Source organism: Kitasatospora sp. NPDC127060, from assembly GCF_042724935.1.
Classification (GTDB): Bacteria; Actinomycetota; Actinomycetes; order Streptomycetales; family Streptomycetaceae; genus Kitasatospora.
Genome location: NZ_JBHXEG010000019.1, coordinates 1 through 57671 on the forward strand (window position 1 = coordinate 1; position 57671 = coordinate 57671).

Genomic DNA, 57671 nt, shown 5'->3' on the forward strand with positions numbered 1-57671 from the left:
TTCCTCGCCCGGGACGGCGCCCGCGGGTGGGCCGACCTGTGCCGGCAGGTCTCCGCCGCCCACACCGCCGACGGCCTGCCCCGGCTCGCCTGGGAGGACAACCGTCCCCCGCGCGACGCGCCGTCGGATCGCGGGGCCGCCCGGTTCGGCTCGGCTCGAACCCTGTCGGGGCCGCCGTCCGTGGTACCGGTTGAGGCCGGGTGACAGCCGGCGAGGACGGACGCGGGAGGACAGCAGCGATGGCCTGGTACCAGGGGCCGAGCCGGATCACGGTGACGGCGGTGGAAGGGGATTGGCCGCAGCGCGCGGTGGTGATCGTCCGGGGAGCCGCGCCGGTGGAGATCCCGGCGACGGTCGGCGCGGTCCACCTGGTGGAGGCGGAGAGCTGGCAGCTGGCGCTGGAGCACCGGTTCGGGGCCGAGTGGTGCCCCAACATCCGTGCCGTGCAGGGGCGTTGGCAGGAGATCCGGGGCGTGCTGACCCAGCTGGTGCACAGCCGCAACCGGGACCGGGCGGGGGACCGCCGGGACCGCAACCTGGCACTGCGGATCGAGCGGGTAGAGCCGGACCGCGGCGCGCCCGGGGCCGTCCCGGCGGCGTCGCCCGCGCGCCGGACCACGACGGCGGGGGCGCCGACCACGGGGGCGGCCCCGGGCCGGCGGACGGTCACCTCCACGGCGGACCAGGACTTCCGGCGCCCGGCCGCCACCGCCCGCCCGACCACCTCCGCGAGCCCGGCCGTCCCCGCTGTTCCCGCCGTCCCGGCCCATGTTGCCGGTCCCGCAACCGCCACCCCCGGTCGGCCCGCCTCGCCGTACCGGAGCCGGGGCGTCTGACGCCGCGCCGGGTTCTGCTCCACCTCGTGCGGATCCGCGGCGTGTGCCATGTGACGCGAGCGCTTCAGGCGGCGGGTGAGCAGTCGGGTTGGCGGGTCGAGTCGACGTGGTCGGCCGCACGTGCCCGCTGAGACGCCGGCCCCTTTCGTGCTGCGCCCCGGGGCGCCCCTTGTTCTTCGACGACCCGGACCGCTTCCCGCCGGGGAGTGCGACCCTGGACTGCGCTCTGGTCATGCGCGACGTCCCCGTCAGTTGGCTGCCGCTCCCGGCCCTGGCTTCCGAGCGTGGTGCGCAACTCGCCGGCTGAGGCGCCCGGTCACACGTCACCACCGCGGGGGAGGACCGCCGTTCGGAGACGATGGGTGACCGGGAGGCCACCGGCCGGCGGCCACGGTCGGCCCCCGATGGCGATCCGCGCTGCTGGTCCGGTCCTGTTCGGCCCGGGCACGGCTCTGCGAGAATCGACCGGTCGGCAGAACAGACGAGGAGGTCTCCCTTGGGCGGGGACGAGATGCGGTCGCGGATTCCGCAGCTGCGGCTGGACGAGCTGCTGGAGGAGCTCCAGGCGCGCATCGACGCCGCTCGGGGGACCCGGGACCGGGTGCACAGCCTGCTGGAGGCGGTGCTGTCGGTGGGCCGGGAGCTGGACCTGACCCAGGTGCTGCGGCGCATCGTCGAGGCGGCCGCGCTGTTGGTGGACGCCCGGTACGCGGCGCTCGGAGTGATCGGCCCGGACGGGGAGACGCTGTCGGAGTTCCTCACTGTCGGTCTGTCCGAGGAGGAGATCGCGAAGATCGGCCCCTACCCGACGGGCCGGGGCATCCTCGGAGAGTTGATCCACCACCCCGAGGCACTGCGGCTCGCGGATCTGTCCGGTCACGGGGCGTCCTACGGGTTCCCGGCGAACCATCCGCCGATGCGCACGTTCCTCGGTGTGCCGGTGCGGGTGCGCGCCGAGGTGTTCGGCAACCTCTACCTCACGGACAAGCGGGGCGGGGAGGAATTCGACGCCGACGACGAGTCGGTGATCTCGACGCTTGCGGTGGCGGCCGGGGTGGCGATCGACAACGCCCGCCTGTACGAGGAGTCGCAGCGCCAGCACCGCTGGCTGGCCGCGAACGCCGAGATCACCCGCGGGCTGCTGTCCGGCAGTGCCCGCTCCCAGGTGCTGGAGCTGATCGCCCAGCGCGCGCGGGAGATCACCGGGTCGGAGCTGGCCGACGTGTCCGTCCCCGTCGCCGGCACCGAGGCAGTGCGGGTGGAGCTCGCACTGGGTGGGGACGAAGCCGAGCGGTTGGGCCTGGTGGTGCCGTTCGAAGGCTCGTTGTCGGGCGAGGCGTGTGTTCAGGGCTCACCGGCGGCGACGGCCGACCTGGCGGGCGACCCGAGGTTGACGGCGGGCCCGCGGCGCTTCGACGGCCTGGGGCCGGCGGTCGCGGTGCCGCTCGGCCGGGGCGCCGGGCAGGTCGAGGGTGTGCTGCTGCTGGCCAGGCGGTCAGGGGAGCAGCCGTTCACGGAGCGGGAGATCACCCCGCTGCTCGGGTTCGCCGACCAGGCGGCGCTGGCCCTGGAGCTGGCGGAGCGCCGCCGCGACGCGGAGCAGCTGGCGATGCTGGAGGACCGCGACCGGATCGCCCGCGATCTGCACGACCTGGCGATCCAGCGGCTGTTCGCGACCGGGATGACGCTGCAGAGCGCGGCCCGCTTGATCGACCACTCCGGTGCCTCGGACCGGGTGCTGCGGGCGGTCGGTGACCTGGACGAGACCATCAAGATCATCCGCTCGACGATCTTCGGCCTCCGCGCCCGGGACGACAACGCGGGCCAGGGCCTTCGCGCCCGGGTGGTGCGCGTCGTCGAGCAAGCCCAGGCGGCGCTGGGCTTCGCGCCGAGACTGAGCATGGAAGGCCTGCTCGACACGGACGTTTCCGCGGAGGTGGCCGAGCACGTGGTGGCGGTACTGGGGGAGGCGCTGAGCAACGCGGCCCGGCACGCGAAGGCCCGCCGCGTCGAGGTGGTGCTCCAGGCGGCCGGGGCACGGGTCGTGCTGACCGTACGGGATGACGGCTCCGGGATCCCGGAGCAGGGACGACGCAGTGGCCTGCGCAATCTCGCCGAGCGGGCCGAGAGCCTCGGCGGCACCCTGGAACTCGCGAGCCCGCCGGAGGGCGGGACGGACCTGGTGTGGTCGGTGCCGCTCGGCTGACCCGGGCAGGGTGCCGCTCTCATGTCGCGGGCCGGCGTTCGCCCGCCGGGCCGCACTCATGTCGCGGGCCGGCGTTCGCCCGCCGGCCTGGACTGACGCGGTAACGAGGCGGGCAGGACTCGGCCCTTCAGCAGTTCGGGCCGGATCCGGACGGTCACCTGGCCGGCGGGTCGGGCTGCCGGGGCGATCTCGGCCGGGGGAGGCTCCTCGCTCACGCCCGCCCGGCCGAGCACGGTCACGCTCCAGCCGCTGCCGTCGGTCTCGTCCACCTCGCTGACCTCGAAGGCGACGAGAGCTCCCGAGACGGCCCGGATCAGCTCGGAGTCGGCGGCGGCGCTCAGCAGCACCCCCGCGTCACCGTCGAGGAGGTACCGGGTGGGGAGGACGGCCGGCAGGGCGCCCACGGTGTAGACGACGCGGCCGATCGAGGCCGTGGCCAGGAGCCGCAGGCACTGCCGCTCGTCCAGCGACGACGTGGTGTCGGGTGTCATGGCATCGATGCTCGCGCTGCGCCCTCCGGTGGGGGAGGGGCCATTGGTCCCCGGGCGGCGGCCGGCGGGCCCGGTTCCGGGCGGGCCGGGCGGCTTTCCGGTGGGCAGCGGAGACGGGTTCAGCGGGTGGGTCGCCCGGTGCCCTGCTTCTGGACGGCGAGGGTCTCCGTGGCGATGATGGCTGCCTGGACCCGGCGCTCCACGCCGAGTTTGGCGAGCAGCCGGGAGACGTGGTTCTTGACGGTCTTCTCAGCGAGGTAGAGTCGCTGGCCGATCTGGCGGTTGGTCAGCCCTTCGCCGACGAGGGCGAGGATCTCCCGTTCCCGGTCGGTGAGTTCTGGGAAGGCCTGGGTCGGAGCGGGAGCGTCGCCCCGCAGTCGGGCCATCAGGCGGGTGGTGGCGCCGGGGTCGAGCATGGACTGACCGGCGGCGACGGTCCGTACGGCGGAGACGAGATCGGTGCCGCTGATCTGCTTGAGGACGTAGCCGGCGGCGCCGGCCATGATGGAGTCGAGCAGAGCCTCTTCGTCGTCGAAGGAGGTGAGCATCAGGCAGGCGAGTTCGGGCATGCGTGAGCGGAGTTCGCGGCACACGGTCACGCCGTCGCCGTCCGGCAGCCGCATGTCCAGGATGGCGACGTCGGGACGCAGGGCCGGCACACGGGTGATCGCCTGCTCGGCGGTGGCGGCCTCGCCGATCACGGTCAGGCCGGGCTCCGCGTCCAGCAGGTCGTGGACACCCCGGCGAACGACCTCGTGGTCGTCGAGGAGGAACACCTTGACGGGGGTGATCGACTGCTCTGCCGCGTGGTCGGCCATCGCTTCTCCGTACTTCGGGACCCGGCACCGGATGGTGCGGGCGCAACCTGCGAGGAGTCTGCCGCGTGCGCGAGCGCACCGGTAGGGCCGGAAGGCCCTGTCCCCGGCGAGGCAGCGGCCGGCGGGAGTCGTGATTTGTGGTGTCGCCGTGCCACGACCCTTCGGCGGCGGTCAGGTGCCGCGGAGCTTCGCCGGACCACCGTTCTCGCCCCGAGGTGGCCGGGTGGCGGGCAGCCGGCGGGTGAAGGGGAAGCCGGCCAAGGTGATCCCGGCGGCGGCCAGGATGCCGGCCTTCAGGCCGTCGAGCTGGGCGGCCCGGTACGCGGTGATCACGGCGTCCGCCTCCGACGGCGGGATCGAGGTCGTCGCGAGGGCGGCGGCGGCCTGGTCGGCCGGTACGAAGTTGAGCCCGGCCTCGACCTGGATCCCGGCCTGTTGGCGGACGGTGTCCGAGACCGCCGGGTCCTTCGCCAGCGCACTGGTGAAGGCACTCGCCAGGGCGCCGATCAGAATGGCGCCGATCAGCGCGGTACCGAGGGACGAGCCGAGGTTCTGGGCCGTGTACTGCAGGCCGCCGACCTCGCTGCGTTCGGATTCTCCGACGCTCGACTGCACGACGTTGCCCAGCTGGGAGGCGAGCATCCCCATCCCCAGCCCGAGCAGCGCCATCGCCAGGGAGAAGGACAGGTCGTCGAGGTCGGGCTTGATGGTGCCGAGCAGCCACAGGGCCGCGGCGAACAGCACCAGCAGGCCGACCCGGACGACGGTCCGGGGAGACGCGAACCGGCCCAGCACCGGACCGCTCATCGCGGCCACCAGCATCGTGACCGAGACGGGCAGCAGCCTCAGCCCGGTCTGGAAGGCGTCCAGCCCCTGCACGACCTGGAGGTAGAGCGGAATCGCGAAGAACAGGCCGAGCAGGACGACGTTCTGGCTGAACAGCATCAGCAGACCGGAGCGCAGGCTGGGGATGCCGAACAGCGAGAACCGCACCAGCGGGTCCGTCCGGCGAGCCTCCCAGAGGCGGAAGAGGTGGAGGAGGGCGAGGCCGAGCGCGATGACGAAGACCGTCGGGGCGAACCCGAGGACCGTGAAAGGGGCATTGCGCGGACGGAGCCATCCCCAGGAACTGCTCTGCAGGACGGCCAGCACCACGAGGGCCAGTCCGGCGACCGACAGCACCACACCGCCCACGTCGAGCCGTGGGCGGTGCTCGGGCGCCGGCTGCGGCGCGATCCAGCGCATGAGGAGGAGGATGACGACCACGAGCACGGCCTCACCGGCGAACACCAGGCGCCAGGTCAGGTACGTGGTCACCCATCCTCCGAGCAGCGGTCCCACCGCGATCCCCGCCCCGGCCAGTCCGCCGATGACCCCGTAGGCGGTCGAGCGGTCGCGGCCCCGGTACGTGCCCGCCACCAGGGCGGCGAGGGCCGGCAGCACCAGCGCGGCCCCGAAACCCTCGATGACGGACCAGCCGAGCGCCAGTACCACCAGGGTGGGCGCGACGGCGGTGAGGGTGGAGCCGACCGCGTAGACGACGAGTCCGATGACGAAGATCCGGCGGCGTCCGAACATGTCGCCGAGCTTCCCGCCGGTGATCATGAAGGCGGCCATGACCAGCGTGTAGAGAGTGATGACCGCCTGGATCGCCGTCACCTCGGTGTCGAAGTCGACCACCAGCTGGCTGATCGACACGTTCATCACCGAGGCGTCCAGCACCATGAGGAACTGTGCCATCCCGAGGATGATCAGGACCTTCCACCGACTCACCGGACCTCCAAGGGGTTCACACGCCGACTCGCGCGTCGATCCGGCCGTCGCTGATCGCGCTGAGGAGCGCGGCGTGGTCGGCGCGTCTTCCCGCGCCGATGGAGTCGGAGGTGATGGCTTCCACCCGGCCAGTGTCGCCGCCCCCCGGTGGACCGGCTCCCTCAGGCGGCTGTTCGGATGCCGCCGCCGCTCGCTCCGGGTGCTGTGGGCGTCACGCCCGTACCTGCCGGTGTCCCGGGTGCGTGGCCTCCCTGACACTGCCCTTGATGTGGGCGAGGCCGCGGGCCATGGCACCGGCCAGGAGGAACACGGCAGTGATGAAGATCCATCCGTCCCTCTCGTCGACGCCGGCGCCGACGGCCGGGGCGGGCCGCTCCGGCACGGGTGAGTCCGGCGGGGCGGGGTGCGTCATCGTCTTGGCGATCGCGACGACACCGGACAGCGCGTGCTTGATCGCGTCGGCGGCGACCACCGAGGATCCGAGCACGACCCAGCCGAGCCGTCCGATCTCCTCCGGAGCGGGCGTCGTGGGGGGACGTGATACCTGGTGGTGGATGCCGGGCATGCGTCTCGCCTCCTTTGCCGAGTTCTTGCGGAGGTGGAAGGGGTGGTCCCTCCCCCTCCCTCCCGAGGTTCGCAGAGTTCGGCCGGTGTGCCATGAGTCGTCCGGCCCATGCACGGGGGCCGGTCGTCCGGTGGCGGGCGCGTTCAGGTGTCCGTCTCTCCGTTCTTGTCGCGGTCGCGGTCGCGGTCGCGGTCGCGATGGCTGGTGTCGCAGAACGGGTAACGGCGGCTGCGGCGGCACGTGCACAGCGCCGTCACCGGGCGGTCGGCGCGGATGCTCCGGCCGTCGGGGAGCACGATCTCCACCGGGCCGTCGACCAGCACCGGACCGCTGCCGGTCAGCCGCAGGCGTGGCACCCGCTGGTCGTCACGGCCGGACACCGCGTACCACCACCAAGGTCTCCGCCCGCTCGCCGCGGGCGATCAAGCCGCGTTCCTCGAACCAGCCGGCCCGCTGCGACATGACCGGCCCGAAAGGCTGGGTCGTGGCCGCCACCACGCCGGCCCGCAGCCCGGACTGATGGAGGGCTCGGACGGTGGCGGCCGGGTCCGCCAGAGAGGACTGCACGATCAGCAGTACCCCGCGCGCGGTCAGCAGCCGAGGCGCCTGCCGGCAGATGCGGTCCAGCAGCAGGCGGCCGGTCGGCCCGGCGTCCCAGGCCCGCGCGATGCCGTGCCGGGGCGGCCGGTCCCGGGCCGAGGGCACGTAGGGCGGGTTGGACACGATGAACTCGAAGCGGCGGCGGGACACCGGGCGGGTCAGGTCGCCGTGGCGGACCTTGAGGCGCACGTGGCGCAACCGCGCGTTGGCCCAGGCGGTGGCCAGCGCGAGCCGGGACAGGTCCACGGCGGTGACTGCGGCTCCGAGTTCGGCTGCGGCCAGGGCCACGGCTCCGCTGCCGGTGCCGAGGTCGAGGAGCCGGGTCCCGGGCCGCAGCCGTTCGCGGCGCAGCGCGTCGATGAGAAGCGCGGTGTCGCCCTGGGCGGGATACACGCCAGGAGGCCGGAGGAGGAGCATGGTGTGGCGCCTGCCCGGTTCGGCCGCTCTGATCTCTGGCATCAGGTTTCCTCCGCTGTCGCGGGTGCGTCCGGCAGTGGCGTGCGCAGGGAACTGCGGCCGTGCTGCCAGCAGGTGAGCAGGTGGGTCCCGAGCCGTGCTTCCACGGTGGTGGCGGCGGCGATGCCGAAAGCGATGTCGGGGCCGAGAGCGGGGTCGTCCTCGACCAGGGGTGCGATGACGGTGTGGCGGACGAGCTGCTCGTGGACGGCGTCGGCCAGCACGTGCTCCCGGTAGAACAGGGTGCCACCCGGGGAGGCGCCCAGACGCTCCAGCGCCGCCGCGAGGCGGGCGGCGCCGGGTGGCGAGGTGATCTCCACCGTGGCGAACTGGCCGACGAGCGCGCCGCGCAGGGAGCGGTGCAGGCCGAACAGCGACATCAGGTTGACCACGGCCAGGGCGGGGGCGGGGACGTCGTCGAGGTAGTGCCCGTAGGTGGGGTCCAGGCCGAGGTCCGCCATCATCTCGGCGAACAGCTGTGCGTGGGCGCGGTCGGGGTGGCCGCCGCCGTACTCGTCGTACTGCACCGTGACGAGCGCGGCCTTGGCGGGGTTCGGCAGGCGTGGCACCACCCACATCTGCGGGTCTGCTTCCTTGAGGTGGTAGAGCGAGCGGTGCACCAGGTACTCGCGCGCCTGCCAGCGTTCCCCGTGGTCGAGGAGGTGGTGGGAGGGGCCGGTGTCCCCGCTGTCGTCGGCCAGCAGGGTGGCCAGGGCCCGGGCCAGCGGCGGCGGTTCGCCGGTCTCCTGCCGGACAGCGGTGAGGAACGCGTGCTCCAGCGCGGCTCGCGAGGTCAGCAGCCCGGGGTGCCACTCCCAGTCGGGGTCGACCTCGGCGAAGCCCCGGTAGTGCAGTTCGTAGCAGACGTGCAGGGCGAGTTGCAGGTCCTCGCCCCACGGGTCTTCGATCGGCGCGGGCGCGATCCGCGCGGCCGGGTCGGGAGGGGTGAGCAGGGCGGCGATGAGGCCGGCGCCGATGGGTCCGCGCGGTCTCGGCAGTACGGGCGGCGCGCCGGGGGAGCACCGGGCGCGGCCGATCGCGGAAGCGGGAGTCACCGTCGCTCCCGCGGCGCCGGGTGCAGTGCCAGGACCCAGCACTCGGGGCCGCCGCCGTCCCCCGGGCCGCAAGGGGTGCGGCTGCCCCACGGGTCCGCCACGGGGTCGGTCCTGATCTGCATGCTCACCTCCGTGCTCGCCGCGATCACGCCCGCGCCTACCCCACGGGTCGACCGGTAGACACGGCGGGGACGGGAAACGAGATCGGGAACAGGTTGTGCTCGCGTACCGGCGAGCATCTCCTCATCCGATCGGGTGGACCCGCCCCCGGTGCCGGGAGGCCTCGCCCTGAGCCGGGCGAGGGCGCGATGCGGACGCCGTACCGCGGACGTCAGTCCTGGACGACCTGGTAGATGCCGTAGACGACGCCGGGCACATGGCCGCAGAGCTGGAGCAGGAAGGCCCACAGCACCTTCATGCTCGGGCCGTCCTTGATGAGCACCGCCAGCCACGGCAGAACCAGACACAGCAGTACGAGCAGAACCTTCACCATGATCGCTCCTCGATATCCCCTGAGCCGCGCCGTACGGGATCAGTCCGGTGATCCGTAAGGCGCCGGACACCGCTGGCGGTGCCGAGGTGCCCGATGCAGTCCTCGACCTGCGTCCGCCGGCCGTGGCGGATCCGCGCCGGTCGTCGTCGATCGGCCTCGTGGCGGTCTTCACCTCCCTCGCCCCACCGTGCGTCGTCACACCCGACGCGGCTGCCCGCCCAGGGCGGGACAAAACGCCGACGGGGCCCGGGCCTTCAGCGGCGAGCCATGACGCCACCACCTCGGCGCGCCAGCTCGCCCCCACCGTTGGCACGGAGGTTCCCCTCGCGGGCTCACGTGCCCAGCCGCGCCCCGCGCGCCGACAGTCGCCGGTCGAGGGTCGGCATCACGCGCGGTGCCCAGGCGGCGACGGCGATCGCGGTGGCGACTCCGGCCCAGGCGACCGGGCCGAGGGGTGTGCAGCCGAAGAACCGGCTGACCAGAGGCGTCTCGATCAGGCCGACCAGTACGGCGGCCGATCCGAGGACGGTCACCAGCACCAGCGGACTGTGGCGCCGGCCGGCCAGGGTCTGGGCGAGTTGGGCGCCGACCACTCCGCACAGCGCCATCGTGCTGGTCCGCCGCGCGGAGCCCGGGGTGATCGTGCCGATCAGCCAGGCCGTGCTCGCGCCGAGTGTGGTGACGATGCCCCGGTGGCGGATCTGCCGGGTCAGCGGGTCGCCGAGCGCCGCGAGGCCGACGGGGGCGCTGTCCCCCAGGGCGGACCCGCCGTCCGGCCGCTCGTCGAGGGTCTCGTCCCGGGGAGTGACCGAGACGGCCATGGCGGGAAACATGTCGGTGAGCAGGTTGACCAGCAGGATCTGCCGGGTCGACAGCGGCGACGAGCCGGAGAGCAGTGTGCCGAGCACCGAGAAGCCGATCTCGCCGGCGTTGCCGCCGATCAGCACGCTGATCGCGTCCGCGACGCTGCGCCACAGCGCACGGCCTTCGGCGACGGCGGCGACCAGCATCGACAGGTCATCGCTGGTGATCACCAGGTCGGCCGCGTTGCGGGCCGCCGCCGAGCCGCGCGCGGCGATGCCGATACCGACGTCGGCGGCACGGATGGCGGCGGCGTCGTTCGCACCGTCCCCGACCATGGCCACCACCTGCCCGGCTTCCTGGAGCGCCTCCACCACGTGCAACTTCTGTTCGGGCGCGACCCGGGCCACCACGCCGGCCTCGCGCAACAGGCGGGTCCGCCCGGCCCGGTCCCGGGCGGCCAGCTCGTCACCCGTGACCACCACGACGTCGTCCGGCCAGCCGAGCTGGACGGCGACGGCTCGGGCGGTCCGCGGGTGGTCGCCGGTGAGCATGACGGGCCGCACGCCGGCCTCGCGCAGGTCGGCCACCAGCGGAGCGGAGCTGGGACGAGGGGTGTCGGCCAGCCCGACGAACCCGAGCAGTTCCATGCCCGCCGGGGGCCGCGCCAGCGCCTCGGAGGCTTCGTCGTCGGGCCCGAGTCGGGCACTGGCGACCGCCAGCACCCGCAGGCCGTCGGCGGCCAGGGACTGTGCGGCGGCGTCCCCGCGGGCGTTCTCGCAGGCCGGCAGGACGACCTCGGGTGCGCCCTTCACCAGCAGGAACTCCGCACCGTCCGCGCCGGTCCCCACGGCGGCCGCGTAGCCGCGGCTGGCCTCGAACGGCTGCACCGCGCCGGGTGTCCACGGCGACCCGGGCGGCGCCGCGACGAGGATCGCCTCATCGGTGGAGTGCGCGTGGACGCCCGCCTCGGCCTCGGGGGTGCGGCAGGTCAGTGCGGCGGCCTGGAGCACCGGCGCCGCATCGGCGGCGTCCGCCGGGTGTTCGGCACCGTCCGCGGTGGCGACCCGGTCCACGTGCAACCGGTTCGCGGTCAGGGTGCCGGTCTTGTCGAAGCAGACGGTGTCCATCCGGCCGAGCGCCTCCAGCGCGCGCGGGGTGCGGACCAGGATGCCGATCCGGCTGAGCCGGCGTGTCGCGGCCAGCTGCGCGACGGTCGCCACCAGCGGCAGACCCTCGGGGACGGCGGCGACGGCAACCGCCAGCCCGCCGCGGACCGCCTGTCGCACCGGCCGGCCGCGAAGCAGCGAAAGGCCGGTCACGGCGGCGCCGCCCAGCAGGGTGAACGGCAGCGTCTCGCTGGTCAGTTCGTGCAGCCGGGCCTGTACGCCGGGGGCCTGCTGGGCGCGCGAGGCCAGCTGCGCCGCTCGGCCGGCCTCGGTCTGGTCACCCGTACCGGCCACCACGGCGCGGCCGTGTCCCGCGACCACCGTGGTGCCCTCGAAGACCATGCAGTGGCGCTCGGCCACGGGAGCCTGTGGCGTGGCGTCCACCTGTTTGCCGGTCGGCAGCGATTCACCGGTGAGTGAGGACTCGTCGACCTCGAGATCCTCGGCTTCCAGCAGCCGGGCATCAGCCGGCACCACGTCACCGGTGTAGAGCTCGATCACCTCACCCGGCGTCAGCCGCCCGGCCTCCACCGTCCTGGTCCGCCCGGCTTCCAAGTCGACGACCTTACGGGCCTTTTGACGCTCACCCAGTTTGAGGCCGGCGAGCGCGCGCTCGGCGCGCAGCCGCTGCACGCCGCCGACCAGCGCGTTCACGGCCATCGCGCCGACCACCAGCAGCGCGTCCACGGTGGACCCCAGCAGCGCCGAGGCCACCGCCCCGACCAGGAGCAGCGGGGTCAGTGGATCGCGCAGTTCGGCACGCACGGCCGCCAGCAGACGGACCGTCAGGCGTGCCGGGGTGAACACGGGGAGTCGCACGGCCCTGCCCGCCATCGTCCGCAGGCCCGCCGGCACGGTCGGCTCGCGCGCCTCGGCGCCGGCTCGCAGCCGGGTCAACGCCTCCTGCGGCAGCAGGGCGTGCCAGGGCACCCGGGGCGGCGGGTGCGGCGCGCGATCGACGCTCACGCCGAGGGCGGCCCGCCAGCCGGAGGCGAGCGCGGCGGCAGCGGCGGCATTGACCGGGCTGACCCGGAAGCCGAGCGGGAAGGTGAGGAGCTTGGAACGCGCACCCCTCGTCACCACCATCAGCCCGGCGAGCGCCGCACCCGCCTCGGCGAAGACCTTGGAGTGCTCCCCGACCGCGCGTGCGGCCGGGATCGCCGCCAGCAGCCGCCACGCCCCGGTCAGTCCGTGCAGCAGCAGGACGTCCGCGCCCCAGACGACCGCACTGCGCTCGTCGGTGAGCGAGACGGCGATGTCGCTGCGCAGCAGCCCGGCCAGCACCTCTCGGCCGGCCTGGCTCAGCTCCTCTTTCGTCGCGGCGTCACCGCTCGGGACGTGAGCCACCGTCAGGACCACCCGGCCGTCGCGTTGGAGCCCTCGGACCACCTCGGCCAACGGCCTTTCTGTGCCAACGAGTTCGTCCGCGAGGGCGGCGAAGTCACCCAGTGTTCCGTCGTCCTGGACGACGACGTGGAGGCCGGCCCGGCGGGCCGCATCCAGGGCCGCCTCGGCCAGCGGGTCGATCTCCCAGCCGACCAGGACGGTGCCGACATCCTCACCGCCCGACGAGGCGATCATCAGTCCGGTGTCCGATTCGCCCTGGTCCGGCACCGGGCGCAGGTCCAACTCCACTTCCCCGCCCGGTGGTTCCCCGCCCGACCGTTGGCCGCCCGACTCCTGGCCACCCGGCTGTTGGGCGTCCGACTGCTCGGCGCCCGGCTGTTGGGCGCCCGACTCCAGGGCCGCCGTCGCGGCCTGCCACAGCCGGTCGTGGTCCCATTCGCTCACGTTCGGACTGACGTCCAGGACGGTACGCCGGGTGCTGCGCAGCGCCTGCGGGTGCAGCACCACGGTGTCCACGAGTTCCAGCTGCCGCAGCCGGTCGAGGTTGCGCACCAGGACGCCTTCGCGGGCCAGCTCCGTGCCCAGGGCCGCGGCGAAGGCGGCCGGGCCGTAGCGGGCGGCCTTCGGGTTCCCGGCCAGCAGCGCCTCGGCCGCCTCGTGCACGTCACGCGTGAACAGCAGCGCTCCGGCCGCGCCGAGCAGCGTTCCGGTGACCGCCTGGTCCCGGTACTCCTCGCCCGGGTAGCGGTGGATCGGCGGGCGGGCGACCCGACTGCCGCCCAGGCTCAGCCGCTCCGGCGCGCAGACCGTGTCGTGGGCGGCGTCGAAGGCTGCCGCCCTGGCGATGGCCTCGGTCAACTGGCCCAGTCGCAGCGCGGCGTCCAGCGCGAGGGCGGTCGGCGACTGCCCGATGCCGTGGGCGGCGGCGTTGACGCCGGCCAGCACCAGATCGGTGGCCGAGCGGCCCAGCCGGCGCCGCATGACCGTCCGGACGTGAGGGTCCTCGCGCAGCAGCGTGACACCGGCGGTGACGAGGTGCGGCGCGCTCTTCAGGCGGACCGTCCGCGCGGCGACCGCCGTGGCGATGCCCACCGCGTCGCAGGCCACGGCGAGCGCCCCGGACCGGATGCCCCCGGTGTGGCCGGGGTGCGCCGGTTCCAGGACGTCCTCGTCGGGACGTTCCAGCTTCTGCGCGGCGGCCAACTCGGTCGCCCGGTCCACCACCCGGTCGGTGACCGCGTCCTGGGTCATCTGCACGACCAGCCGGGCCAGCCCGCCGTCCCAGTAGGCGGCGAGCACGTCCGGCCGCTTGGTCAGCCCGGCCGCCACCCGCTTCGCCGCCGCTTCCACGGTCCGGGCGGTGGCACCCGGGCCGGGACGCAGCGGAAGCTGCACCCGGGATCCGGCGTGCCAGTACCCGCGCCCGGGCGTCACCGCGTTGACGCCGACCCGGCCCACCCGCACCGCCGCGGACGACACCGCCGCCGCCTCCCGCGCGGAGGCGCGCACGCCGGCCTCAGCAGCCTCGACGGCCCCCTGCACGGCAGCCCCTACCGCCGGGAGAACCCGACGGGCTCCCCGGACGGGTACCCCCAGTGCGAGGCCCAAGCCCGCTGCGGGCAACCGTGCGACCAGGTGCAGGAGCATCTCTCACCTCACGGGACCGGACCGACGCCCCTACCGGCCGGCCGTCGAGGCCGGTGATCCGGCTGCGGTCCGGCTCCGGGCCCGAAGGACGCAGCCGACGCCGGCGCCTCGGAGGCCAGGACGGGCAAGGCGCCCGCTGGCCGTCTCACCTCCTTTTCTTCGCATACCCGGCATTCCTGGACGGAAATCAGCTCCTGCCCGGTCAGTGCGCGCCGGCGGTCTTCCGGACGGTCTGAGCCGCCCGGTGTCCTTCCGTCCGGGCAGGACGTGGGGAGGCCGGGGCCCAGGGGCGGGGCGGGCCCGCGGTCACTTGGCGAGGAAGGCCGGCAGTGCCGCGTTGACCTCCTCGGCGTGGGTCCACAGCAGGCCGTGCGGTGCGCCCTCGATCTCCACGTACTCGGCGGAGGGCAGCGCGCGGTGGAAGGGCCGGCCGGTGCTGTCGACGGGCAGGATGCGGTCGGCGGTGCCGTGCACGATCAGGGCCGGCACGTCGATGCGGGGGATGTCGGCGCTGCGCGCACCGCGTGTCGTCCGGGAACGCCGGACGCCCGTCCCGGAGCCACGTGGGGGTGGCCCCGGGACAGGTGGGGGCGGTCAGGTGGTCGGCTTGGATCTACGGATCTACGGATCTACGGATCCATGCATCTGCGGATCTGCGGATCAGTGGATCAGGTGGAGGGTGAACGCCTCGGCGGTGGGGAGGGAGGGGGTCTTGACCTGGGTCACGCCGGTGGCCTCGTCGTGGTACCAGCCGGAGGGGGCGGAGTCGAGGGCGGCGGCCGAGTCGAGGTGGGGCAGCGGGCCGCCGCGGGTGACGACCAGGTGCGGGGCGGACCGGCCGTGGACGGTGAAGCGGTACGAGCGGGCGTCCGGCTTGCCGGTGTAACCGCCCTCGCTGGCGCCGACCTCGACGGTGGTGACCGGTCCATGGGCGTGGACGTCGACGCGCTGGGTGGCGGAGGAGCCCGCGCCGTACTGGCGGGTGACGCCGTCGTCCTCGTAGAGGGTGTAGCTGGAGTCGCCCTGGGGGTAGAGGTCGTAGTCGAGTTCGGTGCGGTCGCGGTTCTGCCAGGACAGCGTGCCCTGGGGCCACATCGGGACGATCGAGCCGCCCTTGACGAACAGCGGCAGGGTGTCGAGCGGGGCGGAGTAGCCGTTGATCGTGGTGGGGCCCTGGTAGGTGCGTCCGGTCCAGTAGTCGGTCCAGGTGCCCTCGGGCAGGTAGATGCCGTCGCGCACCGAGGTGTCGGAGTAGACCGGGGCGACCAGGAAGTCCGGCCCGGCGAGGAACTCGTACTTGGCGTTCGGCCCGAGGGCCGCCGGGTCGTGCGGGTACTCCAGGGCGAGCGGGCGGACCGCGCCGATGCCGGTGCGGGTGGCCTCGGCGGACAGGGTGTACATGTACGGCAGCAGCCGTTCCTTCAGCTGCAGGTACTTGCGGTTGATCGAGGTGTAGGGCTCGCCGTCCAGCCAGGGCTGCTGGTCGCGCTGCTCCTTGCCGGTCATGTCCCTGGCCCAGCCGTCCATGGTCATGATGGTCGGCAGGAAGGCCTTCCACTGCAGGTCGCGGGTGTACATCTCGGGGTCGCGGCGGAAGATCGAGCCGACGTCGCCGGTGTCGTAGGCGATGCCGGACATGGTGGCGCCGGCGTAGGTGGGGATCTGCCAGCGGATGTAGTCCCAGGACAGGCTCTGGTCGCCGCTCCACAGCACGCCGCAGCGCTGGGCGCCGGCCCAGGAGACCGGTAGCCAGACGAAGCCGCGGGCGTCGCTGTTGTCCTCGATGCCGGCCTTGGCCTGGTCGCAGGCGTTGAGGGCGAAGCCGTAGCCGTTGCCGACCCAGGCGACGTCGAGCTTGCGCACCCGGACCCCGGCCTTGACCTCCTCGGCCTGGTTGGGCAGGCCGTTCTGGGTCCACAGGCCGAGCTGGGCGTGGTCCTTGCGCAGGCCCTCGCCGGTCTGCGGGAGGTTCTCGTAGCCGCAGCCGTAGCCGTCGTTGACGAGCATCCAGCCGAGCGGCATCTGGTTCTGCACGTAGCCGTCGGCGACCTTGAGGGCGTCGGTGGTGTGGCGTTCGCCGCGGTTGGCGTTGTGCAGGTAGCAGTCGGAGTCGCCGGGTTCCAGGCCGTAGACCGGCGGCATGAAGGGCTTGCCGACCAGGGAGGTGTACTGGCCGATGACGGACTTGACGTCGCCGGTGAAGTAGTAGGCGTCCAGCCGCCGTTCCTGCTGCCCGGTGCGCACCGGCGAGCCGAAGTCGTAGATCCCGGGGGCGAAGGTGTTGCGGAAGACGCCGTAGCCGGCGGTGGAGACGTAGAACGGCTGGGAGTTGTTGTAGCCGCCCTCGTTCCAGTTGGTGCTGTTGGAGACGTGGACGGTCTGGTCGCGGTGCGAGAAGCTGCCGTTCTGTTCGCCGCCGCCGAAGAACTGCTCGTCGGCGCCGCGGGCCAGGCTCTGCCGCAGTCCGCTGGTGGACCAGCGCAGCGGGGCGTCCTCCTGCCAGATCGCGGTGCGGTTGTCGGCCTGGTAGAGGCCGAACCGCAGGGGGTGCTTGTAGACCCGCAGGACGACGTGGCCGGAGCGGATGCCGTAGTAGTCGCCGGCGTCGAACGAGGAGGTGTCGGGCTGGAGTTCGGGCTGTTTGCGGATCATCGTGAGGTCGGCCGGGTCGGTGATGGTGCCGTCCGGGGCGGCGCGCAGCCGCAGTTGGTCGTCGGCGAGGAAGTCGACCTCGGCCTTGAGGGTGCCCGCGGTGATGTCGTAGCTGCCGTGGCCGCCGCTGAAGGAGGTGAGGGCGCCCGCGTCGGCGGTCTGCGGCAGGTAGGCGCGGCCGGTGAAGGAGCCGCCGTGGACGTCGTACGGGACGACCAGTACGTGGTAGGTGCCGGAGGCCTTGGGGATCACCGTGGCCTCGGGGTCGGCGGTGCCGGCGCTCTCGGCGACCTCCTTGCCGTTGGCGTCGTAGATGTAGAGGTCGAAGTCGTCGGTGGGGCTCTGCCACTGGACGGAGATCGGCACGCCCCCCTCGGGGTTGTCGTTCCAGTAGCCGTCGGGGACGTTCACCGTGAGGTCGAAGCGTCCGCAGACCGTGCCGTCCGGGTCCTGGGCGGCGGCCGGGCAGGAACTCGCCCCGCCCGTGGTGCCCTTGGCGTAGACGGGGCTCTGCCAACTGACGTTCTGGTGGCCGCCGTCCAGCACGGCCGCGGCGGGGGCGGCGGCGCGGGCCGGCAGCACGGGGCCGGCCAAGGCGGCGATGCTGGTGAGGGCCGCCGCGAGGGCGGCTCGTCGGAGGCGGGGTCGGAGCAGGCGCACGGGGGTTCTCCTGTCGACTCGGTGGCTCGATCGTCTTTCTCTGCCGGCTGCTTGACTGATGAGTTGCTTGACCGGCGGGCTACTTCGCCGGCGGGCTACTTGACCGATCCGGCGGTGAGCCCGGAGACCACGTGCCGCTCGATCACGGCGAACAGCGCCACGACCGGCATGATCGCCACGACCGAACCGGCGAACAGGTAGTTCCACTGGACGGTGTAGTTGCCGATGAAGCTGTTGATGCCGACGGTGAGCGGCTGGGCGTTCGGGGCGGTGGACAGCGTCAGGCCCATCACGAACTCGTTCCAGGCGGAGATGAAGGTGAAGATCAGCGCCGTGACCACGCCCGGCAGGGCCAGCGGCAGCACCACCCGGCGCAGCGCCCCGAGCCGGCCCAGGCCGTCCAGCAGGGCGGCCTCCTCCAGTTCCACCGGGATCGAGGAGATGTACGCGGTGAGGATCCAGACCGCGAAGGCCAGGTTGAAGGCGGCGTTGCAGAGGATCAGCGTCCAGACCGAGTTGAGCATGTCCAGCTGGTAGAACTCCCGGTAGAGGCCCACCAGCAGGGAGGTCGGCTGGAACATCTGGGTGACCAGCACCAGTAGCAGGAACAGCCTGCGCCCCCGGTAGCGCACCCGGGCGGTGTAGTAGGCGGCGGGCAGCGCGACCAGCAGTGCCAGCACGGTGGAGCCGCCGGCCACCAGCAGGGTGACCCGCAGATTGCCGCCGAGGGTGGAGTCGCGCCAGACGCCGAGGAAGTTGGACCAGGCGAAGTGCCGTGGCAGGTAGGTCGCGTCGCGCAGTTCGTCCGCCGGGCGCAGCGCGGTGACGACCATCTCCAGGTACGGGAGCAGGAAGAGCGCCGCCAGCAGCCAGGCCGCCCCCGCGAGCGCCAGGGTGCGCGGGCCGAGCCGCCGCTTCCGAGATGTCTGACGGTACGTCAACTCTCCTCCTGGTTCCAGCGGCTGACCTTCAGGAAGGCCAGCACGAGCAGCACCACGAGCGCGAAGTTGACCACTGACATCGCCGCTGACTCCCCGATGTCGGTGTCCTTCAGCTGGTACATGAACACCGTGCTGGTGGCCGTGTCACTGCTCGGGCCGCCCTGGGTCATGCCCCAGATCACCGGGAACGAGTTGAAGACGTTGATCAGGTTGATCACCACGCCGACCAGGAAGGCCGGGCGCAGCAGCGGCAGGGTGATCCGCCGGTAGGCCTGCGCTCGCGAGGCGCCGTCCACCCGGGCCGCCTCGTACAGCTCGCCGGGGATGGTCTGCAGGCCGGCCAGCAGGGTGTAGGTGGTGAACGGCAGGGAGACGAACACCGCGACGAACACCATCCACGGCCAGGCCGTCGACGGATCGCCCAGCCAGTCCCGCGGTCCGTCGATCAGCCCGAGGTCGGTCAGTGCGGTGTTCAGCACGCCCGCCGTCCGGTCGAGCATCCAGCGGAAGCCGATCGCGGTCATCAGCACGGACGCCGCCCACGGCGCGATCAGCGCCCAACGGGCGTACCGCCGGCCGGGGAAGCGCTGGTCGAACAGCTGGGCCAGGGCGAGCGAGAGCAGCATGGTCAGGCCGACCACGGCGAGCGTCCAGACCACCGTGGCGAGCAGCACATGGCCGAGGTCGGCCTCGCCGAACAGCTTGCGGTACTTGTCCAGCCCGGCCGAGCCGCGGACGAAACCACTGGTGCTGACCCGCAGGAACGAGGTGCGGACCATCTCGTACACCGGCCACAGCACCACGGTCGCGATCAGCAGCACGGCGGGGGCGATCCACGGCAGCGGGCCCAGTCGACGGCGGCTGCGGGCAGGGGAGGAGGGAGTCACGGGGTCGCCTTTCACGGGCGTCGTCCGTCCGGTGCCGTCACTTGTCGGCGACCGCGGCCTGGGCCTTCTTCTGCAGGTCGCCCAGCACCTTGGCCGGGTCGCCCGAGACGGCGCTGCCGATCGACTTCTTGATCTCGGCGGAGACCGCGTCCCAGGTGGTGTCGCCGAGCGGGTAGAACGCGGCGTTCGGCAGCAGGGCGAAGAACGGTGCGAGGTCCTGGTGCTTGCCGCCGGTGGTGAGGTCCTGCAGCGCGCTCTTGGTGACCGGCATCAGGTTGTACGTCTCGTCGAAGGCGAGCTGGTTGTCCTTGGCGTACGCGAAGTCCAGGAACTTGCGGATCTGGTCGCCGTGCCCGTTCTTCCTGAAGGCCATCATCCAGTCCGCCACCCCGAGGGTGGAGCTCAGCGGGCCGTCCTTGCCGGGGATGGGCGCGACCCCGTAGTCGACCTTGCCCGCCTGCGCCATCTGGATCAGCGACGGGTGCCCGTTCAGCATGGCCGCCTTGCCGGCCGCGAAGTCCGCGAACGCGGTCTTGCGGTCGGTGGTGGCCGGGTTGGCGTAGGTCAGCCCCGGGTCGACCAGGTTGGTCCTGAGCCAGCGGAAGGTGTCGATGTTCGCCTGGCTGTTCAGGGTGTACCCGCCGTCCTTGCCGGTCGGACCGCCGCCGGCGCCGAGCTCCCAGATCATGCTCTCGCCCTGGGCCTCCTCCGGGCCGAGCGGCAGCGCGTACGGCGTGACCCCGGGCGCCTTCGCCTTCAGCAGCTCGGCGTCCTTGCGCAACTCCTCCCAGCTGGTGGGCGGTTGGGTGATGCCGGCCTGCTGGAAGACCGTCTTGTTGTAGAACAGCGCCCGGGCCGAGGAGACGAACGGGATGCCGTACTGCACGCCCTTGACCTGCCCGGCGGTGGCGAAGCTGTCGATCAGATCGGCCCGGGTGGCGGGCGACAGCACGTCCTCCGCCTTGTACAGCAGGTCGTCGGCGACCTTGTCCGCGTAGCCGCCGGTCTGCAGGACGTCCGGCACGTTGCCGCTCTGGATCATCGTCTTGACCTGCTTGTCGATGTCGTTCCAGTTCACCACCTGGACGTCCACCTTGATACCGGGGTTGGCCGTGGTGAAGTCGGCGGCGACCTTGTTCCAGTAGTTCTTCGAGCTGTTGGACTCCTTGTCGCCGTAGTCGGCGGCCACCAGCTTCAGCGTCACCTTCCCGTCGGCGTCGGTCCCGCCGCCCCCGCCGCCGCCGCTTCCGCAGGACGTGAGGGCGAGCGCACCGAGGGCACACGCCGAGACGAGGACCAGTACACGTTTGTCCACCGCAGTTACCGCCTTCGTGCGTGCTTGATCGGATGATCCAAGATGCTTGAAGAACGCAGGTTTTGAGCAGTTTCGAAAGAGCAGCTTGCTGCTTCGGGTGGTTCATGTCAATCCTGGGCGCAGTTCTGAGCATGCCGCCGCCCGGATCGGGGCAGGCCGAAGGTGCTCTGCGCAGAATCGCTCAAACCGTCGCCCCGGCAGGTCGGGGGAGCCGCCCCGTGGCTCATATGTCGCTCAAATCTCTTCAGTTCTTGGTGAGTTGTGCCACATCATGTAAGCGTCCGGGACGTGCACCACCTCTTCTGCCGGAGGCAGTGATGAGCACGAGGGGGCGCTCGGCGCAGGGGCTCTGGATGTCCTCCGGCTTGCGGACGCTGGCCCGGGTGATCACTGTGACCGCGCTCCTCGCCGCCTACGTCGCGCTCCACCTGGCGATCACCGCAGTTGAGACCCGGCAGGACCACGACCGCTTCCACGACGGCGCTGCCCGCGCCACCGCGTTCACCGCCCTGGTAAACCGCTACGCGAGCGGCGACCCGACCGCCCGTGCCGAAGTCGGCGCGGCGCGGGCGTGGTTCGAGGAGAACGCACCGCCCGGCCGGGCCCGGGCCACGGTCGCCGCCGCCACCGATCTCGTGGGCCATCGCCAAGGGGCCGCCGCCCGGGAGCGGGCCGGCGCGCTCGCGGCGGACGTCGAGCGGGACCGGGCGACTCTCGACCAGGACCTCCGTACCCAGACCCAGGCCATGCTCTGGCTCGCGGCGGTCGCCCTGGCGCTCGCCGGGCCCTCGCTCCGGCTGCGCCGCCGGCGCAGGGCGGCGACCGCGGAAGCCGTTCGCACGGTCGGCCGGTTCGCCGAACGGCATCCACCGTGGCGCCGGCCGCTGTTCCTGATCGCGAGCGGCCTCGGCTACACCCTGTTCGTCGGCGGGATGTTCCTCGTCGCCAAGGCCCGGCGAACGGATATGGACGTTCCGCCAGTGGCCGTCCAGCTCGAGATGCTGCCAGGAGGGTTGGTCGCAATCGGCGTGGGCTTCCTGATCCTGCGGTACACCCGCCCCCGTTCGACGCGGAACGCGGTCGCCGCCCTGCGGGCCGACGGCCGCCGACCCGTGCTCTACCTCCGCAGCTTCGCCGACGACCGCACCGCGGCACAGATCGACGACGGACAGGAGCTCAACATCCACTCCCGGGAGGAACAACTCGCCGCCGCGCTGCGGGCCTTCGGCCCCATGATCGCGGTGGGCAGGCCGGGCGAGCCGCTGCCGCTCCTCGGCGCCGCACGGTTCTACCTGCCGCTGGACGACTGGAAGCCGACGATCCTGCGGCTGATGGACCTGGCTCAACTCATCGTGCTGCGGGTGGGCGTCGGCGAGGGACTGCGGTGGGAGATCGAGCAGGTCATCGCCACCCAGCCCGCCCGCAAGCTGCTCCTGCTGACACCGGGCCGGGTGAGGGAGGCGATCGACAGCCTGGACGGCCGACTGCCGGTGCCGCTGCCGCTGGAGGGGGTGGCGACGGACACGTCCTGGATCTCGGCCGCCGTCACCTTCGGCCCGGACTGGACACCGCAGGTGAGGGCGGTCCGGCCCGTTCCCGACCCGGAGGCCCCTCGCGGTGGGCTCCTACGTCGCGTCAGGACGGGCCTGGAGACGATCGGGGAGCCCTCACCGGCGCGTCGTACGGTCCGCGCGATGAAGGCCGCACTGGCAGCGGTGGGCGTCCGCGGCCGGATGGTCGTGATGCGCAGCGACAGCAACATGCTCGTCACCTTGGGCAAGGGCGCGGTGGCGATCGCCGTCCTGGTCCTGCTGTTCCGGCTGCTCGAACTCGCCGGTCGCTGAGAGCGCCGAGCCGGAACCGGCGCCGGCCCGCGGCGTCCGGTGTGACTTCGAGGACAGCGACGTCAACGGAGGGAAACCATGAACGACGTACAGTACGGCGGCACCGGTCGCACGAGCGACGCCCGCACGGATCGACGCAGGCCGCTGGCCGGCTGGGCCGCCGCCGCGGTGGTGCTGATCGCGGTCGCCGTCCTGCGGGAGGTGCTGCTCGCGGTGACCAGCTGGCGTGACTACCTGCTCATCCACGACTACATCAACGGGGCGGCCACGGAGGCGGATCTGGAGGCCGCCGACACGGACGTGCTCACGACGGTGGTGTCGTCGGTGGCGGCGATGTTCGTGGTCTGGATCGCGGCCGGGGTGCCGTTCCTCGTCTGGCTGTGGCGGGCGCGGGTCAACGCCGAGGCGATCGGGGGCCGCGACTCGCAGCGCCGGGCCCGGCTGTGGGTGGTCGGGGCATGGACGTCCCCGGTGGCCAACCTCTGGTACCCCTACCAGGTCGTCTCGGACATCTGGCAGGCCAGCGCTCCTCGGCTGCGAGCCTCTGCCACCTTGGTCAAGGCCTGGTGGGTGTGCTACCTCCTGGCCCAACTCGTCAAGCCGATCCAATGGCGCATGGCTTCCGGGGAGTGGGGCGGCGAGCAGGACGCGCTGTCCAGCGCGTACGTGACCACCCTGCTCTCGGCCTTGCTGCTGGCGGCCGGTGTGCTGCTCATCCTCGTCATCAGGCAGGTCACCGCCTGGCAGACCGAGGCGCCGGGGACCGCGGGCGGTGGGCGGTGAGCACGGCATCCGCACGTCCCCCCGAGGAGCCGGAGCCGGGTCAGCCGCCGGAACTCCTGGAGCTGTACAAGCTCGCGGTGGAGATGGCCGACCGGGTGTCCGCCCGCCGCGGCGCGGCCAACGCCTTCTTCCTCTCCGTGCAGACCGCCCTCGTCACCGTCGTCGGCCTCGGGATCCCCCAGCTGCGGGAGACGGCGTGGTGGGCGGTGGTCGCCGTCACCGCGGCGGGCCTCACGCTGTCGCTCGCGTGGTGGCTCCAGCTGCGCAGCTACCGGGACCTCAACACCGCGAAGTTCAAAGTCATCAACGCGATCGAGAACAACCTGCCGGCCAAGGTCTTCACCGACGAGTGGAGCCACCTCAAACAGACCCCGCGCCCGGGCTACAAGCGGTACGCGGAACTCGGCATCTCCGAACGGCTCGTTCCCTGGGTGTTCGCGGCGGTCTATCTGGTCATCCTCACGGGCACACTGCTCGAATGACCTATCTTGACGATCTCGCCGATCTCATCCGCTCGTGCCTGCCGCCCACCGCCGTGCCCCCGGCCGACTCCGACGCCCTCTTCCGCAGCTATGCCGTCCTGCTCCGAGCGAAGGGGGAACTGGTCACGGACGAAGACGTCCACGACGCCTGGTCGGCCTGGATGCAGTCGGTGAACGCCACCCATCGCGCCCTGGTCCCCTTCCAGGACCTCCCTCCGGAGACCAGGGCGTTCGACACCCCGTACACGGAGGCGATCCGGGCGGCGGCCCGCAAGGTCGGACGGTGACCGGCAGCTGCCCCGAGCCCGGCAGCGCTGCCGCTGAGGCGCGGGCCCGCACCCCGTGAGGGCTCCGCCCGAATCCGGGTATGGGCACCCGTCACCTACCAGGAGCAGGAGGCCCCGGACCGGTAGAAGATGATCGAGCAGGCCGCGCGGTCGCGGTATTGTGGCGCGCGCAGTCGGGGAGGCTGCGGGCCGGGGCGGCGGTTCGGGCGTGCGGCCCGGCCGGTGGCTCCGACGCGTGGTTCGGACGTTCGGGAGGGGAGCGGCGTGGCCGGGGACGTGACGGTGGAGACGATCGACCTGGGGGACGGCACCACGGTGCGGGCCGAGGTGATCGGCGAGGTGGGCTTCGCCGCGGCCGGGGACGAGGACGGCTTCGGCGACGTGGCGCTGCGGGACCGGGCCGCCCGGGTCGGCTCGGCGGTGGCGCTCTCGCTGGACCAGGTGCGCGGCACGGTGCAGGGCATCGGGCGCTGGGCGGCGGAGACCATCGCCCAGGGCGGGTCCGGGGCGCCGGACTCCTTCGAGGTCGAGTTCGGGCTCAAGTTGGCCGTGAAGTCCGGGCAGTTGCTCGGGATCATCGCGGAGGCCGGGAGCGAGGCGGGGCTGACCGTCAAGCTCTCCTGGGACCTCGCGGCGCGGCGCGAGCGGGCGAACGGCGGCCCGGCGGGCGGTGCGACGGCCGTAGGCGGTGCCGAGGGTGCCGAGGCCGCCACCCCCGCCGTCGCGGAGTGACCGGCCCGCACCTCGACGGCGCCCGGGCCGAGGCGCTGCACCGCTGTGCCGTCAGGATCGAGGCGTTGAAGGGTTTCCGGGGCAGTGGCTTCCTGGTCGCCCCCGGCCTGGTGCTCACCTGCGCCCATGTCGTGCTGGACCGCTCCGGGGTGGCCGAGGGGCTGGCCGTCCGGCACGGTTCGGGCGCCCATCCGGTGGAGCCCGGGGCGGTGCGGGCCGAGCCCGACACCATGGGCGGCGGCTCGTTCGAACCGTTCCCCGACCTCGCGCTGCTCGACGTCCCGACGCTGGCCGGCACCGGCCACCCGGTGGCGTCGCTGGCGGACGGCGAGGCCGAGCCGGGCACCTGGCTGACCGCCCTGGGCTACTCCACGAAGACCCCCACACCCGGCGCCAGCGCTGACACCGCGGCGCTCCGGGTCGTCGGCCGCTCCGGGGAGTTCGTCGGCGTCACCGGCTTCGTCCAGCCCGGCTTCAGCGGCAGCATGCTGGCCGGGCCGGACGGCCTGGTGCGCGGAGTGCTCAAGGGCACCCGCTCGGACAGGCAGGACCTGGGCGGCTGGTACGTCCCGCTGGCGGCGCTGCTCGCCTTCCTCGGCCCGGCGGTCCGGCCGGTCGCGCCGGTCATGTCAATCACGCCGGTCATATCGGTCACGCCGGGGCCGTCCGAACCGCTGCCCACCGACGCCGAGTTGGTGGCGGCCCTGATGGCCGTCCCGTACACGGCGCGCGCCGACGGGCGGTTCGACCTGCTGGAGCGGATGGGCGAACACCTCGGCCTGCCGCACTCGTTCGAGGTCGAGGAGCGTGCCGACCGCCGCGACCACCTGTTCAGGATCGTCCGCCGCTGCCGCCATCATCGCGACGCCCCGGCGGCGCTGCGCGCGCTGTCCTCGGCACTGGAGGAACTCGCCCCGTACGACGGCGCGTTGGAGCGGCTCCGGGCCCTGGTGGAACGGGCGGCGGCCGGCGGCCCGGGGAGCAGGTAGAGCGATGACCGCAGGGGCGTACGGCGACTGGTCGCCGCAGGCCGCCGTCGAGCCGGGGTGCCGCACCGCGCCGCCGATCGAGGCGGCCGAGGGCCTGCTGACCGAGATCCTCTTCGAGTTCCAGGGGATCTCCCGGCGGGAGTTCCGGCAGGGCGTCCTGGAGACGATGGGCCGCTCCCCGTCCTCCCGGATGTTCCACCTGGACGTCAAGGAGGCCGACACCGCCCGCGAGCACGTCCGGGAGATCCTGCGGAGCATCCGTCGCGCCCCCGACCCCCGGGCCGTGCTCGGCTCGCTCGGCGAGGCGCTCAGGGCCCACGAACCCTACGACGGTGCGTTGCCCTGGCTGGAGCTGGTGGTGCTGGCACTGACCGCCGACACCGGTCTGGCCCCCGAGCTGCTGCTGCGCGTCATCGCCCTGCTGCGCGCGCTGACGCCCCCGCCCGGCCCCCACCAACTGATCGGCCACGTGCCCCCGCAGGCCCCCGGCCGCCACCGGATCGACGAACGGACGACGCTGCCGGAGATCCTGGGCCGGCTGCTGGACCGCTTCGGCGGGCCCGACGCCGGGCATGCGCTGTCCTTCCTCGACGGGCTGGCGCGGGACCGTGAGCTGACCCTTCGCCATCCACAACTCGGCAGCTTGTCAGTGTTGTTGAGCAGCGTCACGGCCGCCCGCCCGGCGCCGCGACAGGAGGCGCCCGGCCGGTTGATCGTGCAGATCCGGCTGGAAGCGGAGACCCCGGAGCACATCGAGGCGGCCCGCTACCACCTCCGGGCGTCCTGCTACCGCCAGCCGGCGGCCGGCGGGCCGATCGAGCGCCTCCACGACCTGGTCGCCGCCGACTCGCTCGCCCTGGAGGACCTGGTCGCCGAGGGCAGCGCCCGGCTGGCCGGCTGGCAGGCGCTCTTCACCGAGCTGGCCAGGAACCGGCGCAGCCCGGTCCGGATCGAGTTCCTGCTGCCCAGGGCCCTGCTCGGCCACAGTGCCGACCTGTGGTCCCCGACCCCCACGGGCCACCGGATCGGACTGCTGCACCCCGTGGTGGTCCGCTACCTCGACCGCTACACCAACCCCTGGCTGCAGATCCCGGCCTGGTACGAGCGCTCAGAGCACCTGCTCGCCGACACGCCCGACTGCGAGGCCGTCGACCGGATCGGCTGGCCGCCGCTGCACCCCGAACGCGCCGCCGACCTGCCCGGCTGGCTCGACGGCCGGCCCACCGTGGCCTGCCTCGGCCTCGACACCCCGTACGACGAACTCGACCCCCGGGTGCGCGCGGCCGTGCTCGACGCCGTCGAACTCGACGGTGTCCCGGCCATGTTGTGGCGCCGGGCGCCCGGCGCCCCGACCGACGTGGTCGACGCCCTGCGCCGCGACCGCCCACGCTCCCTGGCCCACCTGCCGGAGGCCGTCCACCGGCACCGCAAGGTCACCAGGGCGGCACCGGCCCAGGACGGCGTCACCCTGTTCTGGGACGACCCCAACTGCATGGACCCGGATCAGGACGCCGGCTTTCCGGGGATGGTGTGATGCGGACGGCAACGACGGGGCAGCAGTCGGCGGTGCGGCAAACGACGGAGCGGCACACGATGAGCACGACGAGGACGAGGCGGTAACGATGCCCGAGAACTGGTGGATCTACCGGGGCACCGGCGTGCCCCACGGCGGCATCGCCGCGCTCCCGCCCGCCCCCGCCTGGCGCTCCTTCGGCGACTGGGTCGAGAGCGAGGACGAACTGCCCCCGCCCCCGGCCGACGACGCCGCCGGCCCGACCGCCCGCCGGCTCGGCCGCATCCAGCAGGCCATCGCCTACCAGGCCGACGACCGCGAGATCCACCTCGTCAACCTGGCCCTCCACCTGCGCCGCCCGCTGCTGATCACCGGCAAGCCCGGCGTCGGCAAGTCCACCCTCGCCTACGCCGTCGCCCACGAGCTGGGCCTCGGCCCGGTGCTGCGCTGGCCCATCAGCAGCCGCTCCACCCTGCGTGACGGCCTCTACACCTACGACGCCATCGGACGGCTCCACGAGGCGGGCCTGCGCACCCCCGAGGGCCCGGACCGACAGCCGCCCGCCATCGGCCAGTTCCTGCGCCTCGGCCCGCTCGGCACCGCGCTGCTGCCCTGGCGCACCCCGCGCGTCGTCCTCATCGACGAGATCGACAAGAGCGACATCGACCTGCCCAACGACCTCCTGAACGTGTTCGAGGAGGGCGAGTTCGAGATCCCCGAACTCCAGCGCCTCGGCCCGGTCCCGCAGGAGGTCGCCACCGCCGACCCGGGCCGGCGGGCGACCGTCCGCGGCGGCCACGTGCGCTGTGCCCGCTTCCCGCTGGTCGTCCTCACCAGCAACGGCGAACGGGAGTTCCCCTCGGCACTGCTGCGCCGCTGTGTCCGCCTGGAGATCCAGCCGCCCACCGAGGACCGGCTGGCCGCCATGGTCGCCGCCCACCTCGGCGCCGACCGCTCGGCCGACGGCGCCCAACGCGTCGCGCTGATCAGCGAGTTCCTCCGCCGCCAGCGCGAGGACGGCGCCGACCTCGCCAACGACCAACTGCTCAACGCCCTGCTGATGGCCGAGCGCGGCCTGTGGGGCAGCGGACCGGGGCGCGACGTCATCCACGACGTCCTGCTGCGCCCGCTCAACGAGGGCTGAGGCGGCGGTCGGGTGAGTAGCGACATCGGCACGGGCCCTGGTGCGGCCGGGGAGTCGACGGCGCGGTCCGTGCTGCGGCAGGCGCTGGCCGCGCTGGTCGCCCCCGACGGCGGGCAGGCAGAGCCGCAGGACCTGGCCGACGTGCTGTGGATCTCCCGCCTCGCCGGCCTGGGCCCGCTGCCCGACGGCGACCCGGAGCAGCCCGCCGACCGGCCCGCGCCACCGACGGCCGTCACCCCGTCGCCCGGCACCCCGCAGCGGACCGACCCCGGGCCCGACCCCGGGCCCGACCCCGGGCCCGACCGGCCGACCGAACCCGAACCGCCCGCGCCCACCACCCCCCGGCCCGACCCCAAGGTCCGGCTCCACCCCCGCGGCGCCCCCACCGGCCCCGGCCGGCCGGAGGCCGTCGCCCCCGCCGCCGAAGTCGTCCAGGTCACCCGGCCCACTGCCCTGCCCGGCGCCCTGGCGATCGCCCGCGCCCTGCGCCCGCTGCGCCGACCGCTCACCCAACGCCCCGGCGGCCGACGGCCGTTGCACCTCGACGAGGAGGCCACGGCGGCGGCCACCGCCGAGGCCGGCGTCCTGCTGCCGGTCTGGCAGCGGGCCCGGCCCCGGTACTCCGTCGACCTGCTGGTCGACACCGGCGCCACCATGGCCGTCTGGCACGACCTCGCCGGCGAACTCGCCACCCTGCTGGAACGCCACGGCGCCTTCGAGGAGGTGCGCACCTGGTCCCTCGACACCGACCGGGACACCCCGCACCTCACCCCCTTCCGGCGCCGCCGCACAGCCGTGCCTCAGCCCGCCGTACCGCAGTCCGCCGTATCTCAGTCCGCCGGGCGCGACCGCAACTGGGCCCGCCCACTCGTCGACCCGCACCGGCGCCGCATCCTGTTCGTCCTCACCGACGGCGTCGGCCCCGCCTGGTACGGCGCCGAGCTGGTGCCCTTCCTCGCCCGCACCGCCGCCACCGGCCCGGCCGCCGCCCTCCAGGTACTGCCCCGCCGCCTCTGGCACCGGACCGCGCTGCGCCCCGCCCCCGTCGAGGCCCGGGCCGCCACCCATGGCCGCCCCGTGCCCGTCCTGCGCACCGATACCACCCTGCCCGGCATCCCGCGCGGCAGGGCCGGCGAAGCCGCGCGCGCGGCAGTGGGCTGGCTCCCGCTGCTGGAGATCGACGCCGACTGGCTCGCCCCCTGGGCCGACCTCACCGCCGGCCGCACCACCGGCTGGACGCCCATGCTCGCCGCACCCCTCAGCGGAGTGCCCCGGCCACGCCGCCCCCGCGCCGGGGACACCGCCCCGCGCCCGGCCGCCGACCGGGTCGCCGCCTTCCGGGCCGGCAGTTCCCCGAACGCCTACCGCCTGGCTTGCCACCTGGCGGCGGCACCGCTCAGCCTGCCGGTGATGCGGCTGGTCCAGCGGGCCACGGTGCCGGAGTCGGGGCAGCGGGAGCTGGCCGAGCTGTTCCTGTCCGGGCTGATCGAGGTGCGGGAGAAGGCCGCCGACCCGGACGAAGTGGTGTACGACTTCGTCGACGACGTCCGGGAGGAACTGCTGGGCGAGCTGACCCGCACCGAGTCGGTACGGGTGCTGGACCACGTGCTCGCCAAGGTCTCGGGGCGGGTCGCGGCCACCTTCGGCGGGACGCTCGACTTCCGCGCCCTGGCGGCGAGCGCGGGGGAGGGCCGCCACCGGCTGCCCGAGCGCAGCCGCCCCTTCGCCGAGGTCGCGGCGACGGTGCTGGCCGGAGCTGGCGGCCAACACGCGGCGATCGCAAGGAACTTGGGCAGCGCGATGGCCGGCCGGGCGATCCGGGCGCTGCTCACCCCGCCGCCGCCGATCGTCAGCCCGCCGGACCCACCGCGGATGATCGGGCGGGACCACGAACTCCGCCTGCTCGCCGAGGCCTGCGAGCCCGGGGGAACCCGGACCCGGATGGTGGTGATCGAGGCCGCCCCCGGCATGGGCCGGCGCCGTCTCGTCCAGGAGTACGCCCAGCGCCACGGCGGCCGGCACGCCTTCGTCCACTGGATCGACGGTCGGACGGCCCGCACGGTGGGGAACGGATTCGAGCGGCTGCGGGCCGCCCTCGCCGCGGACCGTACCGAGCCCCTCGGCGAGACCGTCAGGGACCACCCGAACTGGCTGGTCGTCGTCGACGACCTGGGATCGGGCGCCCTGTTCCCGCGCGAACTCGCCCAGCTGATCGACTCCGATGCGGGCCGCTTGATCGTCACCACCGACACGCGCCAGGGGAAGCCCTTCCTCCGGTCCGCGACGACCATCACCCTCGGCTTCCTCACCGAGGCCGAACTTCGCGAGGAGATCCGCCACCGCCTCGGCGACGCCTACCAACGGATCGAGCACGCCCAGGAGTTCCAGCACCTGCTGGACCGGATGCCCCGGCGCCCGGACGAACTGGCGACCTGGCACCTGGACGAGCAACTGGCCGCCCTGGTCGGCCGGGCCGGGGCGGGGGACTCCTCCTCCAACGTCCGGAGCTTCCGGCTGCCTAGTCCGGCGCTGGCGATGGCCGCGGTGTCGCACCCCCCAGGCTGCCTCGCCGTGTGCGGGGCGGACCGCCTGATCCGCTACATCGACATGACGACCGGGCAGGAGGCGCGGCCCCCGTTGGCCCTGGAGGAGCAGATCTCGGACGTCTTCGCCCTGGCCGAGGCGAGCAACTCGCCTTTCGTCCTGGTGACGACGGGGGTCGTCGGTGGCCTCCTCTACTGGGATACCGGCAACGGCTCCTTCGTGACGGGCCACCGTGCCCTGGCCGAACCTCTGGTGGCCCTGGCGCCCATCGACCACGCCGACGGGCAGCGGTACCTCTGGACGGTGGACCTCAACGGCCGGATGCGCCTATGGAGCCCACAAGACGCCTCCGTGGTAGCGGAGTTGCCGAGCCTCGCCGGTGACCACCGCTCCTGGGCGATGACCACGCTGCCCCAGCCGGACGGCCCCTCGCTCCTGATCGGCGTCGACCCGACCGGCCGCCTCCACCGCTGGCGGCCCGACGACCCCTCGACCGTCGAGTCCTTCCCCGCCGCTGTCATCGACCCCGGCCGGGCGCGCAGCATCGTCGGGATCACCGGCGACGAGAACCGCTGCGTGATCGCCTCGATCGGCGACCGGGACACCCACGTCCACATCTGGGAGTTCGAGGGCCACTGGCGTGCCGACCAGCGGAGGGAGGCCGAACAGCCGCTGCTCGCCAGCCGCTTCCGCCTCATCGAGCGGATCGCCCAGGGCCGGCAGAGCGAGATATGGCGGGCCAGGGACGAACGGGACGGCACGACCGTCGCGGTGAAGACCTTCGACCGCGAACGCCTGCCCGCCGCCGTGGGGGCGGACCCGTTCCTGGAGCAGACCGGGAGGCTCGCGGACCTCGACCACCCCGGCATCGTCGCCTGCCGGAGCGCCGGCATCGACCCCGAACGCCTCTTCCTGGTGATGGAGTTCATCGACGGCCCCGACCTGAGCACGATGCTCGACGGGGAGCCGCTGCCCCCGTACGAGGCGGCGGCGATCGCCCACGGTGTCGCCGAGGCGCTGGACTACCTGCACGGTCGCGGGATCACCCACGGCAGGATCGAGCCCGCCAACATCCTCATCCGCCCGGACGGCCGCCCGGTCCTCGGTGACTTCGGGATCGACCTCGCGGGGGCCGGCCCGGCGGACCGGGCGGACGACCTCCACGCCCTCGGAAACCTCCTCCAGCAGACCGGCGTCCCCGAGGCCCTGCAAGGACTCGTCCTCGAACTGCTGCACCCGGACCCGCGCCGCCGGCCGTCCGCCGCCGAGGCCGCCCGGCGGATCGACGCCTCGGGCGCCCTGCGCCGGCCCGACCGCACACCGGAGCCCCCGCTCAGGTTCACCCTGCTCGGGGAGGTGCGGGTCTGGCGCGGGGACGAGCCGATCGACCTCGGTCCGCAGGAGCGGGGGGCGGTGCTCGCCGCCCTGCTGAGGTACCGGGGCCGTCCCGTCCGGGCTGAGGTCCTGCTCGACGCGGTCCGGCCCCAGCACACCTCGTCCGCCCAGGAGATCGACGAAGTGTGGGTCCATGTACAGGAGTTGGAGCGACTGCTCAACTCGCCCTCGGCTCCGCGAGCCGTGCTGGAGGAGCTGGCGGACGGCCACACCTGGGTCCTGAACGTCGCCGCCGAACAGATCGACGTCGTCCTCTTCGAACGGGCCCTGGAACGCGCCGAGGCCGCCCTCGCGGACGGCGCCCCGGGCTCGGCCAGGCGGCACGCCGAGGAGGCCCTCGACCTCTGGCGGGGCACACCGCTGCCGGGCCTGTCCGGGCCTTCGGTGGAGCCGGAGCGGACCCGCCTCAACGAACTGCACCGACGCGCAATGGAGTTGATCCTCGAAGTCGCACCACCGACCGCGCGCCGGGACGGCCGCCTCACCTACTCCCTGCTCGGCCCGCTGCGCGTCCTGCGTGGAGAGCAGCCGGTGCGCGTCGGCTCACCGCATCAGGAGGCCGTCCTCGCCGCCCTCCTCCTGCACGCCCCAGCGGCCGTGCCGATCGCCAGCCTGATCAACGCGGTCTGGGGCGACCGACCACCGCCCGATGCCAGCGCGGTGGTGCGCAGCCATGTGTCCCGGCTGCGCAACGCCCTGGGCGACCGCACCGGGTCGCGCGGTGCGGCCGATCTCCTCCAGTCGGTGAGTGACGGCTACCGGCTGACCGTCGACCGGGGCTCGCTCGACGCGGCCGTCTTCACCGAGCGGCTGGCCGCGGCCGCGGAGGCGGAGCAGGCCGGCGACCTGGCCGCAGGCCACGAGCTGCTGCGCTCGGCGCTCGACCTCTGGCAGGGCTCCGCGCTGGACGGCGTCCCCGGTCCGTACGCCTCCTGGGAGCGCACCCGGCTGACCGAGCGCCGGCTGGCCGCCACCGAGGACCTGTACGCCACCGGGCTGGCACTCGGGCGGCACGAGGAGTTCGTCGCGGAGATCGAACTGCTCGTCGCCGCGCACCCGTTGCGCGAGCGGCTGGGCGCCCTGCTGATGCTCGCCCTCTACCGGTGCGGGCGGAAGGCCGAGGCCCTGGAGGCCTTCGGGCGGCTGCGGGCGCGGCTGGGGCAGGAGTTCGCCGTCGAGCCGGGACCGGTGGTGACCAGGCTGCACCGGATGATCCAGGAGGACGACCGCGAGCTCCACCGCCCGGGCCGGGCCGAGGCGCTCGTGGTGCCGCAGGGCGGAACGACCGCGCCCGCCGGGGTGGACGCCGGCCGGCTCCCGCGCGGCGACGCCCCGCAGGGCGTGGCGATCGGGCTGGGCGTCGCCGAACAGGCGCCGGTCTTCGTGGACTTCGAGACCGACCCGCTGTTCGCGGTGTTCGGCGACGCCGGCTCCGGGAAGACCGCCCTGCTCCGCTTCCTGGTCAAGCAGCTCACCGAGCGCTACACCCCGGACCAGGTGGGCTTCCTGGTCTTCGACCGTCGCCACGCGCTGCTCGACGCGCTGCCGCCCGACTACCTGGTCCTCCACGCTTCGAGCGGCCCGGAGTTGGAGACCCTGGCCCGGACCCTGCGGGTCGCCGCGAACAGCCGTACACCGGGCAATCGGCGACACAAGGACGTCTTCCTGATCGTGGACGACCACGAGCTGATCGCCGCCGACCTCGCCGCGGACGAGGAGGACCCGCTGTCCTCCCTGGTCGAGTTCCTGCCCCAGGCACGCGAACTGGGCCTGCGCGTGATCCTCGCCCGCCGCTGCGAGGGCGCCGGCAGCGCCCGCGCCTCCCAGCCCTTCCTCCGCACCGTCTGCGACCTGGGCCCCCACGGCGTGGTACTTCCCGGCCAGGAACATGAGGGTCCCCTGCTCGGCGCCGTCGCCCCCCAGCCCCTCCGCCCGGGCGAGGGGATCCAGGTGACGCCGGAGAACCCGTCCGGAACCCTGATCCAGGTCGGCTGGATGCCGACCGGCACCGGCTGACGTCCGGGACGGGCTGACGTCCGGCACCGGCTGACGTCCGGGACGGGCTGATGGCCGGGACTGACGCGGGCCCGTTCCTGCGGGGGAGCGGCGGACACGGCGACGCGCCCGGCCGGGCCGCGGCGCCGCCCGGCCCCGGCTCTTCCTGCTCGTCCTCAGCCTCGCCGCGGCGCCCGGCCCGCGACGGCTGGGCCCGGCGCCCCGACACCTCGATGCCCGACCGGTCCGACGAGCCCTCGGACGCCGTGTCCGGCTCCGTCAGAGCGATCCGCCCGGGTCAAGGCTCGCGGCTCCGAGCACGTTCAGGAAGGCCAGCGCCTCGGCGTCAGGAGAGTCCGGCGGCGCGCTGTAGAGCACGAGGTGCTGGTCGCGGTCGGCGAGCGTGAGCGAGTCGCAGTCGACGGTGATCTCCCCGACGACCGGATGACGGAAGGTCTTCGTGAGCACCGGCGCCGCCTGGACGTCGCGCTGCTCCCAGAGCCGGGCGAACTCCGGGCTGGCGTTGCGCAGTTCGTCGACCAGGTCGGTCACCGCCGGGTCGGACGGGTAGCGGGCGAGGGCGGATCGCAGCCCCGTGGCGACGTGGCGGCGGAACTCGGCGACGTCGGAGATTCCGTACCGCGTCGAGTCAGGCCGGGTCGGGCCGAGGAATGCCCGCCGCGCGAGATTGCGGTCCGGTGGGGCGAGTTCGGTGAAGTCCCCCATGAGCGCGCCCGCCAGGTGGTTCCACGCGAGCACCTCGAACGCGGCGGACATCACGAACGCTGCCGTCTGCGGCAGCCGTTCGAGGAGCGTGAGGATGCTCGGGCGCACGTCGCGCCGGTGCAGTCGGTGGCGGTTCGGCGCGGTGCCGGCGAGGACGTGGAGGTGGTCGGACTCGCTGTCCGTGAGCCGGAGCGCCCCGGCGATCCCGGCGAGGACCTCGCCCGACGGGCGCGGTGCCCGGCCCTGTTCGAGCCGGACGTAGTACTCCGTGGAGATGTGCGCGAGGACCGCGACCTCCTCGCGGCGAAGACCCGGTGTCCGGCGTCGCGGTCCGCTGGGTAGGCCGAGGTCCTGCGGGCGGAGCCGCTCGCGACGGCTGCGAAGGAACGCTCCGAGCTCCTGTTTGTCCATACCCCGAGTCTGCACGCCGTGCGTCGGCGGATCCTGGTACCGCCTGTGCCTGTATCCGGCGGGGAGGCCGATCCGACACTGTCGGCATGACGAACACCACTGACATCACGCCCAGCGGCCTGCTCACCGGCAAGGTCGTGTTCATCACCGGCGCCAGCCGCGGCATCGGGGCGGCTGCGGCCCGGCTCTTCGCCCGCGAGGGCGCCGCCGTCGTGCTCGCCGCCCGCGGCGCCGACGCCCTCCAGCGGATCGTCACCGAGATCCGCGCCGACGGCGGCGTCGCGGATGCCGTGACGTTGGACCTCGCCGACCGGGCGAGCATCCGTGCGGCGCTCGACCGCGTCGAGGACCTGCACGGGCGGCTCGACGGCGCGTTCAACAACGGCGCGGCGATCCAGCGGCCGGGCCCGCTGGAGACGACCAGCGACGAGGACATCGAGGAGCAGTTCGCGGTCAACTTCCGGGCGCACTGGAGCGCCATGACGGCCGAAGCCGCGCTCATGCGACGGAACGGTGGCGGGGCGATCGTGAACACCTCCAGCATCGGCAGCCGCCGCGCGAACCAGGCCCTGCCCGCCTACGGCGCGATGAAGCGCGCGCTCAACAGCATCACCGAGACCGCCGCCGTGACCTGGGGGCGGCAGGGGATCAGGGTCAACGGCATCACCCCCGGCGGCACTGCCACGGAGATGATCGATGCGTGGGAGGCGGCGTCCCCCGGCATCGTCGAAGTGATCAACGCGGCCACCCCGCTCGGCCGGATGGCCGAGCCCCGAGAGGTCGCCGAGGCGGCCGCTTGGCTGCTCAGCGACCGGGCCTCCATGGTGACCGGCGCGATCGTGCCGGTGGACGGCGGCGCCGGAGCCTGAGGAGGACGGCGCCCGGGCAATGCCGCAACTCCGCTACGACGGACGACTACCGTCCGACGTCTGACGGCCGCAGCGGCATCAGGGGGTGCGTGGCCTTCGGTCGGCAGCGGGATCACGGCCGGACGGCGAAGACCCAGCGGTTGGCGGCGAGGGTGTCGTCCGGTTCCGGGAGGGGGCCGCGGCCGTAGTGGCGGGTGAACTCGAAGGGGGTGTGGGCGGTGGTGGACCAGCCGCGGGCGGTGAGGTCGGCGGGGGTGTCGGGGCGGGGTTCGGCGTCGAAGAGGGCGAGCAGGTCGATGCCGGTCCGCTCGCGGGTGGCGGTGTAGACGGGGTTGCCGCGGACGGCCGCCGACTCGACGCCGAGCTTGGCTTCGTAGGCGAGGGTGGAGCCGGGGGCGCTGAGCCGGTCGACGACGGCGAAGAGGTCGCGTTCCACCGTGCCGGGCAGGTAGAGCAGCAGGCCTTCGGCGAGCCAGGCGGTGGGCTGGTCGGGGCGGAACCCGGCGGCGGTGAGGGCGGCGGCCCAGTCGGTGCGGAGGTCGGCCGCGACGGTGTGGCGTCGGGCGGTGGGCTGTGCGTCGAGGCCGTCCAGGACGCGCTGCTTGAAGGCGAGCACCTCGGGCCGGTCGATCTCGTAGAGGGCGCAGTCGGCGGGCCAGTCCAGCCGGTAGGCCCGGGTGTCGAGCCCGGCGCCGAGCAGCACGACCTGCCGGGCGCCGAGTTGGACGGCCCGGAGCAGCTGGTCGTCCAACGCCCTGGTGCGCAGGGCGAAGTAGCGGCCCAGGCGGCCCCAGAGCGGGTCGGCCTCGCCGTCCGGGACGTCCCGGGGGTGGCGGGGCCAGTGGGCGGTGGCGGGGTCGGCGCGGACGAAGTGTTCCGCGTACGGGTCCCGGGCGAGGGCGTCGGGGCGGTGGGTCTCGACGGCCCGGGCGGCGGCGACCAGCAGGGCGGTGAGTCCCACGCCTTCGGTCAGGCCGGGGGTGCCGGGGGTTCCGGACGGGGTGCGGGTTTCGGCGGCACCGACACTCATGCGCGCTCCTGCTGTGCGGGGACGGGGGGCTCGGGGTGGCTGGTCCAGACGGCGGGTTGGTCGCGGGTGGTGACGCGGGCGCCGTACACCCGGCGCATGAAGGCGAGGACGGCCTCGTCGGGCAGGTGCAGTGCCGCGGTGCAGTCGGCGAGCACCGTGATGTGGAAGCCCTTCTGGAAGGCGGTGCGCGCGGTGCTGTCGACGCACACGTCGGCGAACACGCCGACCAGGGCGAGGTGCCGGACGCCGCCGTCCACCAGGTGCCGTTCGAAGCCCGGGCTGAGGAAGGCGTCGAAGCAGGCGTGCTTGGTGAACACCGCCTCGCCGTCCTGCGGGGCCACGCCGGTGAACTCGGCTCCCCAGCTGCCGTCGAGGCACTTGGGGCGCTTGCCGAGCGCGGCGTCCCGGTGGCGCCAACTCGCGCCCTGGTGTGCCGGATCGCCGAGGAAGCGGACGAACACCACCTCGACGCCGTGCGCGCGGGCCGTCTCGACGGCGTCGGCGGTGTTGGCGGCGACGGTGGCGAGCCGGGCCGGGTCGCCGGGGTAGCGGGCGGCGGCCACCGGTCCGGCGCAGAAGTCGTTCTGCAGGTCGACGACGACCAGGGCGGTGCGGCCGGGCGGGGGCGCGTTCACCTGGCCGGGCGGCGGCGCGTTCACGCGGCCGGTCCGGGGTGGGCGCCGACGGTGGCGTCGGCCGCGGTGCCGATGGCGGTGTCGGGAGCGGTGCCGATGGCGGTGCCGATGGCGGTGTCGGGAGCGGTGCCAGGCGCGGTGCCGACCGCGACCCTTGCGTGGTCCGGGGCCTGGGGGGCCGCCAGCGCGTCCAGGACGGCGGCCGCGACCTCGGTGGTGGAGTGCCGCCCGCCGAGGTCGGGCGTGCTGATGCCCTGCCGACCGACGGCGGCGAGGGCGGCCTCCAGGGCGGCGACCGCGCCCGGGCAGCCCGCGTGCCGCTCGGCGATCACGGCGGCGGCTCGTAGGGTGGCGACTGGGTTGACGGTGTCCTTGCCGGCGAGGTCGTCGGCGGAGCCGTGCACGGTCTGGTACTCCACCAACTCGGCCAGCTCCGGGTGGAGATGGACGTTCTCGGTGCAGCGGTTCTCCTGTCGCTCGGAGCCGTACCGGTCGAGCAGGACGACGTGCATGATGTCCGCCCACTCGTTGCCGGCCACGATCACGGTGCGGTCGGCGGGGCCGTGGGTGATCAGGTTGCGGTTGACCGTGTCGGGCTGGAACAGCTCCACGTCGACGCCGAGCCGGTCGGACAGCTCGCGCACCCAGTCGTCCAGGGCGCCGTCGAGGAGGTGGAACTTGTAGGCCATGACGATCCGCTGCGGACCGCCGTCCGGCCAGTGCCGGCGGGCGCGGCGCAGGGCGTACTCCAGGACCGCGCGGGTGGTGTCGCGGCTGAACTCCATGGTGCGGGTGACCACGCCGGGGGAGTGCCGGTTCTCGCCGGTGTAGAAGCCCTGGGCCTCGTCCCGGACCAGCAGCAGCGAGGCCGTCCCGGCGGTGATCGGCTCGACCTTGACGGCCTGGAGGCGTTGGCGCACCAGGTAGAGCGACTGGGCGTTGATGGCGGTGCGGAAGACCGCGGGGACGCCGTTCCGGGCCTGGTCGCGGCAGAACCGCTCGTAGTGCTCGGCGTCCTCCTGGGTGAGGCGGCGGATCCGCTCGGTGTCCGCCACCTCCTCGCGCAGCGAGACGTAGGAGTGGTACGTCCGGGGCGACCGGGTGATCTCCACTGCGGTGCTGTGGAGTTGCGCGATCCGGTGCAGGGCCTGCTCGAAGACGGTCGCGAGTTCCGCGCCCGTTCCCCGGCCGACGGCGAGTGCGACGACGGGTGCCACGGTGCCTCCTCGGGGCGGCGGTGACGTCAGGCGGCCGGGTGGCCGACCAGGCGGTCGCCGGGGATGCCGGCCTTGTCCGGGCTGTAGAAGTCACGGATCCCGTCGGCCCAGGTGGCGACGGTGATCCGGTCGTCGGGGGTGGGGCCGAAGGCGTCGAACAGGGCGTCGGTGTTGGCGGGTTCGAAGCCGATCGCGGTCATCAGCGTCAGGAACAGCGGCCGTTCGACGAGCCCGTCGCCGTCCGGGTCGCCGAGGGCGGCCAGCGCCTCGGCGAACTCGTCGGCGGTCGGGCCGAAGAGTTCGGGTGCCAGGACGAAGCCGCGGAACTCCTCCCGGCTGACCACGCCGTCGCCGTCGGCGTCCAACTCGCGCTCCAGTGTGGTCCAGTAGCGCCGGAAGGCGGCGCGGACGGCCTGCTTGGCGGACTCGTCGGACTCGGTGGCGGCCTCGACCACGCGGGTCGACATCAGCTCGATGTCCTCGGCCTCGATCACGCCGTTGCGGTTGGCGTCGAAGAGGGTGAAGACCAGTTCGACCCGCTGGGCGGCCTCGGTCAGCATGAGCGGCTCCTGGTGGGTGGTGCGTCGGGGAACGGGGCGCCTCGGCGCCCGGTGGTTCCCCCACTATCGACGGACCGGGCCGGTGGGAGCGGGACATGATCGTCGGGTTCACCTGATGGAGTGAACTCGGCGTGGCGGAAGCCGAGTTGCCGCGAGGGCTCAGTGCGCCGCGGCGGGCTGCCAGTCGGCGGGGCCGGAGGGCGGCAGGTGGCCGGGCAGTCCGGGGGTCCAGCGCTTCGTGCCGTCGGGCAGGACGGCGAGCGCCTCCACCCCGGGGCGTCGGGCGGCCCAGGTCAGTGCGCGGTCCGGGCCCATGGCGAAGGCGGCGGTCGCCCAGGCGTCGGTGCGGGCGATGCCGGTGCCGGGGGCGCCGACCAGGGTGAGCGAGGCGAGGCCGTCGGCGGGGCGGCCGGTGTGCGGGTCGAGGATGTGGGCGCCGCGCTCGGCGGTGCCGGAGGTGGCGATGGCGAGGTCGTGGCCGCCGAGCACGGCGGCGAGGTCGCCGGGCCGCCGGGGGTGGGCGATGCCGATCCGCCACGGCCCGCCGGAGGTCTGGACGTCCCCGCCGCCGTTGACGCAGAACTGCCGGGCGCCGGCGGCCCGCAGCAGCCGGGCGGTCTCCTCGACGGCCCAGCCCTTGACCCAGCCGCTGGGGTCGAGCCGGCCACCGGGCCGTTCGGTGAAGTAGCCGTCGGTCTCGGCGGCGACCTCGCGGCAGGCATCGAGCACCGTACGGACCTCGGGGTCGCAGTCGGCGAGGTCCAGTTCGCCCCGGTCGAGCCGGCTGATGTCGCTGTCCGGCCGGTAGGTGGAGAACACCGCGTCGATCCGGTGCAGCCGTTCGGCGATCCGCCGCACTGCGTCGGGCAGGGCGGGCCCGGGGTCGCGGACGGCGATGGAGAAGACGGTGCCCATCACGGGCTCGGCGTGCCGCAGCACCGGCGGTCAGCCCTTCGCCCGGTCGAGGGCGCTCTGCAGCGAGCGGATGTAGCCGTCGCTGGTGTACGTGGCGCCGCTGACGGCGTCGATCTGGGCGCTCTGCGCGGAGATCGCCTCCTGGTTGAGGGTGGGCAGGGCGTCGGTGTTGATCTCGCGGTCCCGGCGGTCCTGGGTGGGGTACTTGACCACGTCGACGCCGGTGAGCCGGCTCCCGCTGAGGGTGACCTGCACCTGCACCGGCCCGTACCGGGTGTTCACGGTGTCCCCGCTGATCTTCCGGGTGGCACCGCCGCCGGACGCGGGTGCGGGCGTGGGGGAGGCGGAGGTGTCGGCGGTACCGGTGGTCCCGGAACCGGACGAGGAACCGGACGAAGAGCCCGAGGAAGAGCCCGAGGACGATCCCGCCCCCGAGCTGATCACCGGCGCGGACCCGGTGGCCTGGTGCGGTTTGAGGGAGAGCAGCAGCACCACCCCGGCGGCGGTGGCGGCACTGGTGACGACGGCTCGGCGCATCGGCAGGACAACTCCTTCGGAAGTTCGGACTACGGACAGACGGCGGGCTCAGGCGGGTGGCCTCGGCGCGCTCGGGCGTACGGGCTCAGAAGGCGAAGGACTCGTGGTGGATCCGCCCCGCCCGCACGCCGGCCGCCCGCAGCCCGCGCACGGCCTCCGCGGTGACGGCCTCGGGCCCGCACAGGTACACCTCGTGCTCGGCCAGCCCCGGCACCAGCCGGGCGAGCGCCGTACCGAGGTCCCCGACCTGCTCCCGCGAGCCGAGCAGCTCGTGCACCACCGCGCCGCGCCGGCGGGCGACCTCGGCCAGCTCGGCCCGGAACAGGACGTCCTCTGCGCGCCGGGCCCGCTGCACCAGGGTGAGGTCGCCCGGCAGGGTCTCGAACAGCGCCCGCAGCGGGGTGATCCCGACGCCGACCCCGAGCAGCAGCACCTTGCGCTGCCGCTGCTGCCGTCCGGTGAAGGCCCCGTACGGGCCCTCGGCCCGTACCTTGGTGCCCGGCCGCAGCCGGGCGACGGCCGCGCTGTGCCCGCCGAGGTCCTTGACGGTGAACCGGAGGAAGTCGGGCCGGGCCGGTGCGGACAGCGAGTACGGATTGGCGGCCCAGCGCAGTCCGGGGGCCTGGAACTGGAGGCGGAAGAACTGGCCGGGTTCGGCGCGGAGTTCGTCCAGCCGCCGGCCGGACAGGAACAGCGACACCACGCCGGGGCCCTCCGGGCGCACCTCGGCCACCTTCAGCCCGTGCCGCCGGTCGAGCAGCCAGGGCCACAGCAGCCGGTACCAGCCGAGCAGCGCCGCCGTCCCGAAGTAGAGCGCGTACCAGGCGGCCCGGCCGGGGCCGCCGCCGAGGTCGGCGCCGGTGGTCAGCTGGTGGGCGAAGCCGAGCGCGACCGCGAGGTAGGTGGCCAGGTGGAGGTAGTACCAGGTCTCGTAGGAGAGCCGGCGGCGGGCCGCCCGGGCGGAGACCGCTCCGGTGCCGAGCATCAGCAGGGTGCCCGCGGTGGCCTTGAGCATGTCGGGGTAGTGGAAGACGATCTCGACGCCCTCGCCGACCGGCCCGCGCCCGTCGGTGAGCGCGTAGCCCCAGATGACGGTCAGCACGTGCACGGTGACCAGGCCGACCAGCCAGCGGCCGCCGTAGGCGTGCCAGCGGGCCAGCCGGTCGGCGCCGACTCCGCGCTCCACCGGCGGCAGCCGGGCCATCAGCAGGAGCAGCACCGGCGCGGCGTACCCGGCGAGCAGCCCGGCGATCCGCCCGGCGCCGGTCAGCCAGCCGGCCGCGCCGACCACTGCGGCGGTGTTCACCCACCACAGCCCGAGCGCGCCGAGCGCGCCGGCGGCGATCAGGCCGAGCGCGGCGCCCGGCGGCAGGGCGAGCGGCGGGCGGGCCGCGGCCCGGTGACGCGGGCCGGCGGGCGCCTGCCGGGACTTCGGTACGGTGGCAGTGCTCATCGCGGATCCTCCTTGACTCCCGGCGGCGGCACGGCCCCGCCGGGATGGTCCACGATGGCAGCGCAAGCTCTGAGTCACCTATGAGGAAGCTCGGTCCGGCACCTGTCAGGACCATAATCGGCGCAGCTCAGCAGGTATGTTCAGGTATACGAACCAGTCTCGGTGATCTCACGGGTTTCTCATCGCGACGGGCCACAATGAACGCCGTCCACCGCCGAACCGAAGGAGCACCATGGACGACAGCGCCGACCACCGGGAGGACCGCCCGGGCGAGCGCGCGGAGGACCGCCCGGGCGACCGTCCGGACTGGCGGGTCCTGGTCGTCGACGACGAGCCGGACCTGGTGGAGGTGGTCTGCGGCGCCGTCCGCTACGAGGGCTGGCAGGCGCGCGGCGTCACCACCGGTCTGGAGGCCGTCCGGGAGGCGGAGCGGTGGCGGCCGCACGCGGTGGTGCTCGACATGATGCTGCCCGACCTCGACGGCCTGGAGGTGCTGCGCCGGCTGCACGCCGGGCAGCCCGAGGTGCGGGTGCTGTTCCTCACCGCCCGGGACGCCGTCGAGGAGCGGATCGCGGGCATCGCGGCGGGGGGCGACGACTACGTGACCAAGCCGTTCAGCCTGGCCGAGGTGGTGGTCCGGCTGCGCGGGCTGCTGCGCCGGGCCGCCCCCACGGAGGGGCCGGGCCGTCCGCCCGCGCACGCCCTGGTGCTCGGCGACCTCGTCCTGGACGACCGGGCCCGCGAGGTGACCCGCGACGGCGAGACCATCGAGCTCAGCCCGACCGAGTACGCGCTGCTCGCCCACCTGATGCGCCACCCCCGGCAGGTGCTCAGCAAGGCACAGATCCTGGACGCGGTCTGGTCGTACGACTTCGGCGGGCAGGCGCACATCGTGGAGCTGTACATCAGCTACCTGCGCAAGAAGCTGGATGCCGGCCGCAGCCCGATGATCCACACCGTGCGCGGCGCGGGCTACCTGATCAAGGCCGCGCCGTGAGCCGCGCCGTGCGTCGCGCGGCGACCCGAGCCGCCACGGCGCTGCGCCGGCTGCTGCCCCGCACCCTGCGCGCCCGGCTGATCGCCGGCCTGCTGGTGCTGCTGGTGGTCACCTGCGCGGCCGTCGGCTTCGCCACCGCCGCCGCGCTGCGCCACTTCCTGGTGGACCGGCTCGACCAGCAGCTCGCCGAGGCCGGCGGCCGCTACGCCGCCAGCCTGGAGCACACCGGCGCCGGCCCGGACACCCGGGCCCAGACCCCCGGCACCCTGGGCGTACGGCTGCTCGGCGGCAAGGTCACCGCCGCCGGGGTGGTGGACGGGGACGCCGACGACGTCGACAACCCCGACGACGCGGACGACCAGATCTCCTTCACGCCCGACGAGCAGAGCCGGCTGGCCGCCCTGCCGGCCGGCGGCCCGGCCCGCACCCTGGACCTCGGAGGCACCCTGCGCCACTACCGGGTCCGGGCGGTGGCCGGGCGGGACGGCGACGTGCTGGTCAGCGGGCTGCCGCTACGCCCGGCCGAGGAGACCGTGGAACGCCTGGAGACCCTCGAACTGACCGTCTTCGCGATCGCCGTCACCGCGGCCGGCGCCGCCGGGGCGGTCTGGGTCGGCTGGTCGCTGCGCCCGCTGCGCCGGGTGGTGGGGATGGCCGAGCGGGTGAGCACGCTGCCGTTGGCCAGCGGCGAGGTGCTGCTGGCCGAGCGGGTGCCGGACGACGATCCGCGCACCGAGGTCGGCCGGGTCGGCGCGGCGCTCAACCGGATGCTCGGCCACGTCGGCGACGCGCTGGCCCGCCGGCACGCGGTGGAGGAGCGGCTGCGCGCCTTCGCCGCCGACGCCAGCCACGAGCTGCGCACCCCGGTGGCGGCCGTCCGCGGCCACGCCGAGCTGGCGCTGAGGCACCCCGGGGAGGTGCCCGGCGAGGTGCGGCACTCGCTGGAGCGGATCGACGCCGAGGCGCTGCGGATGGGCGCGATCGTCGAGGACCTGCTGCTGCTCGCCCGGCTGGACGCGGGCCGCCCACTGGCCGGGGACGAGGTTGACCTCACCCGGATCGCGCTCAACGCCGTGGCCGACGCCCGGGCGGCCGGCCCCGACCACCGCTGGCGGCTGGTGCTGCCGGAGGAGCCGGTGCTGGTGCGCGGGGACGAGCACCGGCTGAGCCAGGTGGCGGCCAATCTGCTGGCCAACGCCCGCACCCACACCCCGGCCGGTACGGCGGTCGAGCTGAGTCTCGAACTCGTCGGCGACCAGGTGGAGTTGAGCGTCGTCGACGACGGTCCGGGGATCCCGCCGGAGCTGCTGGAGCGGGTCTTCGAGCGCTTCGTCCGGGGCGACCGCGCCCGCTCCCGGGCCACCGGCTCGACCGGGCTGGGCCTGTCCATCGTCCGAGCCGTGGTCCAGGCGCACGGCGGTACGGTCGAGGCGGTCAGCCGGCCCGGCCGGACGGCCTTCACGGTGCGGCTGCCGGCGGTGTGACCGGGGCCGCGGTGCCCGGGGCCGCGGTGCCCGGGGTCGGGGTGCCCGGGGTCGCGGTGCCCGGGGTCGCGCCCAGGCCGGTGGCCGTGCGGAAGCGCTGCCGGTAGTCCGTCGGCGTGGTGTCCAGCCGGCGGCGGAAGGCCCGTACCAGGGTGTCCGTGGTGCCGAACCCGCAGGCGGTGGCGATGCGTTCGAGCGTGTCGTCGCCCGACTCCAGCCGGTGGCGGGCGAGTTCGACCCGCGCCGACTCGATGTAGGCGCTCGGGGTGGTGGCCAGTTCGGTCTTGAAGATCCGGACCAACTGCCGTTCGCTGAGGTGCGCGTGGGCGGCGAGCGCGGGCACGGTGAGCCGGCCGGAGAGGTTGCGCAGGATGTGGTGGCGCAGCTCCTCGATCCGCCGGGTGGTGGAGACCGGCTCCAGCGGGACGCTGAACTGGCTCTGGCCGCTGGGGCGTTTGAGGTACATCACCAGCTGTCGGGCGACCCGTAGGGCGAGTTCCTCGCCGAAGTCCTCGGCGACCAGGGCGAGCGAGAGGTCCAGGCAGGCGCTGATGCCGGCGCCCGTCCACACCTCGCCCGCGCGGATGAAGATCGGGTCGGCGTCGACCTCGACCCCCGGGTACTCGGCCGCCAGCTGGCCCGCCGTCGACCAGTGGGTGGTGGCCCGCTTGCCCTCCAGCAGCCCGGCCGCCGCCAGCAGGTGGGCGCCGACGCAGACCGAGGCGACCCGGCGCGAGCGGGCGGCCAGCGTGCGGACGTGCTCGACCACGGCCGGGTCGGTGAGCGCCCGGACCCTGCGGGCCTCGTCGACCTCCACGGCCCCGGGCACCAGCAGGGTGTCGATGCCGCCCGCGGCGGCGGCCTGGTCGAAGGTGAGGTCGGGCAGGATCCGCACGCCGGCGGCGGTGGTGACCGCCCCGGTGGTCTCGGCGGCCAGCACCACCCGGTAGCCGGCTGCCTCCTCGCTCTCCCGCCGGACCAACGAGAACACCTCCGGCGGGCCGGTGACGTCCAGCAGGTCGACGCCCTCGAACAGGACGATGACGATCAGCCGCTGCGGGCTCTCCACGGGCTCCCCCTCCGTGCCGGGCGTTCGCAGCGCCGGACCTGCTCCGTGCCGGGCTTCGCTGCGCCGGGCGTTCTCTGCGTCAATCCCCGATGTCGGAATCTGCATGTTAGACGGCATTGCCGCCATGGCGGGCCGGCCCGTAGCGTTCCAGAGGCAGGCCGCACCACGCCTGACCTGCCAGGACACTCCTCGAATCCTCGAACCCGGTCACCCCCCCCGAACGACGAAGGCGGCACAGCCATGCCCAGCACCACCCTGCGCACCCTGAACGGCCTCGACGACAGGCCCGCCCCGCTCGCCGCGGCCACCCTCGTCCTGATCGACTACCAGAACACCTACACCCGCGGCGTGATGGAGCTGACCGGCTGGCGCGAGGCCCTTGACGCGGCCGCCGACCTGCTCGCCCGGGCCCGGGCGGCCGGTACCACCGTGATCCACGTGATCAACGACGGCGGCGAGGGCACCCCGTACGACATCCGCGCCGAGATCGGGCAGATCCACCCGCGCGTGGCCCCGGTCGAGGGCGAGCGGGTGGTGGTCAAGCAGGTCCCGGACGCCTTCGTCGGCACCGAGCTGGGCGAACTGCTGGACGCGGCCGGCCACCAGGAGGTGGTGATCGCCGGGTTCATGACCCACATGTGCGTCGCCTTCACCACCGCGGGAGCCTTCCTGCGCGGCAACCGCCCCACCGTCGTCGCCGGGGCCTGCGCCACCCGCCCGCTGGGCTCCGGCACCGCGGAGCTCACCGCCGAGCAGATCCACCGGGGCGCCCTCGCCACCGTCGGGGACCTCTACGGGGTCGTGGTGGAGTCCGCGGCCGGGCTGGGCTGACGGCCTGCCACCATCCGCCACCGTCAGGCCCCCCCCGGGCCCCGGGGCGCGGGCGGCGTTCCGCGGGCCCGCTCCCCGGCGAGGGTGTCCCGGTCCGTCACCCGGGGCACCCTGCCGGCCCCACCGAGCCTGCCCGGGCCGCGGGCGCGGGGCAATGGATTCGGTTCTCGCCGAACGGTGTTGCGGTCCGGCCGCAGGTGGGGTGACGATCCTGTCCGTGCTGCGAATCTTCTTCGGTACGGACGACCTCGAACGCACCCGGGTGGCCGAGCGCCCGGACATGTCGATGGAACTGTCCCTCAGCGTGCACGCCCTGGTCAGCGGCCGGTGCGACCCGCGCTTCCAGACCTGGCGCAACCGTCTGCGGGCCTCCTGGAACCCGCGCACCTCGCTGCTCTTCGACCTCTACACCTCCACGGCGATCCCCGAGTTCCTCACCGTCCGCCGCGACCCCGGCGCGACCGAGAGCGCCACCGCCGAGGCACCCGAGGAGCCGCTCCGCGGTCACCTGCGATCGGTGGGCGGGGAGCGGCAGTTGAGCGCCTTCGCACGCGGCGTGGCGGCGGGCGACCGGCGGGCCAGGAGGCTGCTCGGCAACGTCACCGCCGACTACCAGACCCGCGCGATCGACCCCTACCGGCGGCAGATCGAGACCATCGTCACCACCGAGCACGGCCGGTGCCGCCGGACCACCGGGCCGGACGAGGTGCTCGGCTCGCTGCACCCGGCACTGTCCTGGCGCCGCCCGGTGCTCAGCTTCCCGCTGGTCGGCGGCTGCCGGCACGACCTACGGCTTGACGGCCGCGGACTCCTGCTCCAGCCCTGCGTGTTCGGCCCCCGCCGGCCGGTCATCGCCCGCTTCGAGGACCCGCGGCAGCAGCCGGTCCTCCTCTACCCGGCGAGGATCGGCGGCCCCTTGCAGCCCGAGTCCGAACCCACCCCCAGCCGCACCCTCACCGCGCTGCTCGGCCAGACCCGCGCCGCCGTCCTGGAGGCCATCGCCACCCACGGCCCGTGCTCCACCAAGGACCTGGCCGCCCACCTCGGCATCTCCAGCGCCTCCGCCAGCGAACACGCCACCGTCCTCGCCGACTCCGGCCTCACCGCCAAGGACCGCACCGGCCGCACCGTCACCCACCGCCCCACCCCCCTCGGCCACGCCCTCCTCACCGGCCACCTCCCCACCCCGGCCCCCGACCCCGACAGGGTCTAGCACCCCGCGGCCGTCCCTCGGGCGGGCTCAGGCGCGGGCGGGGCCGGTGCGGGGTTGGTGCGGGAGGGGGAGGGCGAGGGCTTCGGGGGAGGTGGGTGGGAGGGCGAGGGCGGAGGCGGTCTCGGCGGGGAGGGGGTGGAGACCGAGGAGGGCGGTGGTGAGGCGGGTGGTGGCGCGGTGCCAGTCCGGGATGCGCTGGAGCATGGCGTGGCCGCTGCCGGTGACGGTGTAGCCGCAGACCCGGGCGCCGGCGGCGCGGCTGCGGGCGGCGAAGGCGCGGGTGTCGGCGGGTGCGGTGACGGTGTCGCGGTCGCCGTGCAGGAACAGGACGTCGCGGCCGGCGAGGTGGTCGCAGGGGTCTTCGGCGGGGCACCAGGGGGCGAGGGCGACCAGGCCGGTGACGGCGGGGTGGCCGGCGGCGCGGAGGGCGGCACGGCCTCCCATGGAGTGGCCGACCAGGACGGTCGGCACCGGGCCGAGCGTCCCGGTGAGTTCGTCGAGGGCGGCGAGCGCGTCCCGGGCCGCGTCGGCGCGGGCGCCGTTCCAGCCGCGGTGGCGGTAGCGGACGGTGCCGATGGCGATCGCCTCGGCCGCGGTCTCCCTGCTGAGCGCGCGCAGGAAGCCGTGCATGCGCAGCAGCGGGAGGTTGAGGCGCCGGGGGCGGGCGAGGTTGTGCTCCTCGCCGCCGTGGAGGACGAGGACGGCGGCCCGGGGAGCGGCGGGCCGCACCCGCCACCGCAGCGCCCGGTGCGCGGCCGTGTCCGTGCTGTCCCCGATTACCTGCGCACCGTCCGGCTCCGTCACCGCGACCCCTCACCTCTCGGTCTGGACCGCCACTGTACGCGTGCGGAGGGTGGGGGTGTTCACCCGGCGGAACCATCCCGGACATCCGGGCGCGCGCGGGCGGGGCGGGGTGCTGCTATCCACGAAGGGTGGGGGTCGCCCGCGCCGCTCGTGGCGCCGTGTCACCGAGTGGAGGACTTCGTGGCTCAGCAGCTCGCACTCTCCGTCGACTTCGGGTCGGGTTTCACCCAGGCCTGGGGCAAGATCGCCAAGGTCATCCCGCAGTTCATCGCCTTCCTGGTGATCCTGGCCATCGGCTGGATCGTGGCCAAGGCGATCGCCCGCGTCCTGGACCGCGTGCTGCGCCGGGTCGGTTCGGAGAAGGTCGCCGAGCGGGCCGGTATGGCGCGCTACCTGAGCGGCTCGAAGTACGACATGACCGGCATCATCTGCAAGATCGTCTACTACGCGATCCTGCTGATGGCGCTGCAGCTGGCGTTCGGCGTCTTCGGCCCGAACCCGATCAGCGTGATGATCCACAGCATCGTCGCCTGGCTGCCCCGGGGCATCGTCGCGGTGGCGATCGTGGTGGTGGCGATGGCCATCGCCAACGCGGTGCGCGACATCGTCGGCAACGCGCTCTCCGGCGCCTCGTACGGCCGTACCGTCTCGACCGTGGCCTGGGCGTTCATCGTGGCGCTGGGGGTGATCGCGGCGCTCGGCCAGGCCGGGATCGCGACCGCGGTCACCGGCCCGGTGCTGATCGCCGCGCTCGCCACCATCACCGGTGTGCTGGTGGTCGGTGTCGGCGGCGGTCTGATCATGCCGATGCGCCAGCGCTGGGAGCGGTGGCTGGACAACGCCGAGCAGGAGACCGCCCGGCTGCGCGGCACCGCGTACCAGGCGGGCCGTTCGGACGCGCTGGCCAACCAGCCGGTCCGGCCGACCACCCAGGCCGGCCCGGGCAACCCGCCGGGGATCGAGGGCGACCAGCCGCGGTAGGGCTGCTACGGCTGCTCAGGCCTCCAGCAGGCCCTGGTCGCGCACCAGCCAGCAGATCGCGGTCAGCCGGGTGACGGCGTAGTCGTAGCCCACCGGCTCGCGCCAGCCGATCTCGGTGAGCGCGTCGAGGAAGCCCAGCGCGTAGTCCGACAGTTCCTCACGGTCCAGGGGCCGGGGCGCCAGCTCCGGCCCCTGGGCGTACAGCAGCTCGCGCAGCATCGCCGCGTGCTGGTCGACGGCGGCGACGAAGCCGGGCTCGAAGGCGAACTCGGCCAGCCGGGGCGTGAAGGCGGCCACGATGCCGGGCAGCGGGCAGCCGGCCGGTTCGTCGGGGGAGCGCCGGAAGGACTCGTCGGGGGTCGCGAACATCCGTCCACGGTAGGCGAGCCGCCGAGGGGGCGAGCCGGGCCGTGACGGTTCCGTGCTGAGACCTTGGCCACCTTCGGGACTTTCCGTGGCATGGCCGGTTCCGTGCGTTCCCGAACCGGCGGTCCGTACCAGAATGGCCCGCATGGATCTCCGCATCTTCACTGAGCCCCAGCAGGGCGCGAGCTACGACACCCTCCTCACGGTCGCCCGCACCGCCGAGCAGCTCGGTGCCTTCAGCGCCTTCTTCCGTTCCGACCACTACCTGAAGATGGGCGACGTCGACGGCCTGCCCGGCCCCACCGACGCCTGGATCACCCTGGCCGGCCTCGCCCGCGACACCAGCACCATCCGCCTCGGCACCCTGATGACGGCCGGCACCTTCCGGCTGCCGGGCGTCACCGCGATCCAGGTCGCCCAGGTCGACGCGATGAGCGGCGGCCGGGTCGAGTTCGGCCTCGGGGCCGGCTGGTACGAGGCCGAGCACACCGCCTACGGCATCCCGTTCCCGAAGGAGAAGTTCGGGCGGCTGGAGGAGCAGCTGGAGATCATCACCGGCCTGTGGCGGACCAAGCTCGGCGACACCTTCGACTTCGCCGGCGATTACTACACCCTCGCCGACTCGCCCGCGCTGCCCAAGCCCGTCCAGGAGCGGATCCCGGTGCTGGTCGGCGGCAACGGGCCGAAGCGCACCCCGGCGCTGGCGGCCCGTTTCGCCGACGAGTTCAACCTGCCGTTCGCCTCCGTGGAGGACACCGCGGCCCAGTTCGGCCGGGTCCGGGCCGCGGTCGAGCAGGCCGGCCGCTCGGCCGACGAGCTGGTGTACTCCAACGCCCTGGTGCTGTGCGTCGGCCGGGACGACGCCGAGGTGGCCCGCCGGGCCGCCGCGATCGGCCGGGAGGTGGCCGAGCTGAAGGAGAACGGCCTGGCCGGCACCCCGGACGAGGTGGTGGAGAAGCTCGGCCGGTACGCGGCGGTCGGCAGCGAGCGGGTCTACCTCCAGGTGCTCGACCTGGCCGACCTCGACCACCTGGAGCTGGTCGCCGCCCGGGTCGCCCCGCAGCTGGGCTGAGGGAACTCCGGCAGCGGTCCTCCACACCCGCCCTGACCACGTCTCTTTACTCGTTTTTGGGAATCCGCCATGCTACGGGGAGGGAACGGCGGCGGGAGCGGAGGGCCGGTGACGGGAACACGAATACCGCGGGCGGCGGCACCACCGGTGCCGCCGCCCCGCGTTGCGGAGAACCGCGCCACCGCGGACCGCGCTGTCACGGACCGCGCCACGGCTGGCCGCCGGGTCGGGGACCGTCCCGCCAGGGTGGTCCGCACCGGCGTGCACGAGCTGCGCGGGCCCGGCCCGGCCGCCCTGCACTACCCGGCCGGTGACCTGCTGGTGGTCACCGGACTGCCCGGCAGCGGCAAGAGCACCCTGATGCGCCGCTGCGTCCGGGCCGCGCTGGTCGACTCCCAGCTGGTCCGCGAGGAGTACGCGGCCCGGCTGCCCGGCCGCCTCCCGTACGCGCTGTACCGGCCGCTCGCCCGGCTCGCCCACTACCGGCGGCTGCGCCGGGCGGTGCTGGACGGCGGCCCGCTGGCGGTGCACGACTGCGGAACACTGCCCTTCGTTCGGAGCTGGCTGGTCCGGGCCGCCGCCCGGCAAGGGCGCCGGGTGCACCTGCTGCTACTGGACGCGGACCCGGCCGAGGCCCGGGCCGGGCAGCGGCGGCGCGGGCGGCGGGTCTCGCGCTACGCCTTCGCCCGGCACCGGGGCGCGGCGGCCAGGATGCGCGGACTGCTGCTGGGGGCGGGGCGGCCGCCGGCGGGCTGTGCGTCGGCAGTGGTACTCGACCGGGGCGCCGCGCGCGCCCTGCGGGAGATCGACTTCCCGGCGTCGTAGTCTCGGCGGGTCCGCGCCGGGCGCCGGTCGCCGGTGGGCGGGCCCGGGGCGCGGTCGCCTCCCCGTCAACTCCCCCGTCAGGAGCGCTGATGCGCCGTACTGCCCGGGTGCGCTCGCGTGCCCCCCGCCTGTTCCCCTGCGCCGCCGCGCTGATCGCGGCGGCCGGTCTGGGCCAAGTCGCCGCCCCGGCCCCGCACCGCGCGGTGGCGGCCGTCTGCGACGGCACCGCCGACGCGGACGCCGCCGCCCGCAAGCCGGCCGGCAGCCAGGCGGGCCGGGACCCGAACGCCGTGAGCGCCGGCGAGGCCCGGGCGATGCAGGCGGACCTGGACCACCGGCTCGCCGAGCTCGGCCCGGCGCACGTCCAGCTGGCCGCTGCCCCGACCACCGTCCCGGTGTACGTCCACGTGATCCACTCCGGGGACGCCGGCCGGCTGGACGCGAGCGTCGTCGCCGCCCAGATCGACCATCTCAACGCCACCTACGGCGGCCAGGGCGAGGGCAACACCCCCACCCGGTTCCACTTCGAGTCGGCCGGCACCGACTGGACCGACAACGCTGCCTGGTACACGGGCATGACGCCCGGCTCCGGCGCCGAGCGGGCGATGAAGAGCGCCCTGCGCAAGGGCGACCAGGGCGCCCTCAACCTCTACACCGCCCATCTCGGGCAGTCCCTGCTCGGCTGGTCGACCTTTCCCAACGCCTACCGCTCCAACCCGACCGACGACGGCGTGGTGGTCCTGGACGACTCGCTGCCCGGCGGCCCCGCCACCCACTACAACGAGGGCAACACCGCCACCCACGAGACCGGCCACTGGCTGGGCCTCTTCCACACCTTCCAGGGCGGCTGCCTGACCCCGGGCGACTACGTGGACGACACCCCGCCCGAGCGCAGCGCCGCCTACGGCTGCCCGGAGGGCCGGCACAGCTGCCCCGGCGGCTCACTCGACCCGATCCACAACTTCATGGACTACAGCTACGACTCCTGCATGACCCAGTTCACCCCGGGGCAGGCCGAGCGGATGTCGAACTCCTGGTCGGCCTACCGCAGTTGAGGTGAGAGAGGCGACTCGCCCGAGAACGGCGTCAGGCCTCAGCTCCGGCATCGCCCGGCATCGCCCGGCATTGCCCGGCATCTCTCCGGGTCGGAAGGCTATCCGCTGCCGGCTCGGACCCGGCGGGGCGCGGGTCCGCGGAATCCAGGAGAAGGGCCGTGGTGCCGCCGCCCGGAGGCGGAGCGGATTTGACGAACGATCACGCCACGCGTGACCGTTGCGACGACCCGTTCACCACACCGCGGAATGCAGGGGTGCCAGATGCACGAGCTGATCCTCCGTCGCGCATCGGAGCATCCGGACAAGACCGCCTTCGCCGACGCCCGCGGCGCGCTGAGCTACGGCGACCTGGCCCGCCACACGGCCCTGGTGGCGGGCAACCTCCGGGTCGAGCGCGGCAGCCGGGTGGCGCTGTACCTGGCCGGCGGGGTGCCCGCGATCACCGCGACCCTCGGCGTCGCCCGCGCCGCCGCGGTCGGCGTTCCGCTCGACCCGCGGATCGGTGACGACGACCTCCGGTTCCGCCTGGCCGACGGCGGAGCCGACCTGGTGATCACCGACCGCGCCCACCTGGCGCGGGCCCGACGGATGTCCGGTGTCCGGGTGGTGACGGTGGACGACCTGCTCGCCCCCACCCGTACGCCGGCCCGGGACGACCTCGAACCGGACGCGCCCGCCTGGCTGCACTACACCTCGGGGACCAGCGGGGACCCGAAGGGCGTGCTGTCGACCCAGGCTGCCTGGCTCCGGTCGGCCGACCACGCCTACCGGGGACTGCTGGGAATGTCCGCCGAGGACCACCTGCTGTGGCCGCTGCCGCTGTTCCACGCCTTCGGGCACTCGATGTGCGTGGTGGGCGTGCTGGCCCTGGGCGCGAGTGCCCACGTGATGGACCGCTTCACGCCGGAGGCGGCGGCCGAGCTCCTCCGCCGGACACCGTTCACGGCACTGGGCGGCGTACCGACGGTCTTCACCCAGCTCCTGGAAGCCGGGGCCCCGCTGCCGCCCCGCTGCCTGTCGGCCGGCGCTCCGCTGCCGGAGGAGTTGCGGGACCGGTTCCGCCGGGCGTCCGGCCACGAGCTGCACGACGGCTACGGCAGCACGGAGGCCTCCGGGAAGGTCGCCGTCGACGGCGTCGTGCTGCCCGGGATCGAGACCCGGTTCGTCGACGGCGAGATCCAGCTGCGGATGCCCGGCGCCGTCGGCTGGCAGGCCACCGGAGACCTCGGCCGGGAGGAGAACGGCCGGCTGGTGGTCACCGGGCGGGCGAGCGAGATCATCATCCGGGGAGGCGAGAACATCCACCCCGCCGAGATCGAGCAGGTGCTGGCCCGCTGCCCGGACGTCCGGGACGCGGCCGTGGCGGGGGAGCCCGACGCGGTGCTCGGCGAGGTGCCGGTCGGCTACGTCGTCGGTGACGCCGATCCGGCGGCGGTCCTGGCCTTCTGCCGTCGCCAGCTGCCACCGCACCGGGTACCGGAGGCGATCCGCCCGGTCAGCCGGATCCCGCAGACGTCCTCGGGCAAGCCGGCCCGGCGACGGCTGCGGTTCCAGTACGTGCTGGACCTGGTCCGCCGGGAGACCGAGGGGATCACCGGTCGGGCACCGGAGCCGGACCAGCCGTTCGCCGAGGCCGGTCTGGACTCGCTGGGCACCGTACGGCTGCGGGACCGGCTGGGCACCGGACTCGGGGTCGCGCTGCGCCCGTCCCTGGTGTTCGACCACCCCACGCCCCGCGCGGTGGCGGACCATCTGACCGGCGGGGCCGACGGCGGGCCGCCGCCCGCCCGCAGTGCCACCGAGCCGGTCGCGATCGTCGGCATGGCCTGTCGCTACCCCGGCGGGATCGCCGGCCCCGAGGACCTGTGGCGGGTGGTCGCCGCCGGCCAGGACACCATCACGGACTTCCCCACGGACCGCGGCTGGCCCCTCGACGAGCTGTTCCACCCCGACCCCGACCACGTCGGCACCAGCTACGTGACGCGTGGGGGCTTCCTCGCCGACGCGGCCGACTTCGACGCGGCGTTCTTCCGGATGTCACCGCGGGAGGCCCTGACCACCGACCCCCAGCACCGGCTGCTGCTGGAGACGGCCTGGGAGGCGGTCGAACGGGCGGGGATCGCCCCCGAGTCGCTGCGCGGCAGCAGCACCGGTGTCTTCGTGGGCCTGATGTACAACGACTACGCCGGCCGGTTCCGGGGCGCCGACCACGAGCTCCTGCCCCAGCTCGCCCTGGGCTCGGCGGGCAGCGTGGCGTCCGGGCGGATCGCCTACGGACTGGGCCTGCACGGGCCGGCCCTCACCCTGGACACCGCCTGTTCCTCCTCCCTGGTCACCATGCACCTCGCGGCGGACTCGCTGCGCAGCGGGCAGTGCGACCTGGCCCTGGCCGGGGGTGCCACGGTCATGGCGAGCCCGGACAGCTTCGTCGCCTTCAGCCGACAGCGCGGCCTCGCCCCCGACGGACGGGTGAAGCCGTTCTCCGCCGCCGCCGACGGCACCGTCTGGTCGGAGGGGGTGGGACTGCTGCTCCTGGAGCGGGTCGAGGACGCGGTGCGCAACGGCCACCCGATCCTGGCCCTGCTGCGCGGCTCGGCGGTCAACCAGGACGGGGCCTCCAACGGCCTCACAGCGCCCAGCGGCCCCGCCCAGGCCGCGGTGATCCAGCAGGCGCTGGCCGACGCCGGGCTGAACGGCGCCGACGTGGACGTGATCGAGGCCCACGGCACCGGCACCGCCCTGGGCGACCCGGTCGAGGCGGCCGCGCTGCTCGCCACCTACGGCCAGGACCGGCCGGCCCCCGTCCTGGTCGGCACCGTCAAGTCCAACCTCGGGCACACCCAGGCGGCCGCCGGGGTCGCCGGGGTGATCAAGACCGTGATGGCGATGCGACACCGCACGGTGCCCGCCACCCTGCACATCGACGAGCCCTCCCGAGAGGTCGACTGGACGGCCGGCCGGGTCCGCCTGGTCACCGAGCCGACGCCCTGGCCGGCGCGGGACCGTCCGCGCCGTGGCGCGGTGTCGGCGTTCGGGATCTCCGGGACCAACGCGCACGTGATCGTCGAGGAGTACGAGCAACTGCGGACGGCGTACCTCTTTCCGGGGCAGGGGGCGCAACGGCCCGGGATGGGGCGGGAGTTGGCAGCCCGGCACCCGGTGTTCGCCGCGGCCTTCGAGGAGGCCTGCGCGCACCTGGACCCGGCGGTGCGGGAGGCGGTCGACACCGAGCTGGTGCACCGCACCGACATCGCCCAGGCGGCCCTGTTCGCCTACGAGGTCGCCATGTTCCGCCTGTTGGAGTCCTGGGGGTACCGCCCGGACGCGCTGATCGGGCACTCCGTCGGGCAGATCGCGGCCGCCCACGTCGCGGGCGTCCTGTCGCTGCCCGACGCCGCGCGGCTCGTCACCGCCCGCGGACGGCTCATGCGGCGGCTGCCGCCGGGCGGGGCCATGGTCGCCCTCCGGGCCGCCGAGAGCGAGGTCCGGCTCACCCCCCGCACCGCGATCGCGGCCGTCAACGGCCCGGACTCGGTCGTCGTGTCCGGGCCGGAGGAGGAAGTCCTCGCCATCGCCGCCGGGTTCGAGCACGCCACCCGGCTCACCGTCAGCCACGCCTTCCACTCGCCGCTGATGGACCCCGTGCTGGCGGAGTTCGCCCGGGTGGCGGAGAGCCTGACGTACCGTCCGCCGACGATCCCGGTCATCGGCGCCCGCCCGGACGATCCGGGCCACTGGGTGCGACACCTGCGCGAGACGGTCCGCTTCGCCGACCACGTGGCCGCGGTCGAGGGCGCCACCCTGGTCGAACTCGGCCCGGGCAACACCCTCGGCGCCCTCGTCGAAGGGGTCGTCCCCACCACCGACCCCGAGCGGGCGGCGGCCCGGCTGCGGGGCACCCGCGGCTTCCGACGCCGGCGCTACTGGCTCGACCGGGGCGCCGAGCATCCGCTGATCGAGTCGACCGTCGTCGTGCCCGGTTCGGGCGAGGTGGTGTGCGTCGCCGACCTCAGCCCCGCCTGGCTGCTCGACCACGTCGTCGACGGGACCGCGCTGGTGCCCGCCACGGCGATCCTGGAACTGGTGCTGTACGCCGGGGAGCGGGCCGGGTGCGCCAGCGTCGGGGAACTGGTCCTGCACACCGCGATGCCGCTGCCCCGGACCAGGCGGGCCGAGGTCGTCGTCCGGCCGGCGGAGCCCG

The 57671-nt window shown here is 74.0% G+C and carries 46 protein-coding genes and 1 pseudogene (1 of these 47 running past the window's edge); 22 read left to right on the forward strand and 25 right to left on the reverse strand.

Features of this window, described 5'->3' with window-relative positions; translation table 11 throughout:
- From ACFWIS_RS13600 to ACFWIS_RS13610, 3 genes are all read left to right on the forward strand, one after another.
- Nucleotides 1-204: hypothetical protein (locus tag ACFWIS_RS13600; protein WP_380523861.1), on the forward strand; the 204-nt coding region annotated here is incomplete at its 5' end.
- 35 nt (nt 205-239) lie between these two features.
- The gene (locus ACFWIS_RS13605; RefSeq protein WP_380463879.1) at nt 240-836 is read left to right on the forward strand and encodes a hypothetical protein; all 597 of its coding nucleotides are present in this window, start codon (nt 240-242) and stop codon (nt 834-836) included.
- A 511-nt stretch (nt 837-1347) separates the two neighbouring features.
- Nucleotides 1348-3042: a GAF domain-containing protein gene (locus ACFWIS_RS13610; RefSeq protein ID WP_380463881.1), complete on the forward strand. Its 1695-nt coding sequence runs from the start codon at nt 1348-1350 to the stop codon at nt 3040-3042.
- Nucleotides 3043-3098: 56 nt separating this feature from the next.
- On the opposite strand, the gene ACFWIS_RS13615 is transcribed toward ACFWIS_RS13610, so the two are convergent.
- From ACFWIS_RS13615 to ACFWIS_RS13680, 14 genes and pseudogenes are all read right to left on the reverse strand, one after another.
- The gene (locus ACFWIS_RS13615) at nt 3099-3533 is read right to left on the reverse strand and encodes a pyridoxamine 5'-phosphate oxidase family protein (protein ID WP_380463877.1); all 435 of its coding nucleotides are present in this window, start codon (nt 3531-3533) and stop codon (nt 3099-3101) included.
- A 119-nt stretch (nt 3534-3652) separates the two neighbouring features.
- Nucleotides 3653-4351, reverse strand: a complete 699-nt coding sequence (locus ACFWIS_RS13620) for a response regulator (RefSeq protein WP_380463875.1) — start codon at nt 4349-4351, stop codon at nt 3653-3655.
- Nucleotides 4352-4522: 171 nt separating this feature from the next.
- Nucleotides 4523-6124: an MFS transporter gene (locus ACFWIS_RS13625; protein WP_380463873.1), complete on the reverse strand. Its 1602-nt coding sequence runs from the start codon at nt 6122-6124 to the stop codon at nt 4523-4525.
- Between the two features lie 211 nt (nt 6125-6335).
- Nucleotides 6336-6689 carry a hypothetical protein gene (locus tag ACFWIS_RS13630; RefSeq protein WP_380523857.1) on the reverse strand — a complete coding sequence of 118 codons (354 nt, stop codon included), beginning with the start codon at nt 6687-6689 and terminating at the stop codon, nt 6336-6338.
- Nucleotides 6690-6832: 143 nt separating this feature from the next.
- Entirely contained in the window at nt 6833-7069 is a 237-nt protein-coding gene (locus ACFWIS_RS13635; RefSeq protein ID WP_380452994.1) for a CDGSH iron-sulfur domain-containing protein, read from the reverse strand.
- Nucleotides 7056-7748 (reverse strand): HemK2/MTQ2 family protein methyltransferase, encoded by a 693-nt coding sequence (locus ACFWIS_RS13640; protein WP_380452996.1) that lies wholly within the window; start codon nt 7746-7748, stop codon nt 7056-7058. The genes ACFWIS_RS13635 and ACFWIS_RS13640 overlap by 14 nt, the downstream gene beginning before the upstream one ends.
- Nucleotides 7748-8800, reverse strand: coding sequence for an iron-containing redox enzyme family protein (locus ACFWIS_RS13645; protein WP_380452998.1), 1053 nt, complete (start codon nt 8798-8800; stop codon nt 7748-7750). Before ACFWIS_RS13645 ends, ACFWIS_RS13640 begins: the two co-directional genes overlap by 1 nt.
- A 331-nt stretch (nt 8801-9131) precedes the next feature.
- Nucleotides 9132-9293: a YqaE/Pmp3 family membrane protein gene (locus tag ACFWIS_RS13650; protein WP_380453000.1), complete on the reverse strand. Its 162-nt coding sequence runs from the start codon at nt 9291-9293 to the stop codon at nt 9132-9134.
- 332 nt (nt 9294-9625) lie between these two features.
- A complete protein-coding gene (locus ACFWIS_RS13655) occupies nt 9626-14257 on the reverse strand; it encodes an HAD-IC family P-type ATPase (protein WP_380453001.1) in 4632 nt (1543 codons plus the stop codon).
- Nucleotides 14258-14563: 306 nt separating this feature from the next.
- A pseudogene (locus ACFWIS_RS13660) lies at nt 14564-14767 on the reverse strand (alpha/beta fold hydrolase); the annotation flags it as partial.
- A 150-nt stretch (nt 14768-14917) separates the two neighbouring features.
- Nucleotides 14918-17569, reverse strand: a complete 2652-nt coding sequence (locus ACFWIS_RS13665; protein ID WP_380453003.1) for a TIM-barrel domain-containing protein — start codon at nt 17567-17569, stop codon at nt 14918-14920.
- A gap of 95 nt (nt 17570-17664) precedes the next feature.
- A complete protein-coding gene (locus tag ACFWIS_RS13670) occupies nt 17665-18510 on the reverse strand; it encodes a carbohydrate ABC transporter permease (protein ID WP_380453005.1) in 846 nt (281 codons plus the stop codon).
- Nucleotides 18507-19397 (reverse strand): carbohydrate ABC transporter permease, encoded by an 891-nt coding sequence (locus ACFWIS_RS13675; RefSeq protein ID WP_380453007.1) that lies wholly within the window; start codon nt 19395-19397, stop codon nt 18507-18509. The genes ACFWIS_RS13670 and ACFWIS_RS13675 overlap by 4 nt, the downstream gene beginning before the upstream one ends.
- Before the next feature lie 37 nt (nt 19398-19434).
- Nucleotides 19435-20712 carry an extracellular solute-binding protein gene (locus ACFWIS_RS13680; RefSeq protein ID WP_380453009.1) on the reverse strand — a complete coding sequence of 426 codons (1278 nt, stop codon included), beginning with the start codon at nt 20710-20712 and terminating at the stop codon, nt 19435-19437.
- Nucleotides 20713-21029: 317 nt separating this feature from the next.
- Between ACFWIS_RS13680 and ACFWIS_RS13685 the strand changes: the two genes are divergently transcribed.
- The 9 genes from ACFWIS_RS13685 to ACFWIS_RS13725 all read left to right on the forward strand — a co-directional run bounded on the left by ACFWIS_RS13685 (nt 21030) and on the right by ACFWIS_RS13725 (nt 34441).
- On the forward strand, nt 21030-22556 hold the full coding sequence (locus ACFWIS_RS13685; RefSeq protein WP_380523858.1) for a transferase: 1527 nt from the start codon (nt 21030-21032) through the stop codon (nt 22554-22556).
- 78 nt (nt 22557-22634) lie between these two features.
- The gene (locus ACFWIS_RS13690; RefSeq protein WP_380453013.1) at nt 22635-23339 is read left to right on the forward strand and encodes a DUF4328 domain-containing protein; all 705 of its coding nucleotides are present in this window, start codon (nt 22635-22637) and stop codon (nt 23337-23339) included.
- A complete protein-coding gene (locus ACFWIS_RS13695) occupies nt 23336-23821 on the forward strand; it encodes a hypothetical protein (RefSeq protein ID WP_380453015.1) in 486 nt (161 codons plus the stop codon). Before ACFWIS_RS13690 ends, ACFWIS_RS13695 begins: the two co-directional genes overlap by 4 nt.
- On the forward strand, nt 23818-24108 hold the full coding sequence (locus ACFWIS_RS13700) for a hypothetical protein (protein ID WP_380453017.1): 291 nt from the start codon (nt 23818-23820) through the stop codon (nt 24106-24108). The genes ACFWIS_RS13695 and ACFWIS_RS13700 overlap by 4 nt, the downstream gene beginning before the upstream one ends.
- Nucleotides 24109-24372: 264 nt before the next feature.
- Nucleotides 24373-24840 carry a CU044_2847 family protein gene (locus tag ACFWIS_RS13705; RefSeq protein WP_380453019.1) on the forward strand — a complete coding sequence of 156 codons (468 nt, stop codon included), beginning with the start codon at nt 24373-24375 and terminating at the stop codon, nt 24838-24840.
- Nucleotides 24837-25829, forward strand: a complete 993-nt coding sequence (locus ACFWIS_RS13710) for a trypsin-like peptidase domain-containing protein (RefSeq protein WP_380453021.1) — start codon at nt 24837-24839, stop codon at nt 25827-25829. The genes ACFWIS_RS13705 and ACFWIS_RS13710 overlap by 4 nt, the downstream gene beginning before the upstream one ends.
- A 4-nt stretch (nt 25830-25833) precedes the next feature.
- Entirely contained in the window at nt 25834-27363 is a 1530-nt protein-coding gene (locus ACFWIS_RS13715) for a hypothetical protein (RefSeq protein ID WP_380453023.1), read from the forward strand.
- Nucleotides 27364-27451: 88 nt separating this feature from the next.
- The gene (locus ACFWIS_RS13720; protein ID WP_380453025.1) at nt 27452-28486 is read left to right on the forward strand and encodes an AAA family ATPase; all 1035 of its coding nucleotides are present in this window, start codon (nt 27452-27454) and stop codon (nt 28484-28486) included.
- A gap of 12 nt (nt 28487-28498) precedes the next feature.
- Complete coding sequence (locus ACFWIS_RS13725; protein ID WP_380453027.1) at nt 28499-34441, forward strand: SAV_2336 N-terminal domain-related protein; 5943 nt, start codon at nt 28499-28501, stop codon at nt 34439-34441.
- 258 nt (nt 34442-34699) lie between these two features.
- Here the strand turns inward: ACFWIS_RS13725 and ACFWIS_RS13730 are convergent, their stop codons facing one another.
- The gene (locus tag ACFWIS_RS13730) at nt 34700-35557 is read right to left on the reverse strand and encodes a helix-turn-helix transcriptional regulator (RefSeq protein WP_380453029.1); all 858 of its coding nucleotides are present in this window, start codon (nt 35555-35557) and stop codon (nt 34700-34702) included.
- 86 nt (nt 35558-35643) lie between these two features.
- Between ACFWIS_RS13730 and ACFWIS_RS13735 the strand changes: the two genes are divergently transcribed.
- Nucleotides 35644-36426 carry an SDR family NAD(P)-dependent oxidoreductase gene (locus ACFWIS_RS13735; protein WP_380453031.1) on the forward strand — a complete coding sequence of 261 codons (783 nt, stop codon included), beginning with the start codon at nt 35644-35646 and terminating at the stop codon, nt 36424-36426.
- 112 nt (nt 36427-36538) lie between these two features.
- Here the strand turns inward: ACFWIS_RS13735 and ACFWIS_RS13740 are convergent, their stop codons facing one another.
- From ACFWIS_RS13740 to ACFWIS_RS13770, 7 genes are all read right to left on the reverse strand, one after another.
- Complete coding sequence (locus ACFWIS_RS13740) at nt 36539-37456, reverse strand: SAM-dependent methyltransferase (RefSeq protein ID WP_380453033.1); 918 nt, start codon at nt 37454-37456, stop codon at nt 36539-36541.
- Nucleotides 37453-38115, reverse strand: coding sequence for a cysteine hydrolase family protein (locus ACFWIS_RS13745; protein ID WP_380453035.1), 663 nt, complete (start codon nt 38113-38115; stop codon nt 37453-37455). The genes ACFWIS_RS13740 and ACFWIS_RS13745 overlap by 4 nt, the downstream gene beginning before the upstream one ends.
- The gene (locus ACFWIS_RS13750) at nt 38112-39308 is read right to left on the reverse strand and encodes an isocitrate/isopropylmalate family dehydrogenase (RefSeq protein ID WP_380453037.1); all 1197 of its coding nucleotides are present in this window, start codon (nt 39306-39308) and stop codon (nt 38112-38114) included. Before ACFWIS_RS13750 ends, ACFWIS_RS13745 begins: the two co-directional genes overlap by 4 nt.
- Before the next feature lie 26 nt (nt 39309-39334).
- Nucleotides 39335-39868 (reverse strand): EF-hand domain-containing protein, encoded by a 534-nt coding sequence (locus tag ACFWIS_RS13755; protein ID WP_380453039.1) that lies wholly within the window; start codon nt 39866-39868, stop codon nt 39335-39337.
- Between the two features lie 159 nt (nt 39869-40027).
- Nucleotides 40028-40783: an FAD:protein FMN transferase gene (locus ACFWIS_RS13760; RefSeq protein WP_380453147.1), complete on the reverse strand. Its 756-nt coding sequence runs from the start codon at nt 40781-40783 to the stop codon at nt 40028-40030.
- A gap of 30 nt (nt 40784-40813) precedes the next feature.
- Nucleotides 40814-41320, reverse strand: a complete 507-nt coding sequence (locus tag ACFWIS_RS13765) for an FMN-binding protein (protein ID WP_380453041.1) — start codon at nt 41318-41320, stop codon at nt 40814-40816.
- Between the two features lie 85 nt (nt 41321-41405).
- Nucleotides 41406-42773, reverse strand: a complete 1368-nt coding sequence (locus ACFWIS_RS13770; RefSeq protein ID WP_380453043.1) for a ferric reductase-like transmembrane domain-containing protein — start codon at nt 42771-42773, stop codon at nt 41406-41408.
- Nucleotides 42774-43005: 232 nt separating this feature from the next.
- Between ACFWIS_RS13770 and ACFWIS_RS13775 the strand changes: the two genes are divergently transcribed.
- Nucleotides 43006-43770 (forward strand): response regulator transcription factor, encoded by a 765-nt coding sequence (locus tag ACFWIS_RS13775; protein WP_380453045.1) that lies wholly within the window; start codon nt 43006-43008, stop codon nt 43768-43770.
- On the forward strand, nt 43767-45254 hold the full coding sequence (locus tag ACFWIS_RS13780) for a sensor histidine kinase (protein ID WP_380453047.1): 1488 nt from the start codon (nt 43767-43769) through the stop codon (nt 45252-45254). Before ACFWIS_RS13775 ends, ACFWIS_RS13780 begins: the two co-directional genes overlap by 4 nt.
- Here the strand turns inward: ACFWIS_RS13780 and ACFWIS_RS13785 are convergent.
- Nucleotides 45229-46323 carry a GlxA family transcriptional regulator gene (locus ACFWIS_RS13785; RefSeq protein WP_380453049.1) on the reverse strand — a complete coding sequence of 365 codons (1095 nt, stop codon included), beginning with the start codon at nt 46321-46323 and terminating at the stop codon, nt 45229-45231. The genes ACFWIS_RS13780 and ACFWIS_RS13785 overlap by 26 nt on opposite strands.
- A 240-nt stretch (nt 46324-46563) precedes the next feature.
- On the opposite strand from ACFWIS_RS13785, the gene ACFWIS_RS13790 reads away from it, so the two are divergent.
- Together ACFWIS_RS13790 and ACFWIS_RS13795 are read left to right on the forward strand one after the other, a co-directional pair.
- On the forward strand, nt 46564-47154 hold the full coding sequence (locus ACFWIS_RS13790; RefSeq protein WP_380453050.1) for an isochorismatase family protein: 591 nt from the start codon (nt 46564-46566) through the stop codon (nt 47152-47154).
- A 217-nt stretch (nt 47155-47371) separates the two neighbouring features.
- The gene (locus ACFWIS_RS13795; protein ID WP_380453051.1) at nt 47372-48367 is read left to right on the forward strand and encodes an ArsR/SmtB family transcription factor; all 996 of its coding nucleotides are present in this window, start codon (nt 47372-47374) and stop codon (nt 48365-48367) included.
- 27 nt (nt 48368-48394) lie between these two features.
- Here ACFWIS_RS13795 and ACFWIS_RS13800 read toward each other — a convergent pair whose 3' ends face one another.
- On the reverse strand, nt 48395-49171 hold the full coding sequence (locus ACFWIS_RS13800) for an alpha/beta fold hydrolase (protein WP_380453052.1): 777 nt from the start codon (nt 49169-49171) through the stop codon (nt 48395-48397).
- Nucleotides 49172-49351: 180 nt separating this feature from the next.
- Between ACFWIS_RS13800 and ACFWIS_RS13805 the strand changes: the two genes are divergently transcribed.
- Nucleotides 49352-50152, forward strand: a complete 801-nt coding sequence (locus ACFWIS_RS13805) for a hypothetical protein (protein WP_380453053.1) — start codon at nt 49352-49354, stop codon at nt 50150-50152.
- A 15-nt stretch (nt 50153-50167) separates the two neighbouring features.
- On the opposite strand, the gene ACFWIS_RS13810 is transcribed toward ACFWIS_RS13805, so the two are convergent.
- Nucleotides 50168-50521 carry a DUF6401 family natural product biosynthesis protein gene (locus tag ACFWIS_RS13810; RefSeq protein WP_380453055.1) on the reverse strand — a complete coding sequence of 118 codons (354 nt, stop codon included), beginning with the start codon at nt 50519-50521 and terminating at the stop codon, nt 50168-50170.
- 142 nt (nt 50522-50663) lie between these two features.
- On the opposite strand from ACFWIS_RS13810, the gene ACFWIS_RS13815 reads away from it, so the two are divergent.
- From ACFWIS_RS13815 to ACFWIS_RS13830, 4 genes are all read left to right on the forward strand, one after another.
- Nucleotides 50664-51590, forward strand: coding sequence for an LLM class F420-dependent oxidoreductase (locus ACFWIS_RS13815; RefSeq protein WP_380453057.1), 927 nt, complete (start codon nt 50664-50666; stop codon nt 51588-51590).
- A gap of 246 nt (nt 51591-51836) precedes the next feature.
- Nucleotides 51837-52415 (forward strand): AAA family ATPase, encoded by a 579-nt coding sequence (locus ACFWIS_RS13820; protein WP_380453059.1) that lies wholly within the window; start codon nt 51837-51839, stop codon nt 52413-52415.
- An 89-nt stretch (nt 52416-52504) separates the two neighbouring features.
- The gene (locus tag ACFWIS_RS13825) at nt 52505-53470 is read left to right on the forward strand and encodes a zinc metalloprotease (protein ID WP_380453061.1); all 966 of its coding nucleotides are present in this window, start codon (nt 52505-52507) and stop codon (nt 53468-53470) included.
- A 261-nt stretch (nt 53471-53731) separates the two neighbouring features.
- On the forward strand, nt 53732-57671 hold the 5' portion of the coding sequence (locus ACFWIS_RS13830; RefSeq protein WP_380453063.1) for a beta-ketoacyl synthase N-terminal-like domain-containing protein. The gene runs 2306 nt beyond the window's last position; 3940 of the gene's 6246 nt are visible here — the first part of the coding sequence; its start codon is at nt 53732-53734; its stop codon lies off the right edge, out of view.

Coding starts and splice junctions, on each gene's coding strand:
- ACFWIS_RS13640 (WP_380452996.1), bottom strand. CDS start 7,748: ATGCCAGAGATCAGAGCGGCCGAACCGGGCAGGCGCCACACCATGCTC.
- ACFWIS_RS13615 (WP_380463877.1), bottom strand. CDS start 3,533: ATGACACCCGACACCACGTCGTCGCTGGACGAGCGGCAGTGCCTGCGG.
- ACFWIS_RS13685 (WP_380523858.1), top strand. CDS start 21,030: ATGAGCACGAGGGGGCGCTCGGCGCAGGGGCTCTGGATGTCCTCCGGC.
- ACFWIS_RS13720 (WP_380453025.1), top strand. CDS start 27,452: ATGCCCGAGAACTGGTGGATCTACCGGGGCACCGGCGTGCCCCACGGC.
- ACFWIS_RS13790 (WP_380453050.1), top strand. CDS start 46,564: ATGCCCAGCACCACCCTGCGCACCCTGAACGGCCTCGACGACAGGCCC.
- ACFWIS_RS13605 (WP_380463879.1), top strand. CDS start 240: ATGGCCTGGTACCAGGGGCCGAGCCGGATCACGGTGACGGCGGTGGAA.
- ACFWIS_RS13630 (WP_380523857.1), bottom strand. CDS start 6,689: ATGCCCGGCATCCACCACCAGGTATCACGTCCCCCCACGACGCCCGCT.
- ACFWIS_RS13610 (WP_380463881.1), top strand. CDS start 1,348: ATGCGGTCGCGGATTCCGCAGCTGCGGCTGGACGAGCTGCTGGAGGAG.
- ACFWIS_RS13755 (WP_380453039.1), bottom strand. CDS start 39,868: ATGCTGACCGAGGCCGCCCAGCGGGTCGAACTGGTCTTCACCCTCTTC.
- ACFWIS_RS13815 (WP_380453057.1), top strand. CDS start 50,664: ATGGATCTCCGCATCTTCACTGAGCCCCAGCAGGGCGCGAGCTACGAC.
- ACFWIS_RS13730 (WP_380453029.1), bottom strand. CDS start 35,557: ATGGACAAACAGGAGCTCGGAGCGTTCCTTCGCAGCCGTCGCGAGCGG.
- ACFWIS_RS13765 (WP_380453041.1), bottom strand. CDS start 41,320: ATGCGCCGAGCCGTCGTCACCAGTGCCGCCACCGCCGCCGGGGTGGTG.
- ACFWIS_RS13825 (WP_380453061.1), top strand. CDS start 52,505: ATGCGCCGTACTGCCCGGGTGCGCTCGCGTGCCCCCCGCCTGTTCCCC.
- ACFWIS_RS13775 (WP_380453045.1), top strand. CDS start 43,006: ATGGACGACAGCGCCGACCACCGGGAGGACCGCCCGGGCGAGCGCGCG.
- ACFWIS_RS13620 (WP_380463875.1), bottom strand. CDS start 4,351: ATGGCCGACCACGCGGCAGAGCAGTCGATCACCCCCGTCAAGGTGTTC.
- ACFWIS_RS13810 (WP_380453055.1), bottom strand. CDS start 50,521: ATGTTCGCGACCCCCGACGAGTCCTTCCGGCGCTCCCCCGACGAACCG.
- ACFWIS_RS13650 (WP_380453000.1), bottom strand. CDS start 9,293: ATGGTGAAGGTTCTGCTCGTACTGCTGTGTCTGGTTCTGCCGTGGCTG.
- ACFWIS_RS13740 (WP_380453033.1), bottom strand. CDS start 37,456: ATGAGTGTCGGTGCCGCCGAAACCCGCACCCCGTCCGGAACCCCCGGC.
- ACFWIS_RS13735 (WP_380453031.1), top strand. CDS start 35,644: ATGACGAACACCACTGACATCACGCCCAGCGGCCTGCTCACCGGCAAG.
- ACFWIS_RS13700 (WP_380453017.1), top strand. CDS start 23,818: ATGACCTATCTTGACGATCTCGCCGATCTCATCCGCTCGTGCCTGCCG.
- ACFWIS_RS13770 (WP_380453043.1), bottom strand. CDS start 42,773: ATGAGCACTGCCACCGTACCGAAGTCCCGGCAGGCGCCCGCCGGCCCG.
- ACFWIS_RS13760 (WP_380453147.1), bottom strand. CDS start 40,783: ATGGGCACCGTCTTCTCCATCGCCGTCCGCGACCCCGGGCCCGCCCTG.
- ACFWIS_RS13715 (WP_380453023.1), top strand. CDS start 25,834: ATGACCGCAGGGGCGTACGGCGACTGGTCGCCGCAGGCCGCCGTCGAG.
- ACFWIS_RS13655 (WP_380453001.1), bottom strand. CDS start 14,257: ATGCTCCTGCACCTGGTCGCACGGTTGCCCGCAGCGGGCTTGGGCCTC.
- ACFWIS_RS13690 (WP_380453013.1), top strand. CDS start 22,635: ATGAACGACGTACAGTACGGCGGCACCGGTCGCACGAGCGACGCCCGC.